Genomic DNA, 57,671 nt, shown 5'->3' with positions numbered 1-57,671 from the left:
CAACGGGGAACCAGCGGCGCTGTCGAAATCGTTCGATCCCCCTTCCCAGCATCCAATTGACGAGCGAACCCAGAATATTGCCGACGCCGGCGGTAACCACCAGCCAGACCGCGGAGTATCTTCCGGTCAGAAGCAGGCCAGCAAGCACCGCCTCCGATTGCATCGGCAGGATCGTTGCGGCACCGAAGGCTGCCATGAACAATCCGAAATAAGCCAATAGGTCGGTCATGCCGCCGGAGGTATTTCGCATCGGTGTTGAGCTCGTCGGTCGGCCACCGATAATTGCCGAGCGATATCAAGAAACGGCTTGCCGCCCCCGATCATGCTGGTGACGCTCTTCACATGGTCTTCAGAGCGCTTGAGCCGCTTGACCGCCTTTGGATGGGTAGCGCGAGTGTGTTCCGTCATGACGCTCTGTATCCCCGCAAGAGAGCATGATTGTCAACGTCGGTCTGGTCGCGTACTTGACTGCGCGCGAAGGGGTTTGAATTGGGGTTTGGTAGGCCGAGAATGGCGGGCCGGCCGTTCAACCACCGCAAGAGCCCAAAGGATTTGGACCGCACCTCGAACGCATGACGGCACAAGAGTTGAGAGGTTTGATCGACCGTTTCTGGGATCCCTGCGGGCCTGCGGATCACTTTGCGAATTCCGCTGCCTAGCTCTCAAGGGTTAGACTGTAGTATCGCCTTCTCAACACCTCGCTTCAGATGAATGAACCTGAGACGGTTGCTCAAACGGTCAGATGCCTGCGGGCGTCGGCTGTATCCAGCGTTTCAGCCAGACCTTCATGCACGATCTCGCCGCGATCCATGATGTAAACGTAGTCGGCAAGCTCCCGGCAGAAATCGAGATATTGCTCGACCAGCAGGATCGCCATGCCGGTGGAATCCCGGAGATAGCGGATCGCCCGGCCGATATCCTTGATGATCGACGGCTGGATGCCCTCGGTCGGCTCGTCCAGGACGAGAATCTTCGGCCGTGTCACCATCGCCCGGCCGATCGCCAGTTGCTGCTGCTGTCCGCCCGAGAGGTCGCCGCCACGGCGCGACAGCATGGATTTAAGCACCGGAAACAGGCTATAAATGTCATCCGGAATATTGCGGTCACGACGGGAAAGCGGCGCATAACCGGTCTCGAGATTTTCCTTCACGGTCAAAAGCGGAAAGATCTCGCGTCCCTGCGGCACATAGCCAATCCCCTGCTTGGCGCGCGCGAACGGCGCCATGCCGTTCAGCGTCACGCCGTTGAAGGCAACGGTGCCGGCCGACAAGGCATGCTGCCCGGTGACGGCGCGCAGGAGCGAACTCTTGCCGACGCCATTGCGCCCAAGCACGCAGGTGATCTTACCCATCTCGGCCTTGATGGAGATGCCACGTAGCGCCTGTGCAGCGCCATAATGCAGATTTGCGTTTTCGACTGTCAGCATCTTACCGCCCCAGATAATTCTCGATCACCTTCGGATCGCTGCTGACGAAATCGATGGAGCCTTCCGCCAGAACCGACCCTTCCGCGAGGCACGTCACCTTGACGCCGAGATCGCGGATGAAGCCCATGTCATGCTCGACCACCACGACCGAACGCGTCTTGGCGATTTCCTTCAAGAGCACGGCGGTTTCCGCCGTCTCGGCATCCGTCATGCCCGCCACCGGCTCATCGACTAAGAGCAGCTTTGGTTCCTGCGCGAGCAGCATGCCGATCTCCAGCCATTGCTTCTGGCCGTGGGAAAGATTGGCCGCCAGTTCGTCGCGCCGATGCGACAACCGCACCGTCTCAAGGATTTCTTCGATACGATCGCGATCGATAGGCGTCAGGCGGTAGAAGAGCGTCGAAAAGACACCGCGATTGCGGTTGAGCGCCAGTTCGAGATTGTCCCAGACGGTATGGCTTTCAAACACGGTCGGCTTCTGAAACTTGCGACCGATGCCGAGCTGGGCGATGTCAGCCTCGTCCTTCTTCGTCAGGTCGATCTGGCCATTGAAGAATACCTCGCCCTCGTCGGGCCGGGTCTTGCCGGTGATGATATCCATCATCGTCGTCTTGCCGGCGCCGTTCGGGCCGATGATTGCGCGAAGCTCGCCCGGCTCGATGACGATCGACAGCGAGTTCAAAGCCTTGAAGCCATCGAAGGAGACGGAGACGTTGTTGAGGTAGAGCATGCTGTTGGGTTTGATATCCGGGATCATGGTCCTACTCCGCAGCCTGCACGGACTTTTGGGCTTCATCCTTCGCGGCCTTCGGCGGCGGGCTTGCCGGCCGGCGTGTCTTGCCGAAATAGTGCGCGATGGTGCCAACGATGCCCCTCGGCAGGAACAACGTCACGGCCACGAACAGGCCGCCAAGCGCAAATAGCCAGAAGTCGGGGAACAGGCCGGTGAAAACAGTCTTGCCGCCATTGACGAGGATGGCGCCGATAATCGGTCCGATCAGGGTCGCTCTGCCGCCGACTGCGGTCCAGATGACCACTTCGATCGAATTGGCAGGCGCAAATTCTCCTGGATTGATGATGCCGATCTGCGGCACGTAGAGCGCGCCGGCAATACCGGCCATCATCGCCGATACGACGAAGACGAAGAGCTTCATATGCTCGACACGATAGCCGAGAAAGCGCGTACGGCTTTCGGCGTCGCGCACGCCCACAAGCACCTTGCCGAACTTCGAGCGCACGATCGCCGAAGACAGCATCAACGCCAGCGCCAGGAACACGGCCGTAATAGCGAACAGCACGGCACGCGTGCCATCGGCCTGGATGTTGAAGCCGAGAATATCCTTGAAGTCGGTCAGGCCGTTATTGCCGCCGAAACCCATGTCGTTGCGGAAGAAGGCAAGCAGCAGCGCATAGGTCATCGCCTGCGTGATGATCGATAGATAGACGCCATTGACGCGGGAGCGGAAGGCAAACCAGCCGAAGACGAAGGCAAGCAGGCCGGGGGCGACGAGGACCATGAGCATGGCGAACCAGAAATGATCGAAGCCGTACCAGAACCAGGGCAGCTCCTTCCAGTTCAGGAAGACCATGAAGTCGGGCAGGATCGGATTGCCGTAGGTGCCGCGCGAACCGATCTGCCGCATCAGATACATGCCCATCGCATAGCCACCGAGCGCAAAGAAGGCGCCGTGGCCGAGCGAGAGAATGCCGCAATAGCCCCAGACGAGATCGAGCGCCAAGGCGAGCAGCGCATAGGTCAGGTACTTGCCGAAGAGCGACATGAGATAGGTCGGCACATGCAACGCACTCGTTTCCGGCAGAGCCAGGTTCGACAGCGGCACGAGCACCGCGACGGCAAGCAGGATCGCGATGGCGATGCTGATCCGGCGGTCGAGCGAGCGAAGGATAAAGGCCGTGATCATGCTTCCACCGCCCTTCCTTTGAGCGCGAAGAGGCCGCGCGGACGTTTCTGGATGAAGAGGATGATGAGGACGAGAACGAGGATTTTGCCGAGCACCGCCCCCGCATAGGGCTCGAGGAACTTGTTGAGAATGCCGAGCGAAAAGGCACCGACGAGCGTTCCCCAGAGATTGCCGACACCGCCGAACACCACGACCATGAAGCTGTCGATAATATAGCCCTGGCCGAGGTTCGGAGAGACGTTGTCGATCTGCGAGAGCGCCACACCCGCCATGCCGGCGATGCCGGACCCCAGCGCAAAGGTGAAGGCATCGACCCATGAGGTGCGTATCCCCATCGAAGACGCCATGCGCCGGTTCTGCGTCACCGCCCGCATCTGCAGCCCGAAGGCCGAACGCTTAAGGAGAAGCAGCAGCGCCACGAAAACGCCGAGTGAAAAGACGATGATCCAGAGCCGGTTCCAGGTGACCGAGAGATAGCCGAGGTCGAACGAACCGGACATCCAGGAGGGGTTGCCGACTTCCTGATTGGTCGGCCCGAAGATCGAGCGCACTGCCTGCTGCAAGATCAGCGAAATGCCCCAGGTAGCGAGCAGCGTTTCGAGCGGCCGGCCATAGAGGAAGCGGATGACGCCGCGCTCGATGACGAGACCGACGGCTCCGGTGACGACGAAGGCGACCGGAAGGGCGATCGCGAGCGACCAATCGAAGAGTTCGGGATAGGAGGTGCGGATGATGCTTTGAACCACGAAGGTCGAATAAGCGCCGAGCATCACCATCTCGCCATGCGCCATGTTGATGATGCCCATGACACCGAAGGTAATCGCAAGGCCGATGGCGGCCAGCAGCAGGACGGAGCCGAGCGACAGGCCGTACCAGACGTTCTGCACAGCGTCCCAGAACTTCAGTTGATCCTGGATGCTGGCAATGGCGGCAGCCACATCGGGCTTCAGGCTATCGTCGACGGAAACCGACGAGAGAATGCCGACGGCATCGCGGCCGCCTTCGTTCTTGATCGTCTCGATCGCCGCCTTTTTGTCTTCGATCGGACGGTCCGAGCCAAGCACGGCAACCGCTTTTGCGCGTTCAAGCACACCACGAATGTCCGCGTCCTTCTCGCTCTGCAGTGCCGTCTCGACGGCGTCAAGCGAATCCGCACTCGGTGCCTTCAGAATGGATTGCGCCGCCTCTAGCCGCGTCGTGCGATCCGGGCTCATCAGCGTCAGACCGCCGAGAGCCGCGCGAACCGCACGGCGCAGATTGTTGTTGATCTTGATCTTGCCGAGATTGTCCTTGGCTTCCTGACCGGCCGCCTGCCCGGTCAAAGGATCCACCAGATCCATCATGTCGCCGGAGGATTTGGCGATAAACACCTGGTTGTCGGATTTTCTTATATAAAGATCACCGTCGGAAAAGGCCTGCAACGCCGGCACCACTTTTGGATCGCCTGACTTCGCAAGGCTTTGGACGATATCGCCGGCCTTCTGGAAATTGGCCTGGCCGAGGGAATTGATGAGGCCGTGGGCGTCTTCCTGGGCGCGCAGGCTTGTCGCCGTCAGCGCCAGCATCAGGCAGAAGCCGGCGATCAGCGCCAGGGCGATACGGTAAACGAATTTGTCGAACATTGCGCTAGTCCCCTCAAGCTGCCGCGGCCAGAAAATCCTGCCCGCGGCGGTCTTGCGTCGGCTGAAATCAGGAGCCCTTGCCGCCGCACTTGCCGGTGGTGACGTTGAAGTTGCCGCAGTTCATCGGCATACGCCAATCCGAGATCAGGTCCTTGCTGTCAGGCAGGTAGTCGGACCATTCCTTGCCGACCACGGCGGGGGTCTGTGAAACGACGTCGAACTGACCGTTTTCCTGCACTTCGCCGATCAGGACCGGCTTGGTGATGTAGTGGTTCGGCATCATGGTGGCGGTACCGCCGGTGAGGTTCGGCACCGAGACGCCGATGAGCGCGTCGATCACCTTGTCCGGATCGGTCGTGCCGGCCTTCTCGACAGCCTTCACCCACATGTTGAAGCCGATATAGGCGGCTTCCATCGGGTCGTTGGTCACACGCTTGTCGTTCTTGGTATAGGCATGCCATTCCTTGATGAAGGCGGCGTTGGCGGGCGTGTCGACGGACTGGAAGTAGTTCCAGGCGGCCAGATGGCCGACAAGCGGCTTAGTGTCGACGCCGGCAAGCTCTTCTTCGCCGACCGAGAAGGCGACGACCGGAATATCTTCAGCCTTGACGCCCTGGTTGCCCAGTTCCTTGTAGAAGGGAACGTTGGCATCGCCGTTGATGGTGGAGACGACGGCGGTCTTCTTGCCGGCCGCGCCGAAAGCCTTGATCTTGGAGACTTCCGTCTGCCAGTCCGAGAAGCCGAACGGCGTGTAGTTGATGATGATGTCTTCGTCCTTGACGCCCTTGGACTTCAGATAGGCTTCGAGGATCTTGTTGGTCGTGCGCGGATAGACATAGTCGGTGCCTTCAAGCACCCAGCGCTGTACGCCTTCGTTCTTCATCAAGTAGTCGACAGCCGGGATCGCCTGCTGGTTGGGAGCGGCGCCGGTGTAGAAGACGTTACGCTCGGACTCCTCACCTTCGAACTGCACCGGATAGAACAGGATCGAATTCAGTTCCTTGAAGACCGGCAGCACCGACTTGCGCGACACGGAGGTCCAGCAGCCGAATACGGCCGAGACCTTGTCCTTCTGGATCAGCTCGCGAGCCTTTTCGGCAAAGAGCGGCCAGTCGGAGGCCGGGTCGACGACGACGGGCTCGAGCTTCTTGCCGAGAACGCCGCCCTTCTTGTTCTGCTCATCGATGAGCATCAGCATGGCATCCTTCAGCGTCGTTTCCGAAATCGCCATGGTGCCGGATAGCGAATGCAGGACGCCGACCTTGATGGTGTCGTCGGCTGCGAAAGCGCCGTGGAATGCTGTGGTGGACATGATGGCGCCGAGCAGCGCGCCGGAGACGAGAGTCTTGAATTTCATCCGTGGTTCCCCTCTTTTTGTCTGCCGCAACGGCCGGTAAACAAGGATTAGCCGCTGCCTTCCGCGACTATCCGGCGCGCCCTCAGGAAACCACATACGTAAAATGACGTAGACGCCGGGGCGAAATGTGCAGCTTTGGGCACTCCGACGCCCTTAAGCACGGCATCGATCCATGTTACGACGTCTTCGGACCGCCGAGGTGACGATGGCGGGACTGCTGAAGGGTAAGCATGGCTGCGCGGCAACGCATCATTCCGGTAAGACGCGAATACAATCGCTGGGTCGCAAACCAGACGCTGGAAGACTACGCCTTGCGTTTCACCGCCAAGAGCGCCCGCCAGTTTTCTTCGCAACGCATCTCGCAAACCGCGATCGGCGCCATTTCCTTCCTGGCGCTGGAGGCGATCGGCGGCACGATCACGCTCTCCTACGGCACCACCAACGCCTTCTATGCCATCATCGTCGCAAGCCTCGCCATGCTCGCAGTCGGCCTGCCGATCAGCCGATATGCGATCCGTCATGGCGTCGATATCGATCTTCTGACGCGCGGCGCGAGCTTCGGCTATATCGGCTCGACCATCACCTCGCTGATCTATGCCAGCTTCACCTTCATGCTGTTTGCGATCGAAGCCTCGATCATGTCCGGCGCGCTGGAGCTGACGCTCGGCATACCCGTTTGGATCGGCTACATCATCAGCGCCGTCATGGTGATCCCGCTCGTCACCCATGGTGTCCGTCTTATCAGCCGGTTTCAGCTGCTGACGCAGCCCTTCTGGATCGTTCTCAACATCCTGCCCTTCGTCTTCATCGCCTTTGCCGACTGGGAAAAATTCGACCTCTGGCGGGCATTTGCCGGCATTCACCACCCCGCAAGCGCGCCGGGCAGCGCCGCTCCTTTCGATCTGGTGGAGTTCGGCGCCGCTTCCGCCGTCATCCTGGCGCTGATGTCGCAGATCGGCGAACAGGCCGACTTCCTGCGCTTCCTGCCGCCGGAAGGTCACCGCAAATGGCGCCATCGCCTGGCCATCTTCCTCGCTGGACCCGGATGGGTCATTATCGGGGCGCCGAAGCTGCTCGCCGGCTCCTTCCTTGTCGTCCTGACGCTGACGTCAGGCGTGCCGGCCGACCGCGCTGCCGATCCGGCACAGATGTATCTGGCCGCCTTCGGCTACATGATCCCGTGGCACAATGCGGCGTTGCTGTTGATGGCCGCCTTCGTGATGATCTCGCAGCTGAAGATCAACGTCATGAACGCCTATGCCGGCTCGCTCGCCTGGTCGAACTTCTTTTCGCGGCTGACGCACAGCCATCCAGGCCGCGTTATCTGGCTGGTCTTCAATGTCGCCATCGCGCTCTTATTGATGGAGCTCGGCATCTACCGGCTGCTGGAGGAGACGCTTGGTATCTTCTCGATCATCGCCATGGCCTGGCTCTGCACCGTCTCCGCCGATCTCTTCATCAACAAGCCGCTCGGGCTTGCACCTCCCGGCATCGAGTTCAAACGCGCGCATCTCTACGACATCAATCCGGTCGGCCTCGGTGCCATGGCGCTTTCGGCAACCATCGCTCTCATCGCGCATTTCGGCGCCTTCGGTTCGATTGCCGTCTCGCTTGCGCCCTATATCACCCTCATCGTCGCGCTTATCGCGTCACCTGCTATCGCCTGGATCACCAAGGGCAAATATTATCTCGCCCGCAAGCCGCGGCAGAGCTGGAAGAACCTGACCACCATCACCTGCTCCGTCTGCGAGCACCCGTTCGAGCCGGAGGACATGGCCTGGTGTCCGGCCTATGCCGCGCCGATCTGCTCGCTCTGCTGTTCGCTCGACAGCCGCTGCCACGACATGTGCAAACCGAAGGCCCGGCTCAATACGCAAGTCGCCACCGTCGCAAAAACCTTGCTGCCGGAAAGCATCGTCGCAAGGCTCGCGACGCGCCTCGGCCGCTATGGAATTGCCGTTGTCTTGGCGCTGACCGCCATGGGCGCTATTCTTGCAATGATCGCGCATCAAGTCGGCGCCGCCTCTCCCGAGACCGCTGCCGTGGTCGACCGCACCATCCTCATCGTCTTCTTCGTCTTTGCCGTCATCGCCGGCGTCGCGTGCTGGTTCTATGTGCTTGCCCATGACAGCCGCGTGGTCGCCGAAGAGGAATCCTCGCGCCAGAACACGCTGCTTTTGAAGGAAATTGCCGCGCACAAGAAAACGGACGCTGCTCTGCAGGGTGCCAAGGAGGCGGCAGAGGCGGCAAACCGCGCCAAGAGCCGCTATGTCGTGGGCCTCAGCCACGAATTGCGCACGCCGCTCAATGCCGTGCTCGGCTACGCGCAAATCCTGGAGCGCGACGAGACCATTCCGGCACCCAGGCAATCCTCGCTGAAGGTCATCCGCCGCAGCGCCGAACATCTTTCCGGCCTGATCGACGGGCTGCTGGACATTTCGAAGATCGAGGCCGGCCGCTTGCAGGTCTATTCCAACGAGATCAATATCCACGATTTCCTCGATCAGATCGTCGACATGTTCCATCCGCAGGCGCAGGCCAAGGGGCTGACTTTCGTCCACGAGCGCGCCGCAGCCCTGCCCGATTATGTCCGCACCGACGAGAAGCGATTGCGCCAGATCCTCGTCAACCTGCTCTCCAACGCCATCAAGTTCACCGATGCCGGAACCGTTCGCTTCGAGGTGGGCTACAGAAACCAGGTCGCAACCTTCACCGTGTCCGACACCGGCCGCGGCATCGCGGCAAAGGACATCGCACGTATCTATGAACCCTTCCAGCGCGGCGAGGCGGACAGCGTACGGCCGATGCCCGGCCTTGGCCTGGGGCTGACGATCACGCAGCTGCTGACGAATACGCTCGGCGGCGAGATTTCCGTCACCAGTGAGAAGGACGTGGGCTCGACCTTCAGGGTACGCCTGATGCTGTCGGCCGTAATCCGTCCGATGAAGCCGCCGCCGCAGGAGCAGCGTATTGTCGGCTACGAAGGTCCACGCCGCACCATTGTCGTCGTCGACGACAATGAGGATCATCGCGAACTGATGCGCGAGATACTGTCGCCACTCGATTTCATCGTGCTCACCGCCGCCGGCGGGCCGGACTGCCTGACGCTGATAGAGGGGATCAAGCCGGATCTGTTCCTGGTCGATATTTCCATGCCCGGCATGAACGGATGGCAGCTCGTCTCACGGCTCAGGGAAAACGGCCAGACGTCACCGATCCTGATGCTGTCGGCCAATATCGGTGACGCTGCTGCGGCGACCGACAGCGACGACAGCCATAACGACGCCATCTCCAAACCGGTCGACATCCGCCAGCTTCGCGACAAGCTCGCGCTGCATCTCGGGCTGAAATGGATCTATGCCGATGCTTCTATCCCGACCGCGCCGAAGCCGCCACCGCCCCTGAAGAGCCCTGGGGTCGAGCATGTCCGCGAATTGCTGCGGCTCGGCGAGATCGGTTATGTCAGGGGAATCGAAGCAAAGCTTGCGGATCTTGCGAAACTTGAAGAAAACAGACCCTTCATCGATGCCTTGCGCGCCCATGTCCAGGCTTTCGATCTCGACGGCTTCCTGAAGGTGCTGCACAGCTTCGACACTGAAAAGGTAGAACAGATTGGCTGAGCCTGCCCTTCCCCGCGATATAGTCCTGCTGGTGGACGATTCACCGGAGGCGCTCGGTTTTCTGACTGACGCGCTCGAGCAATCCGGCTTTTCCGTGCTGATCGCCACCTCGGGACCGGCGGCGCTCAACATCGTCGAGCGCATCACACCCGATCTCATCCTGCTCGATGCCGTCATGCCTGTCATGGATGGTTTCGAAACTTGCCGCCGGCTGAAAGCCAATGCCGGCATCGCCCAGATTCCGGTCGTCTTCATGACCGGGCTCACCGAAACCGAGCATGTGGTGCACGCGCTGGAATCCGGCGGCGTCGATTATCTCACCAAGCCGATCAATATCGACGAACTGCGCGCCCGCATCCGGGTCCATCTGCGCAATGCCCGCTCGGCTCAAAGCGCCAGGGTGGCGCTCGATGCCGCGGGCCGCCATCTCCTGGCGGTCAAGGGCAATGGCGCTATCCATTGGTCGACGCCCCAGGCAACCCGCCTGATCAATGCCGCCACAGGCAGCGACGATGGCCTTGAGCTCGCCTCGAAACATATCGCCGCCTTCATGCTGGAACGCGAGCGGCTCGGTCCTGCTCGCGACAATCTTCTTTCGATGAACAATGGCGGCCAAGCGGCGCTGCAATTCACCTTTCTTGGTGCCATCGGCGCCGACGAATACCTTTTTCGCCTGACGGCCACCAGCCAGCGTGCCGACGACGAAGCCCTGCGCCGGCATTTTGCGCTGACGCAGCGCGAATCCGAAGTATTGCTGTGGCTCGCCAAGGGCAAATCAAACCGCGACATCGGCGAAATCCTCGGCCTTTCAGCCCGCACCGTGAACAAGCATCTTGAGCAGATCTATGTAAAGCTCGGCGTCGAAAACCGGGCATCAGCAGCTGTCAGGGCCGCCCACGTCCTGCATGAAGCTTAAGCCGCGGCCAGTTTTTCATTCCTCGCTCAAAAAACGCTGGAGCGAGTTTGCAAGATCGACCGGATTTTCTTCCGCGACATGGTGACCGCTTTCGATACCGTGGCCGGTGACATTCACCGCCCATAAGCGCCAGATTTCCCTCGGATCGCCGAAGAAGTATTCCAGATCGTCTTTCGTCGACCAAAGGCAAAGCAACGGGCATGCGATCCGTTTACCGGCAAGGCGGTCCTGCAGTTCATCTTCCCGATCAACGGTCAATCCTGCCCGATAATCCTCGATCATCCCATGGACGACCGCGGGATCGTGGATCGCCGTCAGCAGATCGTCATAGGCCTCTTTCCCCATGAAATCAGGATGAATGCGGCTGTACCAAGCCTGAGGGTCGGCATTGATGGCCTGCTCGGGCTTTTCCGGCCGCGCGAAGAAGAACCAATGATACCAGTCACGCGCAAAGCGCCAATCCATCCGTTCGAGATGTTCGATGATCGGAATGCTGTCGATCACGGCGACCTTGGTGACGATCTCGGGATGATCGAGGGCAAGGCGGAACGCCACGTAGCTGCCGCGGTCATGGCCCGCCACGGCAAAAGTCCGATACCCTAGAGCCTGCATCAGCGCTACACAGTCCAGCGCCTTCGCCCGTTTCGAAGAATAACGGCTATCCTCGCTGTCAACGGGCTGGAAAGACTTCCCAAATCCCCTGAGGTCAGGGCAAACAATCGTGAAGCGAGGAGACAAGAGGTCTGCGACATGGCCCCAAGTCATATGCGTTCGCGGATGGCCGTGCAGCAACAGCAATGGCGGCCCGTTGCCGCCGTGGCGAACGCGTAAAAGGCCGGGACCGACGTCGATATAATCCAGTGTCATTCCGCTGAACAAATCCCGCCTCCCTCGAATATTCGCTCCTTGCTCCTTACGTTTGCGGCATCGGATTGTTCCAACTTTACCCGTCACGCCAATTTTCCGCGGAAAACTCCGATTCGGTCGAACAGCGACCTTTCATATCAAGGCGAGGCTCGCACAATTAATTCTACTTTAAATTGCTAATAGAAGTAGACACGTCACGAACTCAGCTTTCTGCTTACCTTTTGAAAATTGGGCGATGGTCGCAGACCGCGTGCATAGACGATAACCATGCACGACGTGAAGCTGCACGCTTCAACAACGCCGGCCAGGCTTCCAGCCACGCTAAAGTTCAGTGCGCACGCGCCACAATTCCGGGAAGAGTTCCACCTCCAGCATCCGCTTCAGATACGAGGTCCCGGCTGTTCCGCCTGTGCCGCGCTTGAAACCGATCACGCGCTCGACCGTGGTAACATGGTTGAAGCGCCAGCGCCGGAAATAGTCTTCGAAGTCGACCAGCTTCTCGCCAACTTCGTAGGCTTCCCAGTATCGCGACGGATCGCGATAGACCGTCACCCAAACGGCCATAACACTCTCGTCGAATTGCCATGCCTGGCGCAAGTCCCGCTTCAGCACCTCCTGCGGCACGGGCAGGCCGGTACGCGCCAGCCGGCGCAACACTTCATCATAGAGCGAGGGACGCGCAAGTTCGGCTTCCAGCATCTCCAGAATATCAGGCCGATGTTCGTGCGGCTTCAGCATTGCGAGATTCCGGTTTCCGGCCGCATATTCGATCAACCGGTATTGCCATGACTGGAAGCCGGACGACTGGCCGAGATCGTCGCGGAAGCGCGTATATTCCGATGGCGTCATGGTCCTCAAGACATCCCATGCGGAATTCAGCTGCTCGAAAATCCGAGCCACACGGGATAGCATTTTCAACGCTTCCTGCGTTTGATCGGCTGCGATCATCGTCCTGGCTGCCTGGATCTCGTATAGCGCAAGTTTCATCCACAATTCGGACGTCTGATGCTGGATGATGAAGAGCATTTCATCATGCGCCGATGAGAGCGGGAGCTGTGCCGTCAGAATCCGATCGATCTGCAAATAGTCGCCGTAGGACATGCGCTGCCGGAAATCCATCTCGGCGCCATCTTTCGAAGGATCATAGGTCATTCTGGCTTTCCTCCTCCCGGACATGAAATTCGGGAGGACCTCCCGATATGAAGCGAAGCGTCGTCGCCGGTGCCATTGTACAATTTTGTTCGTGAATCGGCAGGCGCGACGTTGCTTTTAGCATATGCGCGGCGAACACCGCGCAGCTTTTGCGAGGTGTTTGAGGTTACCCTTGCCCGCAGTCTGAACTCCGGCTTGTACCCGCCCGGCAGCCAACCATCAGACTTTGCAAATCCATACGACAAGGGCGCCTGCTGTCGCAGACGCCGTCATGCCTTCGAACTGCAGTGCCTTTCAGAGCCGGTTCAGGCGATATCGCCGGTGCTCGGCTTTGGGTTGCGCGACGGTTTGGTCATGAGACTACCACTCCCGTCGAGCTGCGATCACCAGCGATAGTAGCGGTGATGGCGATGGTGGTGACGATGCTTGTACCAACCGTAATGATGGCCGCGCCAGTAATGGCTCCGATAGCTGCGGTGCGATTTCCAGTGGTGATGCCGGGGATGTCGCGACCCGTGCCAGTGGCGACGATGATCATAACGGACCGTTTGAACAGATGATTGGACCTCTGGCTTCGTCATGTTCATCATCGGTGCAGCCGACGCAGCACCGGCACCGATCATCAGGCCGACAGCCAGAAATGCAGCAAGCAGATTGTTAAAGATTTTCATAGCGAACCTCCATCAGTGCCATCATCCTGAAGCCAGGCGGCTGAACGGAGCATGAATGCCTGCAGCTCCCGCGTTCATCAGAAGGAACAGGTAACGCGGCTGGATTACGGAGAGAGTTCTTCGAGCGTCCGGCCTTTGGTTTCCACGGCGAATACGGCGGTGACAAGTGCGCCGAGCAGCAAAATTGCAGCGAATACCATGAATACGTACTGGATGCCCATCGACGAGAGCAGGAAACCCGTCACGATCGGGCCTGCCGAGGATCCCAGGCGAAGCCACGCACTTCCGGCACCCGTCCCGATTGCCCGCAGGCGCGTCGGATAGATCTCTGCGGAGTAAAGATACAGTGAGAAGGTAACCGTTTGGACGATGGCATAGGCAAGACCTGCCAGCACCAATACTTGCATGGCGGATGTCGCTCCAAGCCATGCGAGGATGGCAAGCGGGATGGGAGCGATGAGCAATGCTCCCGCATACCAGCGCTTGCGGCCTACCCTATCGATGAGCAGCGCGCAGATAACCGCTGCAACAACGCCACCCACCGATGTCGCGAACCCATAGAATATGCTGGTTTCAAGCGGCAGGTTGAAGGTCTGACGATAAAGGGTGGGCAACCAGGTAATTGTGCCGTTGGCGACCAGATAGGCGCTGAACCACATGGCCCAGATGGATAGCGTGCGCTTGAGATAGATGCCTTGGAAAAGTTCCCGCCAGTCAGATGGCTTGCGCACAGGCACTGCGGCATGTTTCGGCTCTGGAAGCGTCCTGCCCGCGGCTCGGGCGCTATCTTCGAGCTTGGTGACGATGCGATCGGCTTCCTCGTAACGCCCGTTGGCAACGAGCCAGCGGGGTGACTCGGTGAGGAACCAGCGCAGCGGGATCATCAACACAGCCGGGATCAGGCCGACGACGAACATGGCCTTCCAACCATAGAGCGGCACCATGAAATAGCCGATCAGGCCCGCACCGACGAGGCCGAGCAGGAACATCACTTCGTAGAGAAGAAAGAAACGCCCGCGGCCTTTCGAGCCGATCAGCTCATTGATGTAGGCGCTGGCGACCGGAACTTCGCCGCCGGTGCCGACACCCTGAACGAAGCGAAACGCCATCATCGTTGCCGCGCCGGCTGCAAAGAGGCAGGCGATGTCCATGCTGACGAAAAGCAGGATAGTAAAGAGAAGAACCCTCAATCGACCGATCTTTTCGGCTAGCCAGCCAAAAAGGACGGCGCCAATCAGTTGCCCCAGATATCCCATTGACAGGATCATGCCCGTCTGGCCGGGTGTCAGGCCCCATTCGTGCACGAGTACCGGCATGGCGTAGGCAATGGCGATAACGGTGTAACCGTCGAAGAATGTCGCGGCGCCGACGATATTGCGAGCCCAGAACACTTCTCGGGTGACGGGCAACCGCTCCAACCGCGCACTTATGTCGGCTTGCGGATCGATGACATGCGCAACCGGCGCCGTCATTCGCTGTTCGATATTCATTTCATCCTCCCTCTGCCCGGTCTCCCGTTCCCCGACCTGGCATTGACCTACGTATTGAACATCTTGCCTCGGCTGCCGCTCAGCCAGCAGGCGGCGATCCGAAGCTGCGGTCCTTTATGGGCGAAGCAACTTTCCGGCGCATCACAACCGCCGCCTTTAGAGAACGTCGCTCCCCGACGCATCTGCAGTCTCCCCCCTCGAATACGCCTCCGCCGATTGACGGCAGAGGCGTGTTTTTTATTCCGCTGCCAAAAGCTGCCCGACACGGCCGATGCCCGCCGCGTCGAAAGCGGCGAAGATTTCAGCCTCGGCTTTTTCACCGAGGCTCTTCAGCGGCTCGCGGATCGTGGCATGATCGAGCACGCCGCGATGGACGAGGCCAAGCTTGAGGGCGACGGTGCCTTCCATATGCGAACCCCGGTGATAAACGGCGCGGGTAACCGGCAGCAGGCGCTCGAAGATCTTGCGGGCTTCCGGATAATCCTGCGCCTTGCCCGCCCGAATGAGATCTATGAGCAGCTCCGGTGCGATGTTGCCGTAGCCGACGAGCAGGCCGTCGACGTCGAACATGGTCGGCAAGAGCCATTCGTCGTGGCAGCTCAGGATCTGCAAGTTCGGATTGGCCTTCTTCAATTCTGGAATTTCCACATACCAGCGCTTCATGTTGCGAACGCCGTTCTTGGTCGCAACGACCCCCTCCTGGGTCGCAATTGCGAGCTGCGTGTCCAGATCGTAGGAGGCCTTGGTGGCATCCGGATATTGGAACAGGATGCACTGCAGACCGGACTCTTGCCAGATCGCCTTGTAGCGATCCTGCGGCGCGCCCTTCTGGAAGCCAAAACGCAGCCAGCCATGGTTTGGATAGACAAGAGCCCCCGTGGCGCCCGCGGCCTTGCATTTCTTTGCCTCTTCGGCGGCAACCTTGGTGCCCTCGCCCGTAATGCCGGCGATGATCGGAATTTCGCCGTTTACGGCCTCGACATAGGTACGGATCAGCTTGAGGCGTTCCTCTTCGGTCAGGAATGTGCCTTCGCCAGCGTGGCCGAGGATGACGAGGCTCTTTATGCCGTCCATCGATGCAAGCCACTTCGCAATCCGAGCGTTCGCCGCATAGTCGACTTCACCGTCGCGGGTGAATGCGGTCACCGGTGCGGGGCTCAAGCCCCTGAGGTCCATTGGGTGCATGGGTAGTCTCCTCCTTGTCGTCGCTGTCCGGTTCACAATCAGCAACGGGATCGTTAATGGGAACGTTCCCACTATCGTTTCCGATTTCTCTGGAGTCAACAGGATTTTTCAGGCATCATCAGATCCATACGTAGATCACACTCGCCGGCACGGAAATTCCGAATGAATTCAATAGTGGAAGACAACGCTCGCCAGTCGCGCATAACGATTCTCGACGTCGCGGCGGCGGCCGGCGTTTCGAAGTCGACAGTGTCGCGGATTTTGGATGAGCGCCTGCCGCGCTCGGACAGCGAAACAGCCAGGCGCGTCAGAAAGATCGCCGAGGAACTCGGTTACGTCAGAGATGTTTCTGCAGCCAGTCTTCGTCGCGGCAACACCATGACGGTCGGTATTATCGTACCGAGGCTCACGGACACCGTTATGGCGATGCTCTACGAATCCCTTGCAAAAGCCTGCAGCAGGACCGGGCGGTTCGCCATCGTCGCGACTACGGACGACAGAGCGAAAGCAGATCGCCTCGCTGCGGAGTCACTTCTGAAGCGAGGCGTCGATGGGCTCATTTTATCGACGGCGCGCGACGACGATGACTTTCCCGACATATTGGCCGCAAGGGGGGTGCCGACGGTTTTGGCACTTAGAACCGATGGCCATAGTCTTTCGTCGATCGGCGACGACCGGCTTGGGGGATATCTCGCCACGCGGCACTTGCTCGACCTTGGTCATCGGAGGATCGGAGTCATTGCGGGTCCCTCCTATGCCTCCAGCGCGCGGACCCGTGTGGAAGGCTATCGCCAGGCCATGACTGAAATGGGACTGGCGATCGATCCACCCCTGATCGTCCCGTCGACCTTCGGAATTGAATCCGGAGCGGAAGCCGCCGAGAAAATCATGCACCTGGCGCAGGCGCCGACGGCAATATTTGCGGTAAACGACAACACAGCCATCGGTGCATTATCGGGCCTGATGCGTATGGGTCTGTCGGTCCCGGGCGACGTCTCGCTGGTCGGCTACAACGATATTCCGATCGTCAGCCATCTTTCCACACCGCTGACCACCTTGCGGGTGCCCTTCGAGCAGATTGCTGCAAATGCCCTCGATTTGTTGGGAGGCGAGGCTATACCGCCGGATGATCGCATTCGGGTGTCGGCCCCGACACTCATCCCCAGGAAGTCGACGCGATCCATCGTTCTCTAGCAGTTGATAGGGTTAGAACCAACGCCCATGAAGCGGCAAGGATGAACTCGCAATGGCTGTCGGACATACCCCGCCCGCCTCTTCGCAAGAACGCGCATCCGTCCAGCGCGGGCAGCCATCATCAGTCAGGGCGCCTTGCCGCCGCTGACCGAGGTGCTGCATTCGGCGCTTTCCTTGCTGTCGTCGTCACCGCCTGGACCTTCGACGTTAGCTTTCCCATCATCGTCGCCTTCGTGGTCTTGCTATACAGGCTGCAGCCACATGTGCGCGCCTTGCAGCAGGCATGGAGCCGGATGCAAGGCTGGAGCGGGTCGCTCGAGCAAGTCCGCTGGCTGCTTGACGCCTCCGACAAACCGCAGCCACCGGCCGGAGATCTGCCGGCTCCCCGGCTGAACCGGGAGATAAAATTCGATAAGGTGAGCTTTCGATATCCTGGTTCCAACGCGCGGCCTGGGGTGCTGCGATCCGCCAGTTTCGAGATTGGCCATGGCCGCTCCACTGCCCTGATCGGCCGATCGGGAGCGGGAAAGACGACGATCGTGAACCTCCTTTGCCGTTTTGTCGAACCTGACGAAGGCGAGATCCTGATCGATGGATTGCCGCTCAGCCGCATCGATCCCAGCGGCGACCAATTCTGGTCTAGGGAAAATAGCACGTGGCTTGGGTGCGCACCGTCGATTTCCGCATTATCCATTGTAAAATCAAAAATTGAGTATATATATAGGACATCGACCATTGCTTGTGACGTCGTTCAAGAGCCCTGCGCTCCCGTCGGATCTCCTCTCAAATAATCGATCTTAGCCCGCAAGGCATCGCGGGCGCCACAACGATTGCTTTGAAAGGACATCGTTATGAATACTGGTACTGTGAAGTGGTTTAATTCCGTCAAGGGCTTCGGCTTCATTCAGCCTGATAACGGCAGCACGGACGTGTTTGTCCATATCTCTGCTGTCGAGCGTGCGGGAATGCGCTCGCTTTCGGACGGCCAGAAGATCAGCTACGACATCGTGCAGGACCGAAAGTCCGGCAAGAGCTCCGCTGACAACCTTCAGGCGGCATGAATTTGTCATTCGCTCCGCTGACCACGGATGTACTGGCAGCCAAGCTGAATGACTGTGAGAGGTCGGGTCCATGCCCGGCCTTTTGTTTTTCTGGGAATTGAGCTTGGAATGGTATTTGCCATAGCTCCGATGACAGGATCGTTTTCGAGATCTTGTAATGCGATAACGCGATAACATCGAACTGCAAGATACGAGGTTCCGCCTTAGTGCTGGAAGCTCGCGGCACTGCATCCTACAGTTTGCGCTTATACAGTGCGAATTTCTACACGTCAGTGAGGGCAATATCGATGTCACGACTTCGACCGCGCCTAGATCCGGCGCAATGACTATTGCAGCCGGTGCGATCGGTTCGCACCGCGCAGTAGAAGGGCAGCAGCCTGTCCAAACGGCGAGACAGGCGCATCCTAGACGTGAACAGCCGTGTCATAGGAATCGCCGCCCCGGTGGGCGGCCTTGCCCAAACAAAAGGAGGACGCGATGTCTTCCAACGAATATTCCGCATGCGTTTCACGAAACCTGGTTCGAACGAGTGCGTTCGGATATCGTGATCACGCGGATCTTTGCATGCTCCTGGAAACTGCCGTCGGCCGAGGCGCCGAGCGAAAGCTGCCTTTAGCAAGCATGACGGTGTTTCCCAATTTCGGCACCGTTTGGAAAATCTGCACGCCAACGGCCCGGCAGAACGTTATCTCCTCCCGCGTGAGTTAAGCGGTATCAGAAGAAACGCCAATCCAAATTTAAGCAGTTAAGCAGCGCCGATACTTATTCGAGCGCCGAGGAGAAAACGATGGCTAAGGGCCAAATGCGCAGCAACCGCGAGATCCGCAAGCCCAAGAAAGACAAAACACCAGGAGTGGCACCCGCCCCATCTGGCGCACAAGTTAAACTTGCAAGCCGCGCCCCAGCAAATCTGAACAAGAAATAGCACGCTGGCGCGCCATTAAGCGGGCGCGCTGTCGTACACAATATTTGAGGAACCAATGATAAATCATACCCCCAGACAATCTGCGGAAAAGCTTTTTCGCGTGCCCCGCGCCGAAGCAGGATCAAACGCCGAAAAGCTAATGAACCTTCGAGAGAGAATGCAGCGCCGCAGACGCGAGCTCAGAGAGACCGAGCGCGACATCAGAGACGCTGCGCGGGTAGAAGGTCAGCCCCCTTACCGAACCCGGAGGACAACGACGTGATCAGTTTCGATTACACGGACGGAGCGGGGGTTTATGCGGGCAAAGCGACACGCGGACGCAGCGGACTTCGTTACAGACGTTTCGAAACGGCAGCCGAAGCGCTCCGCTTCGCGGTCGAAGACATGCCTGGCGCGCAGCAGCGAGGATCTCTGTTGGAAGTAAATGAGGCGCGTTTCGACCACAATCAAATCCGGGCGCTCTACGACGCGCCAGATTACCCGCTTTCCCGGCGAAGCAAATGAAAAAGGCAGCGTCCTAACTTTTCGGCTGATGAAGTCAGGCCTTCCGAATGGATCTACCGGAGCCTGGAAAGGCCCGGAGCCTACTGATTTTCAATGAGAGACGGGCCCCACCCCCGTCGCGCTTGGCGGCGGCTGAGCGAGCCTGAGCCAGCTCCGTCACGAATACACGCACCAGTTCGGTCTACCATCATACGCTAGAAACCGACTTTGGCGCGCGCTATCGTGCATGCTTCATCACCCGGAACACAAGCTCGACAAACGTCTGGCCGCACCTCGTACACGAGACAGGACGTGTTGATCCCGACCTCACCCGACAGTGCCGAACATCGCGAGCCCTCGCAACGCATGCCGCGCTGATCAGCTTCAACATAGTGAGGGGGTATCAAAGCCAGGTCATCGTCAGCTTCCGTCGTGAACCTTGGCCATTCGGATGAAAAGGAGCAGCATGCTCCGCAGGTTTGGCAATCAATCTCAGCGGTGGATGGTACGCCTGCCGTCAGGTCGCAGGGCGAATTTACCAGGGTCACTTGTGCTTGAGAAGCCAGAGCTTTCCCGCCATGGTGATCGCGCGTGGCGAATGTGCCTCTCCATCCGTTCCGTCGAGATTCCTGAGCAGGTCGAGTTCCGTAAGCCGCTCCACCGTTGTCGTGGTGGCCGACTTCACTTTGATCGGACGCTCTTCAAATCGATCCGACCTTGCGTAGGTGACGACGGCATTAAGATGAGTCCAAGACCTGCCATCCGTAGAATGCAGGTCTCCACTTCTCGCGAGCTTCAGGGCTTGCACCTGAGACGGCGTCAGCGATGCCACAATGGCTCGTGAATTGGCCTCGACTTTATCTTTAGGACTCAGAAGCGATCTCCTTTGGTCGGCCGACATGATTTTCTCCTTCAATATCAAAAAAACGAAGCCCTTTTTCGCCGCCTGATCAAGCCCGGTCGTAGGTGAAGGAGGTCAGAAGGGTCGTGACAAAGTTGCTGGCTCGTTCCTTGACCAGCACTTCCGTCCATTCGTCAGTGCCGCGGAGCCTTAGATCCGTATAGATGCTATCGACGGCCGCTTCTTCGATGCGCTTGATGTGCGTGTTGAACGCTGCTTCACCCTCGGTGCGATACATGTCACGGATGACCATGCGCAGGATTTCCTGGATCGCGATTTGCCAGGCCGTGTTGATCGCCTGCAGCTCTTTTGTATCAGTGGTCACAGTCGCTCCTAAAGCATAAGTGATTTCGACGCGGATGCATCAGTCCTACGTAGGCGATAAAGACCGTTGATCGGACGGAAGGCGCCTGAGGGCCTATGCTTGCCTGGCTTTACGATTGGCATAGCGCCTGTCTCGCTCGGCCTTGCGAGCGGCCTCGGCGACCGCCTGCTCGTTTGCTGCCTCGGCCTCTAGCTGGCTGCGCTCAACAAGCTTTAGACGGTCCCGTTCAATACGGCGGGCTTCCCGAGCTTCTACAATCAAGAGCCGCTCGGCCTGCCTGGCAAGTCGAGTAGGCTCGGCCGCCGTTTTCGCGGCCCGGTAAGCTTGGAGAAGGGATGCTTTGGCGCCGGCGGCAGCTGACCGTCGGTCGGCGAGTTCGTTGTTTCCGTGGTATGTCAAATCCGTATCCTAAGGGTAGCAGGCGGTGATGATCAGCCTGCCTTTGCTCGTTTGGCGACCAGGGTGGATGTTGCCGACGCCTGCTCGGCTTGTTCCTTCGCGAGGCGCGCTTCTCGAAGCCGCAAGGTCTTGGCATTGCGTGCTTGCGCCGCGGACTCGAGCTCCTCCAGCGCGCTATTCTTGGCAAAGAACTCCCCCTGGACATTGCCGAAGGCGATCTCTGCCTGCTGGCGAGATTTACTGTATGTCTCTGTCATTGGGTTCCTCGATGTCGGCAACGGGCCGAAATGAAAAGGCCAGGCGAACTGCCTGGCCTCAGATGATAGCGTGCTTCCGGCAATGCCAGTACATCCGTGGTCAAAGAGAAGCCGATATCACTTAAGCAGCCTGAAGATTGGTGGCCGACATCTTGCCCGACTTCATGTCGCGCTCAAGCTCGAAGCCGATCTTCTGGCCTTCGACGAGTTCGCGCATTCCGGCGCGCTCGACTGCCGAGATGTGAACGAAGGCGTCGGCGCCGCCGTTGTCAGGCTGAATGAAGCCGAAGCCCTTGGTGGAGTTGAACCATTTTACTGTGCCAGTGGTCATGATGAACCCTTTCAAAGCATAGAGTAAGGAACTGCGGAGCGGATGCCACGCAGTCAAAGACCGACTATTTTTGAAAGAAAAGTTCGCTTAGAGCACGGGGGCGATCGTGCGGTAGACAAAGCTCGGCAAGCAAAAGATCGATAATCATTCTATACGGGCTTAGGGGTACGACGTCAACGTTTAGTTTTTTCCGGATGAACATTACCTGCTTTGGTTGTATTGTATCAGGCATAGCCACTCGGCACCAAACGATCGCTCCCTTGTTATAGGCATGCCCTCGCCCTTAGAGCGTCGTGGTGTCCTGGGTGATGTCGACGTGCCGGTTGTAGACGCCGATCGACCAGTCGAGCACGCCCGGCACCTTCCAGCGAGGATAGCCTGAGGCAGGCGATGTTCATGTTGACAACATGGGATCTGGAACGACTGGCCGAGGCAGTCCGACCGGAAGCGGTCGACGCCATGCTCATGACGCATATTCACGCCGAACAGACCGGCCATCAGAGAAATTACCGATCTCGAAAAATGGTCGGAATCTTAGCGTTAAGTCCCAAGCGACAGAATTTGTGTGGCGCGCCGTTTAGTCTGCACTTATGACTGCGATATCGGCCGCTTTTCCGGGCGGCAGCGGATAAAGGCGAGCGGGGCATGCGTACTGCGACGGTCGAAAATCAGGTGCGGCAAATCGTGGCTGATTTCAATGCAGGTCGTTTCAGCCAAGCGAAGTCCTTGTGTGAGACAGGCTTGCAGAAGGATCGGAGCGACCCGACCCTTAACCACCTTTTCGCGGCGATTTTGTTCGCCACCGGCGATGCTGCAAGGGCGAACATCCACGTTGAAATTAGTTTGGCGGGCATGCCTGATAACGCACCCGGCCAACTGCTTGCCGGCCGTATCGCGCGATCGTTGGGAGATTTCAACCGAGCTATATTTCACCTTGGTCGCGCCGCCATATTATCTGCGAATGTCGAAATCCTTCTTGAGCAGGCTCGCACCTTCGATGCCGCAGGAGATCGAAGCCGGGCAGTCGGCGCTTGGAGGGCATTAAATCGTGCCAACCCTGCTTCTCCGGAGGCTGCCGCACGCCTCGGTCGGATACTTTTTGAAGACGGATCGCCCGATGACGCGGCTGCAGTCTTGGAGGGTGTAGCAGCAATCGACAGGTCTCCCTCGATTTGGTTTGACTTGGGCTTGGTGCGGCAAGACTTGCACGAGTTGGCGGGCGCCGCCGAAGCTTATCGCAAAGCGCTGGAACAGCGGCCTGACGACGCCGAGGCAGCCGTCAATCTAGGCATCGTGTTGCAGGACATGGGCGATATGGACGACGCGATCGCGGCTTATCGGACGGCCTACAGCCTAAGGCCCGATACATTGGGCGCAATCGCCATGTCGCTAACTTCGGCACCGCGAGGCCAGCTATGGTTGGATCGACAGGCGTTGCAGCGAACGCTCAAATCTTAGATGCAGCTCACATTCAAGCCGATTCTGGCGCTACGCGCGGGCGCTTTACGCGAAAGCGCTTTCGGTAGACTCCGGGATTGGCGAGAACCTCGGCGACGGTATTCTCGTAGGCAGTCTTATGCGTCCCATCGAAATATTCAAAGATCAGATCGGGAGCTGCGCGCGGGACCGGAAAGCATTGTGCAATCGGGGTGCCCTTTGGCAGGACGCCTGAAAAATGAGGATCGGTCCAGATTGCCGGGAAGTTGATTCCCGCATCATAAAAGCGATCCGAATCCACGACACCCGTCAACAAACGGAAGGGAAGCTCGTTGCGATTGGCCGGGTGCATGGCAAAAAGTGACCAGCCCTCCTCCAGTTCGATCGTCCAAAAGCTGTTGAATTTCACCGCTGCCAACCCGTTGGAAAACGGCGCGCCAGCAAGCTGCTCAGCAACATGAAAGCTGAGTGGTGATCGCGGATGACCTTCCGTCGAGGGTTCTGGGATACCCCAATCCCATGCGAACACACCGCTTCGAACGGTTACGTCGCACGGGAGCAGAATCATAAAACCATGGGACATGGCGTCAACAAACGGAGGGCACTGCTTTACGGTTCGAATTTCCCGGCCATGAATCTCGGAATGCGCCTTCGCGGGCATGGCACGGAGCCAGTCCGGCAGAATGCTGCGAGCTGGAACGGGGCGAGGCAGATGGTCGACAAGCGCAGGATCACAGCGAAACACGACACGCATTGGATTGCCTCGAGACGTTAACGAAGAAGTTCTGCTCAAATGTCGAAAAACTCAACGATAACAGAACCTAGAACTGCCTGTCATGCAAGTGGGTTTGGAAGGAGAACTCGCAGTCCTCGCAACCGATCGAAACGGCATCGTAACGTTAACCTGTCGGCGATTGGCCGGTACGATTTTGCGGCATGCGCCAACGCTCTCGTGATCTCCCTTATCGCCGCCACCGTTTCCCAGCTGAAGTAATTGGCCACGCCGTCAGGCTCTATTTTCGGTTCTCGCTCAGTCCGCACATGGTCGAGGATTTGCTGGCGGCACGTGGGATCATTGTCTCGCATCAGACCGTGCGCCTGTGGACGGAGAAATTCGGTCGGCACCTTGCCGACGAAATCCGCAGGCGATCCGCCAGTCGGCTTGGCGAAAATGATACCTCGATGAAGTTGTGATTGCGATCGGCGGAAAGAAAAGCTGGCGTTGCCGGGCTGTCGATCAGGATGGTTTCGTTCTCGACGTGCTGATGCAGAGCCGCTGCAATACCAAGGCCAACAAGCGGCTGATGCGAAAGCTTCTTAACCATCAATCGGGTACGTGAGGATCGTGTTTGGGTTCGAGGATATATGATACGCGGAACGATAGGCTTGTATCGGGTGCCCCCTCGGCGGGGGACATACAAATTACCCAAAGTCAAAGCCATTCGCTTGCGCAAGGCGTACCTTGCTCAATCGGCATGTCGGTCAAAATTCAGGAAGATTCACCACAGGGTGGCGTAGCCGATCATGGGCCTGATCCGCTCAATAGCAGATTTCTAAAAAAGTACAGCAAAAAGTAGCAAGAATATGGGCGACCCACACGCTCGTTTTCAGATATGCGTGTAAAATCTGCAACACCAACGTTAAGCAATTGAATAAAATTGTTTCGCCTTGAAGGGATTCGAACCCGTGGCCTGCTGACGTAGCTGCCTAATTATGGAATGAGGATGAGTGTGAGGAAGCGATTTTCGCGCACAGCCGCATTTTGACGATCAGTTGCCAAAGGAGGTAGTCCTCCACCTGGTATTCAGGTTCAGAAACCGATTGGCGATATAGGCTATCTGCCTAATGCTCAAGTTCGTTAGCGATGTCGACGCAGAAATCGACAAATGCGCGCACCTTTGCTGGTGGATGCTTGCGCGCTGGATGGAAAGCGAAAAGCGGGAAGCGCTCACCATGCCAGTCAGGAAAGAGATCAATCAGCGATCCTCTCGCCAATGCCTGCCTAATGCCCCAGCCGATCACCTGAGCAATACCGGTTCCCGCGAGGCATTCATCGAGCATCGTCTTCGGGTCGGTGAACGTCAGCGGTCCTGTCGTCGAAACATCGATGGTCTCGCTTCTCCGGATGAATTCCCATTCGAACGGCTTCCTGGTATAGGGGTCAAGAAACTGCAGGCATCGATGAGTGATAAGGTCCCGGGGATGCTCTGGATGGCCGTAGCGCTCCAGGTAGCCAGGCGAGGCCACAGTCAGGATCGGCGCTTCTATCAGTTTGCGCGCAATCAGAGTGGCAAAACGCGGCTGCCCGAACCGGATTGCAAGGTCGATCCCCTCGGCAACAAGATCGCCGACATGCTCTCTGGTTACGAACTCGATCGAAAGGTCCGGGTGACGTTCGCAAAAGGTACCAAGGCGGCCTGCAAGAACGAGTGGCAGAAAGAAGGGATCGATGTCCACTTTAAGCCGACCGCGTACCGCTGATGCCGAGCCGGAGGCGATCAGTGCGGCATCTTCAATCGCATTGAGGTGCGGCTTGACCTCTTCGTAAAACCGCCGGCCCTCGTCGGTTAACGTCACCGAGCGCGTCGTTCGATCGAGCAGCCTTACCCCAAGGCGCCCTTCCAGGCGACTGATTGCCCGACTGACGCCGGAATCGGTGATGCCGATCAGTTCGGCAGCTCTCACGAAGCTGCCGCCCTCGACGACGGCGGCCAGTACGCTAACCCCCGACAGGATGCGCGTATCGAACGGCATATCATCACTCCTGATTATTTGTCAGGAAGTATCTGACATAAGCGCACTTCATTCAAGGATGCCTCGGGGCGATAACGGTCCTGCCAGATTAGAATCTTGAAAGGACCAAATCATGCGTAACCCTAAACACCGCACCCTCTTCAAAGGGGGCACCATCCTGACGATGGACAAGAAGGCTCCCCATTTTGGAATCGGCGATTTGCTTGTCGACGGCGACAGAATAGCAGCCATCGGAGCGAACATCGCCGTGGATGATGCGGCTGTCATAGACGCTTCGAACAGTATCGTCATGCCCGGTTTGGTCGACGCCCATCACCACATGTGGCTCGGCGTCATGCGCCGCATGATGCCCAATGTGGACGACCTGTTTGCCTATATTGATTTCGTCGCGGAAGGGCTGGGCGCCCATCATCGTCCGCTCGATATGTATCTCAGCACCAGGCTCACGGCGCTTGCCTGCCTCGACGCTGGCATCACGACCGTCATCGACGCGTGCCATTCCTCGCGTAGCCCGGAGCACACCGACGCAGCCCTCGATGCCCTCAGGGACAGCGGCATCCGCGCCTTGCACATGGTGGGTGCTGCTATGGACAAGAAGGCCTCGTCTGCGCACTTGCCGGAGGATCTGAAACGGCTGGCAGGCAAGTGGAACCAAGGCGGCAGCCTTGTGCATGTCGGGCTATTCGGCCAACTCAATCTCGACTGGTGGAAAGTGGCCCATAGCCTCGACATGCGCATCCTGACCGAGTTCATCGGCGATTTGGCCAAGCTCGGACCGGAATTCGCGGAGAAGGGCGTGCTTGGTCCACACAACATCTTCAATCATTGCACACGAATCCCGCAAGAAACGTGGCGTCTGTTTGCTGACGCGGGCGTCAACGTCACCATCAATCCGCGCTCGGATGCGCTGTTCGGCTTCGATGACGATAGTTTTGCCTATCAACAAGCCATCGATCATGGACTAACCCCGGCCATCGGTATCGACCTCGACACTGCATTCGGCAGCGACATGTTCGGTGAGATGCACGCCCTCTTCACGCAGCAGCGATCGGCCATGCGCTATCGCAAGTTCCGCGGTGAAGACAATGTGCCGTCGCCGATCACTGTCGAACGCGTCCTTGAGGCGGCAACCGTCAACGGCGCCGGCGCCGCCGGGCTCGACGGTGTGGTCGGTTCACTGGCACCCGGAAAGCAAGCCGACATCATCATGGTGCGCGCCGACAGTGTCGCCGTCCTACCGGTCAACAATGTCGTCGGTACGGTGGTCCAGGCGGTGGAGCGGTCGGATATCGACACGGTCATGGTCGCAGGTGAGATCCGCAAACGAAGCGGAAAGCTTATCGGCACCGATCTCATCAAATTGACGGCGGACGTCACTGCCTCACGCGACTACCTGCTGGAAAAGAGCGGCCATCGCCTGGACCAGATCGGCGCATCAATCCCGACCAAAGTGGCTTGAGCCGGAGCCGCCGCTTCAGGGCCGCGGCCTTCACCCACACATTATCCAGAATGGAGGCTGTCATGCCAGCATCTCTCTTCAACGGTGCGGCCGAACCCAAGGCTGACACCACATACCTTTCCCGCCCCGCCCCCGGCATTATCGGTGCGCTCTTCTGTGGCTATCTCGCAGTTGGGCTACCGCTTCCGGTTATCCCCCTCTTTATCCACGACAAGATCGACTTCAACAGTCTCGTCGTTGGCGTGGTCATCGGCATTCAATTCCTGGCGACTGTACTTAGCCGCGGCTACGCGGGACACCTGACCGACCTCCACGGCGGCAAGCATTCGGCATTGCGGGGTGCTGCGATCAGCGCAACCGCGGGCGCGCTCTATCTGGCAGCCGCTATGCCTGTGCTTTCGCCTAATATCAGCCTTGCACTTATCTTTGTCGGCCGGCTGATCGCAGGTCTGGGGGAGAGCCTCTTTGTCACCGGCTGTGTCTCATGGTCAATTGCTTCAGTAGGGCCGCAGCGTGCAGGCATGTCGATGTCCTGGACCGGCATCGCAATGTTTGCGGCTCTGGCTATCGGCGCGCCGATCGGTATGGGGCTTTATCGGGCCTGGGGTCTGGAGACCGCGATGATGGCGTGCGTTCTGGCGCCAGCGGTCGCCGGTGTCATCGCCCTCCGCGAGCATCCTTATGCTACCCCTCCCGGCCCTCGCCTGCCCTTCCACAAGGTGATCAGTCAAATCTGGCGCGAAGGAGCCGGGCTGATGCTGCAGGGTGTGGGTCTCTCCGGGCTGACCGCTTTCGCATCACTCTATTTCGCTGCCCGCCACTGGGACAATGCGGGATTCGTGATGACTGCATTCGGTGTCGGCTTCATCTTCGTACGGGTTGTCTTCGGCTCACTGCCCGACAAGGTGAGTGGGTATCGCGTCGCACTCTGGTCTTTGGTGATCGAGGCAACCGGCCAATTGATCATATGGACAGCGTCAAGTGAGACAGCGGCGCTTGCCGGCGCGCTGATTACGGGTCTCGGTTGCGCCCTGATCTTTCCGGCTCTTGGTGTGGAAGCCTTGAAGCGGGTGCCTCCTGCTAACAGAGGCAGTGCCATGGGCGCTTTCGTGGCTTTTCTCGACATCGCCTATGGCGTCTCAGGCCCTGTCAGCGGTGCCATTGCAGCAGAATTTGGTTATGCATCTGTCTACTTGTTCGGCGCAACCTGCGCTGTCATTGGCGCTGTGCTCGTTCGCACCGCCCGCTTTTCGAAAGCCTAACCATCGTTCAATATTTCCGGCGAGAGAAATTCGCCGTTCACATAAAGGAGGCTGGTCATGTCCCGCATCTTTGTTACCGGTTCGTCCACCGGCCTTGGCCTCATGGCGGCTGGGCTTTTAGCCGAGCAAGGTCATCAAGTTGTGCTGCATGCCCGAAACACCGCACGTGCCGAAGATGCCCGCCGCGCCCTGCCCCAGGCTGAAACTGTCGTCATCGGCGATCTCGAGACTGTCGCGGGCGCAAAGGAAGTCGCGGCGAGCGTCAACGCGCTTGGCCGGTTCGACGCGGTCATCCACAACGCCGCTGTCGGATACCGGGAGGCCCACCATCTCACCACCGAGGGCCTGCCGCATGTCTTCGCCATCAATACGCTGTCAGCCTATATTTTTACTGCACTGATCGACCGCCCCAAGCGGCTCGTCTACCTGTCTTCCGGCATGCACCATCATGCAGACGCCAACCTCAACGACATTCTCTGGAAAAAGCGTCGGTGGAATGGATCTGAGGCCTACGCGGAAAGCAAGCTGCATGACGCGATGCTTGCCTTTGCTGTCGCGCGCCGCTGGAAGGACGTGTTCTCGAATGCGCTAGAGCCGGGGTGGGTGCCAACCAAGATGGGAGGCGCTGGCGCGCCCGACGACATGGCGCAGGCGCATCTGACCCAGGCTTGGTTGGCAGCCGGTGAGGACCCAAGAGCGGATGTCACGGGAGAATACTTCTATCATCTGAAGCGTCGAACCGCGAACCCGCAGGCTCATGATCCAGCGCTTCAAGACCGCCTCATCGCAATCTGCGAGGAGATCTCAGGCGTGACTCTGCCGAAATAATTCATCGTTGGTCTTTTAGATCTTCTAAAATCTATCGGAACTCGCATGCCGCGCCTCACTGCGGGAGGGACCACCGCATCTTCCTCGCTCCCAACTGCGCCGCCGAGATGAGCCGCATAATCGATATTCATGCCACCGGCGGTCTGGCCGGCGCGGCAGGATGGAAGTACGAGATCCGTATCGCGCCTATCCGCAAGGCCTCAGGCAGCGGCCCCGACGGAAAATGAAAGTTTGCCACGATGACGGCCGCAAACAGGCCGATAATCCCGCCCGATGCCCCGACGCCGAGCATGTTGTCTGGGTTGATCAGAAGCGATGCCGCCGAGCCGCCAATCGCGCTCACGCAAAATAGAACGGCAAACCGGCGCCAGCCGATCAGGCGCTCAAGCAGAATCCCGGCCCGCCATAAGGCGAGCATTTGATGCCCTGTTTCAGGGATGGCTGGATGGTGCCAGAGCTTACGGACCAGGCCCCAAAAAGGCAAGTCGGGTGAGGACCGTGTAGTGCGATTCCGACACCATCAAAGCAGTGAAGACAAGCACGAAGACCGGGGGAAGCAAGATGGCGTAGATCAATGCCAGCCGCTCCCAAGCCATATGCATGAAAATGGCAACGATCAAACCCGCTTTCAGGATCATGAACAAAAGGATCAGGAACCATCTGAGATAGCTCTGAATGCCGAGATAATCGACGAGATAGGAGAAGGTACTGAGGACGAAAAGCAGTCCCCAGACGACCATGTAAAGCTTTATTGGATGCTGCTGTCCGGAATGTGCTTGTCCCTGCGCCATGATGCCATCCTCACCACAGATAGAAGAATGCAAAGATGAATACCCAGACCAGATCGACGAAGTGCCAGTATAGTCCCATGATCTCGACGATCTCGTAATTGCCTTTGCGGCTGGTGAAGAACCCACGCCTTTCTTGGTCGAAGTCTCCTCGCCACACCTTGCGTGCGATGATCAGAAGGAAAAGCACCCCGATCGAGACGTGGGTGCCGTGAAAGCCCGTGATCATGAAAAAGGATGAGCCGAACTGCGCCGCACCCCACGGGTTTCCCCAGGGCCGCACCCCTTCCGTGATCAGTTTGGTCCATTCGAATGCCTGCATTCCGACGAATGTCGTTCCGAAGGCCGCCGTCGCCAACATCAGCGCGGCGGTTTTGCGACGATCGTGGCGGTAACCGAAGTTGACGGCCATGGCCATCGTGCCGCTGCTGCTGATGAGGACGAACGTCATGATGGCGATCAGGATCAGTGGAATTTGCGTGCCTCCGATCGTCAGGGCGAAAACCTCGCTGGGATTAGGCCAGGGGACGATGGTCGACATGCGCGCCGTCATATAGGCCAGCAGAAAGCAGCCAAAGATGAAGGTGTCGCTCAGGAGGAAGATCCACATCATCGCCTTGCCCCAGGAGACGTTTTTGAACGCCCGCTGGTCCGACGACAGATCAGCCGCCACGCCGCGCAGTCCCATGGGCTGCAGAAGTGGATCGTTTGCCGGTCGTTCTATGGATTCGGTCATCATCGAAGCTCCTCAAGTGACCAATTGACGGCAGAGATCGACAAAACTATTTGCCCAGCCCGCGAAGAGCGCAAAAAGGATCAGCCAGACAACGAGCATGAAATGCCAATAGATGGCGCAGAGATCCACGCTCAGGCTGACTTTTGCCCGCACACGGCTGGTCCGGGCGCGGATTGTCGTCCGTCCGAGCACGAAAAGTCCGCCCAGAATGTGGAGGCCATGCAATCCTGTAATCATATAGAAGAAGCTGTTTGATGGGTTGTCCGCGAGCACATAGCCTGCCGACACCAGTTGCCGCCACGCCAGAACCTGTCCGCCGAGAAAGAGGACAGCCAACACGAACGCCACGGCAAGCGCCGTGTTCAGCACGTCGCCGCGGTCAAGACGGGCTTCGGTTTTTGCGCATTGCAGCGCGACGCTACTGGCGGCAAGGGTGGCGGTATTGACCCAAAGCACGCGCGGGATTGGAATACTCCACCAGTCGGAGCCGCTGAGACGGATAAGATAGGCGCTGACAAGGAGCGTGAACAAGGCGCCGACGACAGCAAGAAAGATGCCGAGACCGACTTTCGCCGCAGTCGCCGGTGATCCGCGCATCTCCGGCGCATCGCCCGCCGGCCCTGCTTCCAGCCAGGGTTTCGAGGTCAACCGCTGCCCTGCCATCCACCAGATGATGATGCCGGCGATGCCGGCCATGAAGATGAGAATGGCGCTCATGACGATGCCCCTTCGGACAATCCGCCCGAAGCCGGCTGGTTCTGCGGCAGGAAGTCCTGACTTGCTCCGGGGACACTGTAATCATAAGGCCAGCGGTAGACGATCGGCAACTCCTTACCCCAATTGCCATGAACGGGCGGCGTTTGCGGTGTCTGCCATTCCAACGTCGTCGCGCGCCATGGATTGCCGCCCGCTTGCCTGCCCCAGCGAAGGCTCCAGGCGAGATTAAACAGGAACACAAGCTGCGCAGCCCCCACGATCAACGCAGCAACGGTGATGAACATGTTCAGCGTGTGCGCCGACGGCGGAATGAAAGCCGTTTCGCCAAGCTCGTAATAGCGGCGCGGAACGCCCATCAGGCCGAGATAGTGCATCGGGAAGAAGATTGCATAGGCGCCGAGAAAGGTTATCCAGAAGTGGATATGCCCCATCGTCACGTTAAGCATGCGCCCCGTGATTTTCGGATACCAATGGTGGATTGCACCGAAGATCACCAGGATCGGCGCTACCCCCATCACCATGTGGAAATGGGCAACGACGAACATGGTATCGGACAGCGGTACGTCGACGACGACATTGCCAAGAAAGAGACCTGTCAGCCCACCATTGATGAATGTGACGATGAAGGCGAGGGCAAACAGCATCGGCAATGTCAGATGGATATTGCCGCGCCAAAGCGTCAATACCCAGTTATAGACCTTGATGGCGGTCGGGATGGCGATAATCAACGTCGTGGTCGCGAAAAAGAACCCGAAGTTCGGGTTCATGCCGCTGACATACATATGATGTGCCCATACGACAAAGCTTAGCGCTGCGATGATGACGATCGCCCAGACCATCATCCGGTAGCCGAAAATGTTCTTGCGCGCATGCGTGCTGATCAGGTCCGAGACGATACCGAAGGCCGGAAGCGCGACGATATAGACTTCGGGGTGACCGAAGAACCAGAATAGATGCTGGAAAAGGATAGGGCTGCCACCCCCTTGCTTCAACTGTTCGCCCATCTCGACGATAGCGGGCATGAAGAAACTCGTGCCGAGCAAGCGGTCAAACAGCATCATGACGGCGGCGACGAAGAGCGCAGGGAAGGCGAGCAGCGCCATGACGGTGGCGGTGAATATACCCCATACCGTCAAGGGCATTCGCATCAGCGTCATGCCACGGGCGCGACCCTGCAGCACCGTGACGACATAGTTGAGCCCACCCATCGTAAAGCCGATGATGAACAGGATCAACGATGACAACATCAAGATGATGCCCCAATCGCGCCCTCCTGGCGTCCCAGATAGAAGTGCCTGCGGCGGATATAGCGTCCAGCCGGCACCCGTTGGTCCGCCGGGCGCGAAAAAGCCGATGACCAGCACGATGACCGCGAGCAGATAAAGCCAGTAGCTCAGCATGTTCGCATAGGGGAATACCATATCACGCGCACCGAGCATCAAGGGGATCAGATAGTTTCCGAAGCCGCCGAGGAACAGAGCCGTCAGCAGATAGATCACCATGATCATGCCGTGCATGGTGATGAACTGATAATAATGCTCTGAGTCGATGAAAGAAAAATAGCCAGGGAACCCGAGCTGCAGCCGCATCAACCAGGACAGCACCAGCGCCACCATGCCGATCGAGATGGCGGTTAGCCCGTACTGAATGGCGATGATCTTGGCATCCTGACTGAAGACGTATCTCGTCCACCAGCTTTTCGGGTGATAAAGCTCCACATCCTCGACTTCAGCGGGCCGGATGACCTGCTCGGTGCCGGATCCAATATCGACCATATCACATCCTCCCTATTCCCTCCGAAACAGCTTTTCCCTTCAAGCATGCGCGGCATTACTTGACCGCCGGCTTTTCCATCGACGCCAGCGATTGCGAGAAAGTCTGCTGTTGCTGCAGCCAGGCTTGATAGGCGACCTCGGTTTCGACGACGACCGTGCCGCGCATCTGCGGATGGCCGACGCCGCAAAGTTCCGAGCAGAGAACTTCAAATGTTCCAGTCCGTGTGGGCGTGAACCAGTAGTAGGTGACCGTGCCCGGGATCATGTCCATCTTGCCTCGGAACTGCGGCACGTAGAAATCGTGAATGACGTCGATCGAGCGCAGGAGCAATTTGACCGGCTTTCCGACGGGCAGGTGCAACTCGCCACCCTGGATGATGACATCGTCCATTCCCGCGGGATCGTTCTTGTCCAAACCGAGCGGGTTGTCCGCAGTAACGTTGCGCGTATCAGCTCGCCCGAGGTGGCCGTTCGCGCCCGGCAGCCGGAAACTCCATTGCCATTGCTGCCCGACGACTTCGACTGCGCTGGCATCGGCTGGGACCGTCACGAACTGTTTCCAAACGATCAGGCCCGGCGCGAGCATCGCAGCCACGCCAATTGCGGTTCCCCCGGCAAGCCACCATTCCAACCGCTTGTTTTCCGGTTGATATGCCGCTTGGTTTCCGGGGCGATGTCTGAAACGGAGGATGCAATAAGCAATAAACAACACCACCGCCGCGAAAACGAAGCCGGTGATCCAGAAGGTGATGACCATCGTATTGTCGATGTAGCTCCAGTTCGACGCTATCGGCGTCCACCACCAAGGGCTCAGCAGATGGAACGTGATCGATCCCACCACCAGCAGAACGAGAACCACGACGACAGCCATTGTCGCCTCCCTGACCCGGCCGCGAATATTTCAATAATCCCATCGCGAGACGTTTTAGTATTATCTCATGAAGAGGTCAGGCGGGCAATTGTGGCGACGACAGCGGTTAATCTTGGCAAACCATGTCGGGCCCAAAGACGCCGCGCGAACAGATCGGCTGTGTCAAATCGCGGAACCGAATTTCGCCGATCCAACCCGGCGACGCAGAAGACAACTCGTCCACACTTGGCATCTGGCTATTTGGAATATTGCTTCAGATAGGCGATCAGATTAGTAATCTCGGTATCGTCCTTAAGCCCGATGAAGGTCATTTTCGTGCCTTTGACCTTCACTTTGGGATCGTGCAAATAGTCGCGGAGCGACGTCTCGCTCCAAACGAGGCCGTCTTTACCTGCCTGCTGCATTGCCGGCGAATACGCGAAATTCGGATGTGTTCCGGCCGTTCTGCCGAACAGGCCATTCAGCGAAGGTCCGATCTTGTTCTGGTCCGTTTCAACTATATGGCAAATGGCGCATTTCTTGAAAACAATAGCTCCTGCCGTCGCATCGCCCTCCTGCGCGAGAGCGCCAAGCGGGGCGGCAATGGCAAGAAGCAGACAGATCGGAAGAAAACGCCAAGACATGGTAGTCCTCACTCTCTTCATCGCTATTCCAAACGACGCGACTCCCATCGGATAGGTCGTAATGGCTTGGAAGATGATCCGGGGGAAGTTTCCTTTGTGAATTCAAGACATGCGGTTCGGATAGGCGGTAATCAATTTCCGATACAGGTGCCAAGTTGAATGCCCGAGGATGGGCATGACGACCGCAAGGCCGACAAAAATCGGGATCGTGCCGACGACGAGCAGCGCCGCGACGATCAATCCCCAAAGCGCAACAGGTCCTGGATTGGCAAGCGTGGCGCGTATGCTCGCATTTATGGCTGCGGTTGCGCCGACATCCCGGTCGAGCAGCAGCGGAAAGGTCACCACAGTCGTCGCTAACGCAATTATTGCGAAAACGAAACCGGCCAAGTTTCCCCAAAATATAAGGGAGAGACCTCGAGACGTGGTCAACACATCTAGCAGGAAGCCGGAGACCGAGGTCAGACCGGCGTTGCCGAAGGTCAGGGTGTAGATGTGCTGCGCGACAAATAACCAAGCGATGAAAAGCGCGAACAGCATAAAGCCCACGGCAATGATCGATGGCAGTGCCGGAGAGCGGCCGACCTCCAGCGCGTGATACCATGAGCTATCCAGTCCCTGTTCACGGCGTCGACTGATTTCATAAAGGCCAAGGGCCGCAATCGGGCCAACCAGCGCAAAGCCGGACATCAAGGGATAAAGCAACGGCATCAGGTTAGCGCCGGAGCTCCACATGATCAGGAAAACGCCTGTGATCGGATATATAAGACAGAGAAAAACGTAATGTGAGGGCTTTTCTCTGAAATCATTAAACCCCAATCTCAGCGCATCGATAAGATCCCCGATCCTTATCTTCCGCACTTCCGGACGCGCAAATTCGCCGCTCGCACCGGCCATGACGTGAAATGCCACCATAACATCTCTCCTCCTGCACCACATACCGGCTGGCGCTGCAAAGACGTCCGGCGAATTTTATCTACAATCAAACCGCAACCGGCTAACGTAAGTTTATCAAATCTTATCGCTTTTGTCGCCTATTCTTTAAATTATGAAATTAGATACTATTCATTCATGATGCCAAATGATCGACGATTTTGAACTTCAGTACACGGAAGACAATATTCGCCTGCGGCTGTCAGATATCGCCCTTTGTCCGTCCGGTAATCGGCTCCTCCTATTCACCGACGTAACCGGGTAAGCAACCTGTTGAGCAAAGCAGGCGTCTCACCGCACGCCTTGGCCAACGCGCGGTGAGCCAGGTTAAATCCGCGAGATAGTCCCTTTGCGAAATACCTGGATCAGGCTGCAGCGCCGGTAACGGCCTTCCAATGTGCAATAGCCCTGAGGCGATGCAGATGGCTGGCGAGGGCTGAGTGTTTCGAGTGAGGCGGAACGAAGAGATTTCCGACCGCCGAGAAGACGGACACGAAGCGCTGCAATCCGCCTGGCGATCGAAATCCTTGCATGACCCGCTCTCGTTTTCGCAATGGCAGATGCGAGTTCTCCGCGCGATTGTTCAGGCCCTTATGCGATCGGGGCTCGACCGCCGGCATGAGCTGGCGTCGCGCCGCTCCATAGGAGCGAAGCTTATCCGCAACGATGCCCTTCGGCAGGCATCCCTGCTTCTTCATCAACCGGATCAGGAGACGCTTGGTCGCCTTGGTATTGCTCCGGCTCCGGACGAGCTCGTCGAGATCGTAGCCATCCTGATCGACGGCGCGCCAGAGCCAGTACTTCCTCCCGCCAATCGTCACGACCACTTCGTCGAGATACCACACATCGCTGGCGCTCGGCGATTTCCGCCGGAAACGGCCGGCATAGTCCGGGCCGAACTTTCTCGCCCAGCATCAAACCGCGTCATAAGAAACGACGATGCCGCGCTCCAGCAGCATCTCTTCCACCAGCCGCAGGCTCAGCGGAAATCGCGCGTATAGCCAGACTGCATGGCCAATCACAGCGGGCGGAAAACGATGACGCTTATAACTGACACTGGCTTGGATCATGGCTGCCGATTATCAGCCAAGGGCTTCAGCTACCTTTAACCTCGCATCACCGATGAATATCTTGACGCCGGTGGGAACGATGCGAAGACCGAAGCCGGAAAGCTCGCTATCCCAAACGTGGTAGCGTTCATGATCGGGTCGAGCCGCGTCAACGATGCGCTTGGTGAAAAGCACGACGCTGCGCCTGCCCATTTAGCGCCCTCCAAGACTTTGAACAGGATACCACCGCGGCCGAAAACCGCAGGATATTGGTAGCGCCCAATCGGCGAACGTGTCAAGCTAACCAATTGATATAGTAGCGCTATTTAGTGGAATTTGATATAGTGGAGTTACCCGTCTTTATCCTCCGAGCGGATATAAACCTGCAGCGTATAGCCGATATGCTCGGTCATCAGAGCGCGTGCACGCTCGATATCGCGGTCGAGGGCGGCGTCCATCAGGGCCGTATGATGCTCGATCGCCATGGCGTCCTGCAGGGCGGCGGCAGCTTGTTCGTAGCCGATGGAGAGGCCGGCGGCCGCGCGCTGCGTCGGTGCCAGACCGAGAAAACGATGGTGGCGGCGAAGCTGATCCGCGATGGTGGACCGGAAGCGCTGAAGCCAGTTCGATGTCGCAGCACTGACAAGTGCTGCATGAAAGGCATTGTGCTTCTCGTCCCATTCGTCCGCCATTTCGTCGGAGGAGGCCCCGAGCACGATCTTGCAGCGTGACAGACGGTAATGCGCCGTCACAACAGCCGATTCCCAATCCGGCCCGCCCTTCTCGATCGATTCCATGAAAAGCGGCAGCTCCACGATCATACGTGCCCGCGTCAGATCCTCCAGTTCGGCGCGCGATACGGGGGCGACCGCAAAGCCGCGATTGCTGACGGCGGTAACCAGCTTTTCAGCTTCCAGCCGCGACAGCGCCTCGCGCAGCGGCGTCCAGCCGACGCCGTAGGTGTCCCGAAGCATGCTCAACCTTAGCGAGGCACCCGGCCTTAACCTAGTATTGAGGATGTCGCGCCGCAACAGCCAGTAAGCCGCCTCCGTCTTGCTTAGGGCATCCGTGTCTTGCATGATCCTCGTCCCAGTCCCCTCAGGCTCGGATTATATATAAAATCATCTGCTGCCAAAATTATATATAAAACCTCTCTATCGTGAATATCATATATCGTAAATTGACAGTCTTGCGGCAGTCGCTATGATCCCTCGTCAAGAGAGCCGATGGAACACGGCTCCTTGTCTATCCGGGAGGAAAATATGCTGAGATCTACATCTAAATGGCTCTCCGGCCTCGTCGTTGCCGGCGCGTTCGTTGCCAGTGTTGCGACGGCATCGGCCGAACCGATCAAGATCGCAATCGCCAATTTCGGCGAACATCCGCAGCTCAATGCTTCGATCGCCGGCTTCAAGAAGGCACTCGCCGACAACGGCTTCGTCGAAGGCAAGGATGTCGTCTACTCCGAGAGCAATACGAGCTTCGACGCCTCGCTCGTTCCGCAAATGATCGCCAAGCTGCAGTCCGAACATCCGAAGCTGATATACACGGTCACGACGCCGGTGTCGCAGATCGCCAAGAAGGCGCTCGCCGGCTCCGGCATTCCGATCGTCTTTACTGCGGTCACCGATCCCGTCGCCGCCAAGCTCGTGCCGTCCTGGGACGCAGGCGACGTCGGCATCACCGGCTCAAGCGATCTGCAGGACATCTCCGCGATCCTGACCTTTACCAAGAAGCTGCTTCCGAATGCCAAGCGTATCGGCATTCCCTACAATCCAGGCGAAGCCAACGACGTGGCGCTGCTCGACAAGGTCAAGGCGGCCGCTCCGGCAGCCGGCTTCGAAGTGGTTCCCGTCGGCGTCGACAATGTCAATGACATCCAGCAGCGCATCGCATCGCTCGCCGGCAAGGCGGATGTCATCTACACGCCCGCTTCCAATCTGTTGCAGCCGGCAATCCCCGCCGTTGCCGCCGCCGCCCGCCAGGCACAGATCCCGATCGTCAACTCCGACGACGCGGCTGTTCGCAACGGCGTCGTTCCGGCAAGCTTTGCCGTCAACTACGAGCAGGTTGGCGAAAACGCCGGCAAGATCGCCGCGCAAATCTTGAAGGGTGCCGATCCGAAGACGATCAAGCCCTCCGTCCCAGCTTATAAGGACCACGCGCCGCTGATAAACAAGACCGTGTTGAAAGCCTTCGGTGCCGAGGTTCCGGCTTCGCTTGCCGATTGCAATTGCTTCACGAAGTAATAGGCGGCATCCTCTACTGCATAATTCCTTTCCATGGCGGCGTCAGGGATGCCGCCATTTCATAACCCTATACCGCAGGGGAGGCACGGATGCTGGATATCAAATCCGCGCGCAAGGTTTTCTATAAAGGCCAGCCCGACGAGAAGGTCGCGCTCAATGGCCTGACGCTCTCCCTCAAGACAGGCGAATTCGGCGTCGTGATCGGCTCGAACGGCGCCGGCAAGAGCAGCATGCTGAATGCGATTTCGGGCGCTCTCAGCCTCGATTCCGGTCAGATCCTCATCAACGGCAACGACGTCACCGGCATGCCGGTCCACAAGCGCGCCGCGCGGCTTGCCCGCGTGTTCCAGGACCCGATGAAGGGCACCGCTGCCAGCATGACGGTCGGCGAGAACATGCTTCTCGCGGAACTGCGCGGCAAGAGCAGAGGATTTCGTCCCGGCCTGAATGCGGCCCGCCTCGCCGCCTACAAGGAGCGCCTGGCCGTGCTTGGTCTCGGCCTCGAAAACCGGCTGGATACCAAGGTCGAGCTGCTTTCGGGCGGCCAGCGCCAATCGCTATCCCTCATCATGGCAGTCGGCGGTTCGCCCGACGTGCTTTTGCTGGATGAACATACGGCAGCACTCGATCCGCGCACCGCCGATATCGTCATGCAGGCAACGGTGCGCACGGTCGAGGCGCTCAAGCTGACGACATTGATGGTGACGCACAACATGCAGCACGCCGTCGATTTCGGCGACAGCATCATCATGCTCGATGCCGGCCGCGTCCATCTCGAAATTACCGGGGATGGCAAGCGACGCATCACGGTACCCGAGCTGATCGGCCACTTTGCCGTCAAGACCGACCGCATGCTGCTGGTGAGCTGAGATCATGATGGACTTCATTCAGACAACCGTTTCGAGCTTCGTCTCGCTCATCCCGGTCACGCTGGCCCAGAGCTTCATCCTGAGCTTCGTCGTCCTCGGCATCATGATCCCGTTCCGGATGCTGAGCTTTCCGGATCTGACCAGTGAAGGCGCGTTTCCGCTCGGCGGCTGCGTCTGCGGCATTCTGCTTGCCGCCGGCGTCGCACCGCCCCTTGCTATTGCCGTCGCCTTCGTCGTCGGCCTTGCCGCCGGCTGCTGCACGGCCTTCATTCACCTGCGCTTCCGCATTCATACGCTGCTCGCCGGCATCCTGATGTCGACGATGCTTTATAGCGTCAATCTCGGCATCATGGGCAAATCGAACCTCTCCGTCTTCGGCTCGCCGACTGTGTTCGACTGGGTACCCTTCACGACGCCGGGCTTTCCCGCGAGCAAGATCGTCATCGCCGGCCTGCTGGCCATTATCGTGTTGATCGCCCTCAATCTCTATTTCAAGACGGAAAAGGGCACAGCCATGCGTGCCGTTGGCTCCAATCCCGACATGGCCGAGGCGCAGGGCATCAATGTCTGGGCGGCCACCATCGGCGGCGTCGGCATCGCCAGCGCCTTTTCAGCCGCAAGCGGTGCGTTGATGGTCCAGTCGCAGGGCTTTGCCGACGTCAACATGGGTATCGGCATCCTGATCAACGGTCTTGCCGCGCTCATGATCGGCGAAGCCTTTACCGGCAAGCAGACCGTGTTGCGTCAGCTACTGGCGCCCTTCGTCGGCTCCATCATCTATTATCAGCTGGTGTCGCTGTGCCTTGCCGCCGGCATGCCGCCGCCGAACCTGAAGCTCGCAACCGGCCTGTTCGTGCTGATCATGCTGGCGCTGCCGAGCATCCGCCGCAGCCGCGGCGGAGCTGCCGCCCGAGAAACCATTCGCGAATAGATTACGAGGCAACGACATCATGGATAGCCTTCCCGATCTCGCCGCCGTCGAGGCCATGGACGAGGCCGACCCGCTGCGCGTATTCCGCAGCCGCTTCGCCCTGCCCGCCGGCGTCATCTATCTCGACGGCAATTCGCTCGGTGCAGCCTCGCACGAGGTCTTTGCCGAAGTGCGTCAGGCCGCCATGGAGGAATGGGGCAACGGCCTGATCCGCAGCTGGAACAGCGCCGGGTGGTTTCATCTGCCGCTGGAGCTCGGCGACCGCGTCGGCCGGCTGATCGGCGCCGCCGAAGGCCAGACCGTGGTCACCGACTCCACCTCGATCAATATCTACAAAACGCTTCATGCGGCGCTCGCAATGCGACCAGGCCGCAACGTGATCGTGGCAGAGGGCGACAGTTTCCCGACCGATATCTACATGGCCGAAGGCGTCCTTTCGACGCGCCCCGGCATCACGCTCCGCCTTGAGGGCCGTGATGCCAGCACCATCGAGGAGCTGATCGACGACAGCGTCGCCGTCGTGCTCGTCAATCACGTCAACTACAAGAGCGGCGAGCTGCGCGACATGGTGGCGCTGACGAAGCGCATCCAGGCGGCGGGTGCGCTCGTCATCTGGGATCTGTGCCACAGCGCCGGCGCTCTGCCGGTCGATCTCGACGGTGCGAATGCCGATTTTGCCGTCGGCTGCACTTACAAATATCTGAATGGCGGCCCGGGGGCGCCGGCCTTCATCTATGCGGCGAAGCGTCATCACGCATCGATCGTTCAGCCGCTCAGCGGCTGGTGGAGCCACGCTCGCCCCTTTGCCTTCGAACAGAGCTTCGACGGCGATGCCGGCATCAAGCGTTTCCTCTGCGGCACCCAGCCAATCCTGTCGCTTCGGGCTCTGAAAGGGGCGCTCTCCATCTGGGACGAGGTGGACATGGAAGCCTTGCGCCGGAAGAGCATAGCGCTGACCGATCTCTTCATCCGCTTGGTCGAAACCAAATGCGGCCAATATGGTGTCGAGCTCGAGACGACGCGCGACAGCGAGAAGCGCGGCAGTCAGGTGTCCTTCATCCATAGCAACGCCTATGAAGTCATGCAGGCGCTGATCGAGCGCGGCGTCGTCGGCGACTTCCGCGCCCCGTCGACATTGCGCTTCGGCTTCACGCCGCTCTACGTCTCATATCGCGACGTATGGCGTGCTGTGACGGTGCTCGAGGAAATCCTGAGCAGCGGATCATGGAAGGACGCGCGTTTTGCGGTGCGCGCGGCCGTGACCTGATCTACAGGCGCCGTTAGCTGGAGAGAGGAAGCTGAACATGAGCTATTTCCGGGTCACCGATTGGGACGCCGCCTATACCAACGGCGCTTATATCGTCGACGGCGATCAATGGCCGGCCGCCTGGGTCGAGCCGGCTAAGTCTTTCCGCGACAGGCTAACAACCGCGGGACGCGCAAAACTCGATCTGGCCTATGGTCCTGCGGAGCGCAATCGCTTCGATCTCTTTCTGCCCGAAGGCCGACCGCAGGGATTGGTGGTCTTTGTCCATGGCGGTTACTGGCTGCAACTGGACAAAAGCTACTGGTCGCACCTGGCGGCCGGCTCGATTGCCAGAGGATACGCGGTCGCGATCCCGTCCTACACGCTTTGCCCGGAAAATCGCATCGCCGGGATCGGCAAGGAGATTTCAGCCGCGATCACGGCAGCGGCCGAACTCGTCAGCGGCCCCATCATCCTGACGGGCCACTCGGCCGGCGGTCAGCTCGTTGCGCGCATGATGACGACGACATCGCCACTCAACGAGGCTATCCGGGAGCGCATTCGGCATGTGCTTGCCATTTCCGGCCTTCACGACCTGCGGCCGATCATGAGGCGCAGCATGAACGAGCAGCTTCGCATCGATGATGCCGAGACAAAGGCCGAAAGCCCGGCGCTTCTGGAGCCGGTCGAAACCGTCCGCCTCACCTGCTGGGTTGGAGGTGCCGAACGCGCCGAATTCGTCCGCCAGAATGCGCTGCTTGCCAATATCTGGACAGGACTTGGCGCTGCCACTGAGGTGGTGGTGGAGCCCGACAAGCATCACTATTCAATTCTGGATGGCCTGATGGAGGCCGAACATCCGCTGACGCAGGCATTGCTAGCCGAATAACGTCTTCGCAGCCGGACAAAAGAGGTGCCCTCGGCGCTATCCGCACCGAGGGCATTCCGTTAGCCGCGATTGAGATAGTGTCAGTTATTGACAGGCGCATTCATTGCCCAGGCGACGCCGAACGGGTCGCGGAGCTGGCCCCAACGATCGCCCCAGAACATCACCTGCGGCTCGACGACCACTTCGGCGCCGGCATCGACGGCACGCTGCCACCAGAAATCGAGGTCATCGACGACGAGCTGCATCGTGAAGGACTGCGGCTTTTCCAGCGCATGGCCATATTCCGGAAAAGCGTCGCCGAGCATGACCGAACTGCCGTTGATATAGAGATGGATGTGCATGGTCCGGCCCTTTTCATCGACCGGATACATGAAGGCCTGTTCGGCACCGAAAGCGCGCTTGTAGAATTCGGCGGCCTTCACAGCGCCGTCGACGGTCAGATAGGCTACGACGCCGCCGCGAACCGGCACGCGTGGCTGCTGGGACTGCGTCTGATCTGCTGCATCGGTCATGTTCGTCTCCTTGGGAACGGTTCTAGGTGTCGTGCCCTTTCAATGGGCTGTTCCAAGGACGTTGGCCGATCATCCTTCCCGACAACCGGCGCCGAATTTTTTCGATTATTCTCGCGCGCCCGTTCCAGACCTCGGCGGTCATCCATGCGCTGGCATTCAGGCGCGCATAAGCCGGGCGGGGCGGGCTTCGCTTAGAATTCGCGCCAGGGCATCCTCGCGTGACATTGGTCGCCCGAGCAGGAAACCCTGCACTTCGTGATAGCCTTCGGCCCGCAATTTCGCCAATTGCGCCTCCGTCTCGATGCCTTCGGCCAAGGTCACCGCATTGAAGCCGGAGGCAATACCGACAACGGCCCGCACGATGGCAAGATTGCCGGGATCGGCATCCATGCCAGCGACGAAACTGCGGTCGAGCTTGATCTTGTCGAAAGAGAAGGAACGCAGGTAGCTGAGCGAGGAATAGCCCGTGCCGAAATCGTCGATCGCGATGCGAATGCCAAGCTCTTTGAGGGCACGCAGCAGCGACAGGCTTTGCTCGACCTCGGAAAGCAGGATGGATTCCGTGACCTCGATCTCCAGGCGTCCGGGGCAGAGACCTGTTTCGCTCAACGCCGAGACGACCGTGGCCAGCAGGCTCGCATGCCGGAACTGATAGACGGACAGGTTGATGGCCACTTTCAGATGTTCCGGCCACGCCATGGCGGTCCGGCAAGCTTCCCGCAGCACCCAGTCTCCGATCGGAACGATCATCCCCGTTTCCTCGGCGACGGGGATGAATTCCGCCGGCGCGATGAGCCCCCGCTTGGGATGGCGCCAGCGGATCAGAGCTTCGAAGCCGGAAAGAGCGTCTCCGTCCAGCCGGATGATCGGCTGGTAATGGAGCTCGAATTCGTCGTTCTGCAACGCCTCACGAAGCTCCAGCGTGAGCTGATGGCGCCGTTCAGCTTCAAGCCGCATCTCCGTCTGGTAGAAGCGATAGGTTGAGCGGCCACTTGCCTTGGCGGCATAGAGCGCCAGATCTGCGTCCCGCATCAGCACATCAGCATCGTTGCCGTGCTCCGGCGCCATGGCAATACCGATGCTGCAGGTCACGTGTTCCCGGACGCCATCGAGATCGAAGGGTGCCGAGAGCGATTGCAACAGCAGATCGGCGAAGCGCCGGGCTCGCCCAGCATCCGTCATCCGCAAAACCAGCGCGAACTCGTCGCCGCCCAGGCGCGCGACCAGATCGCTCCTCTCGGCAAGCTGCTGGAGGCGTTCGGCAACCTGGCGCAGGAGCATGTCACCGGCGGCATGGCCCTTGCTGTCGTTGATATGCTTGAAATGATCGACATCGATGTAGAGCAGCGCGATTGGCTTTTCCAGCCTCGCAGCCGCCACCTGCCGTACGATGCTCTCGGAAAAGAACGCTCTGTTCGGAAGGCCGGTCAGGGAATCATGCATGGCAAGATGCGCAAGCCGCGCCTCGACGCTGCGCTCCTCGGTCACATCCTGGGAAATGCCGAGAACATAGCGCGGCGCTTGCCCTGACGGGGCGGGAAGCGCCCGCTTCGCTGTCTTCAGAATACGCAACATGCCATCCACAGTGTGAATGGTTTCCTCGAAGTAGACGGTTTCGGCGGTTTCGAAGGCAAGCTTGTCCTGCTCCCGGAAAAGCGCCGTCTGTTCATCGGAGAATATCGCCCGATCCGACTTGCCGATCACATCTTGTGCTGCGTGCCCAGCGATAGCGCCGCATGCCTCATTGAAGAGAATATAACGGCCGTCCCGCTCCATATCCTTGACGAAGACGCCGACGGGGAGATTGTCGACGATGCTGTCGAGCAGCGACTGGGTGGCATCGACCTGCCGCCGTGCCGCATTAACCTCGGTACGGTCCTGCACGATCGCCAGGATTGCTATCTTGCCGTCGAAGCGGATCTCCCGCCCATAGGTCAGAACCTCGAATGTATCGCCATCCGCCTTCAGATGCGTCCAGCGCTGCGCCGTCTCGATGTCGGTGCGGTGGTGCACGGCATCCAGCATCCGCTCGCGCTCCATAGATGGCCTGATATCGAGCACGGTCATGACCGCGAAATCCGCGTCGCCATAGCCATAGAGGTCGCGGGCCGCATCGTTGACGATCAGAAACTTCAACGTCTGCGGATCATAGACCCACATCGGCGACGGATGTGTCTTGAAAAGCGACCGAAAATCGTCGTTCGGGGCGTCGGGCCAAACGGAATTCATAGGAAGGTCGACCTTGCCAATTCGAGTTTGAAGATTAGCGAATTGGATATTGATAGACGAAAAAACTAAATAAAATCAAAATAGTAACGAGATTAAACTTTAGGCAAAAGCCTATCGAATATGCAACGACAGGCTTTATTCCCTTCGTCCCGTTTCATCGATATGGGACCGCAAATGCCGTGAGGTTCAAAGCCCCGCCTTGTCGATCGCATGGATGACGCCGTGCAGCTCGCCAAGACCTTTCAGGCGGCCGATGAGGGAATAGCCGGGATTGGTCGGCTTATCGATATCATCGCCGATCAGATGTCCGTGGTCCGGCCGCATCGGGATCACATGATCCTCCCGGCCTTCTTTGCGGCGCCGCGCCTCCTCCGTGAGCAATGTGCGCAGAATGGCATACATATCGCTGCGCCCCTCCAGATGCGAAGCCTCCACGAAGGAGCCATCCTCTTCGATCGCAACGTCGCGCAGATGCGCGAAATTGATGCGGGAGGCAAATTCGCGGGCGATCGCCAGCACATCATTGTCGGCACGAGAGCCGAGAGAACCGACGCAGAGCGTCAAACCATTGGCGGCATGATCGACATTGCCGAGGATGCGGCGCAGATCCGCTGCCGTTGAGACGACGCGCGGCAGGCCGAAGAGCGAAATCGGCGGATCGTCGGGATGAATGGCGAGACGGGCGCCGAGTTCCGCGGCCACCGGCACGACTTCCTGTAAGAAGGCTTCTAGATTGGCCTGGAGATCCTCGGCCGTCATGCCGTCGAAGAGGGCGATGGCCGAGCGGATGGCGTCACGGCCATAGCTGTCCTCGCCGCCGGGAAGGCCCGCGATGATGTTATTCTCCAGCCGTTGCACGGCCTCCGGCGAGAGCCCCTTCAGCCGCTCCTCGGCGCGCCGCAGCAGGTCCGGGGCATAGGTTCGTTCCGCATCCTTCCTGCGCAGGACGAAGACGTCATAGGCAACGAACTCCACCATGTCGAAACGCAATGCGAGCGCGGTGGTCGGCATCTCGAAGCGCAGATCCGTGCGCGTCCAGTCAACGACAGGCATGAAATTGTAGCAGATGGTTTTGATGCCGGAGCGGGCGAGATTAACGAGGCTGTCCTTCCAGACACCGATCGCAGTTTTCGCCCCTGCCCCGCCGAGCTTGATCGCGCTCGGAACGGGGATCGATTCACACACGCTCCAGCGCAGCCCCGCCGCCTCGACCAGCGCCTTTCGCGCTTCGATTTCGGTCGGCATCCAGACGCGCGAATGCGAGACTTCATGCAGCGCCGTGACGATGCCCGTCGCGCCTGCCTGGCGCGCATGCAAGAGCGGAACGAGATCCTTCGGGCCGAACCAACGCCAGCAGCTTTCCATATGAAGTCTCCTCCATTTGTCGGTCAAAATATCCTTGAAAAGCAAAATGTCTACTGTCGTACGACGGTTGACACCTCTTATTGACCAACAATATGGTCCGATAGCGGAGGAGAGATGGTGGCAGATATCGCTGATATCGAGGATAGGGGTTCGGCGGTCGATCAGGTGGTCGACGCGCTGCGACGGCTGATGCGCGAGCGCAATCTCGGTCTCGGAGACGCTCTGCCCTCAGAAGCCGAGCTCGCTTCCATGTTCAATGCCAGCCGCAATACGGTGCGCGAAGCGATCCGCATCCTGAAGGCCTATGGCATTGTCGAAAGCCGCCAGAAGGTCGGCGCGGTGATTACGGATCGCCGCCAGCAGGCGCTGATGGAGCTTTTCTCTTTCGCCATCGACATCTCGGCAGAAAGCTTTCTCGATATCCAGGGATTTCGTCGCCTTATCGAGGTCAATCTCAGCGATCTCCTATTCGACGCGCTCGATGAAACCGCAATCAAAAGGCTGCGCTCCATCAACGACGCGATGAAGGCTGCATCGACATTGGCCGAGGGTGCGGAACTTGACTATAAGTTTCATGCCGCCCTTGTCGGCTTCGCCGGCAATCAGACCTTGTCACAAGTCTATGGCATTCTACAGCCATTGTTGCAGCGGCTCATGGAAGCGGGCAAACGCTCACGCGAGGCTGTCGACAGCGCCTATCACGAGCATCGCGCCATCATCGAAGCGTTGGAACAACGGGATCGAATCGCCTACGCCTATCACATGAACCGCCACCTGCAGGCGGGCCTGCAATTCATCGCGCCAAAGGCTGTTTGAGGCATCCCTTGCATCACGGACATATGACATGAAAAGACAGACGCTCGACACCGGCTGGACCATCTCGCGCCTTCGCGCGCCATCAAGTGCACCGGCCCTGCCCAATTCGATCCCCGCGACGGTGCCGGGCAACGTGCATCTCGACTTGATGGCAGCGCAGCTGATCACCGATCCCTATCTCGACGTCAACGAGATCTCGCAGGACTGGATCGGTCGCGCCGCCTGGCGTTACCGCCTGGCTTTCGATTGGGATGGCGAGGATGCCGAGCGCATCGATCTCTCATGCCTCGGCCTCGACACGGCGGCGCGCGTGGAGCTGAACGGCAGCTTGCTCGGCGAAACCCGCAACATGCATCGCAGCTACCGCTTCGACATCGGCGATCACCTGAAAAGCGGCCGTAACGAGCTGATCGTCGACTTCCAATCCGCCTATGAACATGGCGAGGAGGTCCGCAAGCAGCTCGGCAGCGCCGCCGATATTCCCCAGAATTATCCCGGTCCGAGCAATCTCATCCGCAAGATGGCCTGCAATTTCGGCTGGGACTGGGGTCCGACCGTTGTCACCTCGGGCATCTGGAAACCGATCGTTATCGAGAGCTGGTCCAAGGCTCGTCTCGGCAGCATTCGCCCGGAAATCACCCTGCAAGGCAACCAGGGCGTCGCGCGCCTGCATGTCGAGGTCGAATGGGCCGACAAGGGCACGGACAGCGTGGCGCTCGTGCTCTCCATCGGCGGCAAGCGCGCGGAAGTGCGCGTCGCGCAGGGCGAGACCCACGCGCTCATCGAATGCCGCATCGACAATCCGCAGGTCTGGTGGCCGCATGGCATGGGCGGCCAGCCGCTTTACGATCTTGATCTGCGGCTGCTCGGCTCGGACGGTGCGGCCCTCGACGGCTGGAAGCGGCGCGTCGGCTTCCGCTCCGTGCGGCTGGATACGACACCGGACGAGATCGGCTCTGCCTTCACGCTCGTCGTCAACGACGTGCCGGTCTTTGCGCGCGGCGCCAACTGGATCCCCGATGATTGCTTCCTGCCGCGCGTGACGCGCGAGCGCTATCGCGAGCGGATCGCCCAGGCCCGCGATGCCAATATGAACATGTTGCGCGTCTGGGGCGGCGGCATCTATGAGACCGATACGTTCTACGAGGAATGCGATGCCGCCGGCATCATGGTCTGGCAGGATTTCCTCTTTGCCTGCGCCACCTATCCCGAAGAGGAGCCCGTCTACAGCGAGATCGAGGCGGAAGCGCGCGAGGCGATCGCAAGGCTCATGCCCTACGCCTCTCTGGTGATCTGGAACGGCAATAATGAGAATATCTGGGGCTATTTCGACTGGGGCTGGCAGGATGTGCTCGGCAACCGTCCCTGGGGCGCCGGCTACTATCTCGACCTCCTGCCGAAGCTGGTGGCCGAGATCGATCCCACCCGGCCCTACTGGCCGGGCAGCCCCTATTCCGGCTCCATGGAGATCGCGCCGAATGCCGATGAGCACGGCTGCAGGCACATCTGGGATGTCTGGAACGAGGTGGGTTATGAGACCTACCGCAGCTATATCCCCCGCTTCTGCTCCGAATTCGGCTGGCAGGCACCGCCGACCTTCGCAACGCTTGCCCAGTCCGTGCGCGAGAAGGATCGCGCACCGGCTTCTCCTGCCGTCCTGCATCACCAGAAGGCAACCGGCGGCAACGACAAGCTTCTGCAGGGGTTGGAAGGCTGGTTTCCCCACCCGCAAAATTTCGACGATTGGCTCTTCGTCACGCAGCTGAACCAGGCGCGCGCGATCAGCTTCGGCATCGACCATATGCGCTCGCATCGGCCAACCTGTATGGGCACCATCGTCTGGCAGCTTAACGATTGCTGGCCGGTCACCTCCTGGGCGGCAATCGATGGCGCTGGCCGGAAGAAACCGCTCTGGTATGCCTTGAAGCATAGCTATGCGCCGCATCTGCTCACCATCCAGCCGCGCGGTGATGGCTTGGCTGCGGTCGCCGTCAACGACGCAACGCTGTTCTGGCGCGTGCCCTTCACGGTCGAGCGTTTCGATTTCACCGGCAAGCTGCTCGCCCGTCATCACGTCTGGCGCATCCTGTGCGATCGTTTCGAAAATACGGATATCGAGATCCCGGCCGAGGTCGCGACCCCAAACGATCCGCGCCGCGAATATCTGCGCGCCCGCCTCGGCGACGCGGAAGCGTGGTGGTTCTTCGAGAAGGATATGAAGCTGCAATATCCGCAGCCGCGCTTTGACGTCGAGAGCGTCCAGACGGTGGACGGTGTTGCAGTCACCATCACGGCGCAGTCGTTCCTGCGGGATGTCTGCCTGTTCGTCGATCGCATCAATCCGAATGCCGAGGTCGACGACATGCTCGTCAATCTCGCGCCCGGGGAAAGCAGGACGTTCCAGACCAAAGGCATTTCCAAGGAGGCCTTCGACGATGTCGATCTTTCGGCAATCCTTCGCACGGCCAACCAGGTTGCGGAGCTTCCAAATCACTGAAACCGCGCCTCCGTACGCGAAAAGATCCGGCGCGTTGCGCCGGATCTAGGCCTATATTTTCCGTATGCCGTCACAAAAGATTGCGCTGGTGAATGGCGAATTGCCTCCTATGATCGGACGGCGCCTTGTGATCTAGTGCCCCTCATCCGATCCATGAATCAGCGAGATCACGCTTATGTCCTCGGACACCAATCGCAGCTTTCAGACGCCCCGCCGCGAAGAACTTGGCCTCATCACCCTCAGCAATACCGCCGGCCTTTCGGCTTCGGCCCTGCCGAACGGCACGCTGTTTTCGATCGACTTTGCCGACCAGCAGGGCGGCGTCATGATCAATCAGGTCCTCGGTTCGCCCGTCTATGGCGGTATCGGCCGGCTCTATCTGCGCATCGGCGGTGCGAAGCCGGCGACTGCGGAAATCGTCGGGCCAAAGGCTGCCGTGCAGTTCGGCCATGGCAGAAACGGCTTTTCGTGGAGCGGCGAGACGGCCGGTGTGAAGCATACGGTCAGCCTGCGGCTGCACCCGAACAAGACCGCATGGTTCTGGCAGGTTTCGTTGGAAAACAGCACCAATGCGACGCTTTTGGCCGACCTCGTTCTCGTTCAGGATGTCGGCCTCGGCGATCGCGGCTTCCTGATGAACAGCGAAGCCTATGCCTCGCAATATATCGATCACCACATTGCCGATCATAGCGCCTTCGGCCCTGTCATCATGGTCAGGCAGAACCTCAAGCAGGGTGGCGGGCGAAATCCGTGGCTGGCGCAGGGCTGCCTCGAAGGTGCGGCGGCCTACGCGACCGATGCAATCCAGCTCCTCGTGCCGTCCAAGGGCAATGATGGCGTCATGGTGCCGGACTTTGGCACCAGCCTGCCCAGCGCGCGCCGCCAGCACGAGGTCGCCTGCCCGACAATACAGTCGAAGCCGCTTGCGCTCGCCGCCGGTGCTAAGGCGACCACGACCTTCTTCGGCCTCTTCGTTGCCGATCATCCGGCCGCTTCCAGCGACGCCGATCTTGCCAATCTCGATAGCCTGCCGGCGCTTCAAAGTGAGCTGGCAGCGGAGACGATATCCGTTGGACAACCGGTGCGCAGCCTCGTGCAGGACGCGCCGCTTGCCGAAAGCGACGATCTGGATCAAGCCGCGATCAATACGCTCTACCCCCAGCGTATGCTGGAAGAACACGCCGACGGGAAGCTGCTTTCCTTCTTCGTGCCCGACGGGCCGCATAACAGGCACATCGTGCTGCGCGAAAAGGAGCGGCAGGTAGCGCGCCGCCATGGCGCCATCGTCCGCAGCGGCCAGAACATGCTGCTCGATGACCAGACACTGGCCGCCACCTGCTGGATGCAGGGCATCTTCGCGGCGCAGCTGACCATCGGCAACACGTCTTTCCACAAGCTGTTTTCGGTCTCGCGCGATCCCTACAATCTGACCCGGTCGAGCGGCCTGCGCATCCTCGTTGATCTCGGCGATGGCTGGTGCCTGCTTGGCGTGCCTGCCGCCTTCGAGATGGGTCTCAGCGATACGCGTTGGATCTACCGCCTTCCCGGTCGAACCATCACTGTATCGGCAATCGCCTCCGGCGACGACCCGGCGATGCAATGGAGCGTTTCCGTAGAGGGCGCCGCCTGCCGCTTCCTCGTATTTGGCCATATCGTGCTTGGCGAACGTGATTACGAAGCCGTGGCGAACATCGCAGTCGATGCGGCCGCCAAGCGCATCTCTTTCCGGCCGCAGCCGTCCTGGCTGTGGGACCGGTATCCGAAGGCTGGATACCATCTCGTCACCTCGACCCCGGATGCGTTCGAAGCCGTTGGTGGCGATGAACTGCTCTATAACGACGGCAACGCCCGCAATGGCCCATTCATCGCTCTGAAATCGCATCCGACGAAGGAATTGCGCTTTGCCGTCACGGGCTCGATGACCGATCCGGACGCGGCGGAAGCCCTTGCCGCGCGCTACAGCGCCGGTGTCGAAAGCGAAGAGATGCTGGCGCCGGCGCGCCGCTTCTGGAGCCATGTGACGCGGGGCGCGCGCATCGAGGGTGATGGCCGAGATGTCGCGGCGCAGGCCGTGATGCTGCCCTGGATCGCGCATGACGCCATTATCCATCTGAGCGTACCGCATGGGCTCGAGCAATATACGGGGGCTGCCTGGGGCACGCGCGACGTCTGCCAGGGGCCAATCGAATTTCTGCTTGCCTACGAGCATGACGAAGAAGTCCGGAAGATCCTTACCACACTCTTTTCCGAGCAATACCGCGATCGCGGCGACTGGCCGCAATGGTTCATGCTGGAGCCCTACGCCAATATCCGCGCCGGCGAGGCGCATGGCGATATCGTCGTCTGGCCGCTGAAGGCGCTCTGCGATTACATCGAGGCGACCGGCGACTTCGCCTTCCTTGCCAAAATGGTGCCGTGGCGTGCCGATGACACGATGCAGCTGACATCGGAGCACGCGACGATCTCCGATCACATCGAAAAGCTGCTGGACACCGTGCGCAGCCGCTTCGTGCCGGGCACGAGCCTGATCCGCTACGGCGAGGGCGACTGGAACGACAGTTTGCAGCCGGCCGATCCGCACCTGCGCGACTGGATGGTCAGCAGCTGGACCGTATCACTCCTGTACGAACAGCTGGTGCGCTACGCCAACATCCTGACGCTCGCCAGCCGCAATGAGGAAGCGCAGTCGCTACAGGCGACCGCCGCCGCCATGCGCGCCGATTTCAACCGTCTCCTGATGCGTGACGGCATCGTTGCAGGCTACGGCGTCTTCGATCCGAGCCATGACGGCGTCGAGTTGCTGCTGCATCCGGAGGACACGCGAACTGGCCTGCATTATTCGCTGATCGCGATGACGCAGCCGATGATCGGCGGCCTGTTCACGCCCGATCAGCGCCATGCCCACATGAAGCTCATCCGCGAGAACCTGCTGTTCCCGGATGGCGTGCGGCTGATGGAAAAGCCGGCAACATACTCCGGCGGTCCGGAGAAGCTGTTCCGGCGGGCCGAATCCTCCTCCTTCTTCGGCCGCGAGATCGGGCTCATGTATGTGCATGCGCATCTGCGCTACTGCGAGGCCTTGGCGCTCGAAGAGGATCCGGAGGCCGTATGGGCGGCACTCGCGCTCGCCAATCCGATTGCCGTCAGCGGCAGGGTGGAACATGCGTCTCTGCGCCAGCGCAACACCTATTTCAGCAGCAGCGATGCGGCCTTCGACGACCGCTATCAAGCATCTGCGGAATGGGCGCGCGTCAAGGCGGGCGATATCGCCGTCGATGGCGGCTGGCGCATCTATTCGAGCGGCCCCGGCCTTTACACTAAGAGCCTGATCGGCAACGTCTTCGGCTTCAAGCGGCAATTCGGCGAGCGTATCCACAAGCCGTTGTTGCCGGCCTCCATCGGCGCCTGCGAGGTAAAGCTGGATTTCACGGCCTAAGCCAATCGTGAACAGAAAGGGGTCGCGTCGCCGGCCCCTTTTCAACCGGCGAACAGTTGGCTTCGCCGCAGGAGCTGCCCTCGCACCTCTATCGACCGTCTGGTTAACCGAATCGGCTAATCTCGTGCGGATGTGCAAAGCCCGGAGGCGGATTTGGAAACGGCGCTCTATCTCCCGATCAAGTCATTTCTCGAAGCGGCCGGCTATGCGGTAAAAGGCGAGATCGGCGGCTGCGACCTTGTCGGCCTGACTGATGGCGAGCCGCCCGTCGTCGTCATCTGCGAACTGAAGATGACCTTCAACCTCGAACTCGTCCTGCAGGCGGTGGATCGCGCTGCTGCCAGCGACGAGGTCTGGATCGCCGCCCGCGTCTCGGCAAAGGGCAAGGGCCGGGAAGGCGATCGTCGGTTCCGCGACCTTTGCCGAAGGCTGGGCTTCGGCATGCTGACCGTCTCGGACAGCGATGTCGTCGACATCGTCGTCAGCCCCGTCGCGCCGATGCCGCGCAAGAATGCGCGGCGCAGGTCACGCCTTGTGGAAGAGCATCGCCGGCGCAAGGGGGATCCGGCCCTAGGCGGCAGCACGCGCAAGCCGATCATGACCGCCTATCGCCAACAGGCCCTTGCCTGCGCCGCTGCCATCGAAAACGGAGCGCAACGCCCGAAAGACATGCGCGAAGCAGCACCGAGGGCCCCGCAAATTCTAAGAGATAATGTCTACGGCTGGTTCGAACGCATCGACCGCGGCATCTACGCTTTGACAGAGCTTGGAATAGAGGCCCTCAAGCGTTGGCCGGCAGCGCAGCTTTAAATATGGAGAATTTCCGGTCGCTCAACATTAAATTCATGTAATATCTTAACATTCCGCAATACAAACATGATCAATATTTAATTTGTAAAACACAATTGGCGGATCATATTAACACCAAGCGCCAATTCAAATCTATACTTTGCTTCCCGTAGTAAAAACGGGAAACAAAGTCGCTCGCAAAATTGACGCGGACCAATCGAAGCCCGTCCCCGGTATGGACGAGCCGCCAAACCGCCAACGATCTCGCAAGGGACTTTCGCCATGCCTTCTCTTCTCCGCAAACATCGCACAGCCGCCATCGTCGGTGCCGCTATCATCGTCGGCGCCGGCGCATTGCCTTTTGCCTTCAGCACATCCGCAACCGTCGCCTCGGCCGCCGAACCGGCCGGCATCATCGCACCCGGCGGCTCCTTCGCGCCGATCGTCGATGCCGACAAGCCGGCCGTCGTCACCGTCACCACCACCATGAAGGCGACCGATACCAGCGCCGACGGCAGCAATTCGCCGATGGACGAGCAGTTCCGGCAATTCTTCGAAAACCAGGGTATCCCCTTCCCGAAGCAGATGCCGCGTCAGCAGCAGAGCCAGCGCGCCATGGCGCTCGGTTCCGGCTTCATCATCAGCCCGGATGGAGTCATTGTCACCAACAACCACGTCATTCAAAACGCCGTCGACATCAAGGTGACGCTTGATGATGGCACGGAGCTGCCGGCCAAATTGCTGGGCGCAGATGCCAAATCCGACCTTGCCGTTCTGAAGATCAACGCGCCGAAGCCGCTGGCGACCATCGCCTGGGGTGACTCCGACAAGCTGAAGCTTGGTGACCAGATTCTCGCCATAGGCAATCCCTTCGGCATCGGCACGACCGTCACAGCTGGCATCGTCTCGGCGCGCGGCCGCGACCTGCACAGCGGCCCCTATGACGACTTCATCCAGATCGATGCCCCCATCAACCACGGCAATTCCGGCGGGCCGCTGGTCGACCGCGAAGGCAATGTCGTCGGCATCAACACCGCCATCTACTCGCCGAACGGCGGCAGCGTCGGTGTGGGCTTTGCCATTCCCTCTGCCGAGGCCAAGGCGATCGTCGCGAAGCTCGAGAAGAACGGCTCGATCGATCACGGCTATCTCGGTGTCGCCATCCAACCGGTGACCTCGGATATCGCCAATGCCATGGGCCTCTCGCAGACCCAGGGTGCGCTCGTTGCCAGCGTCAATGACGATACGCCAGCCGCACGCGCCGGCATCAAGAGCGGCGACATCGTCACCGCCGTCGGCAACGAGAGCGTGAAGACGCCGAAGGATCTGTCGCGGCTGGTCGCCGATCTCTCTCCCGGCGACAAGCGTTCCATCACTCTGTGGCGCGACGGCAAGAGCATGGACGTCAATGTCACCATCGGCGGCAATGACGGCAATAAGCAGGCTGCCAACGACGCTGGCGACGGCAAGGTCCAGCCCTCCAACCAACCGAGCATTGGCGTCGGCCTTGCCAACCTCACACCGGATGTGCGTGAGCAGTTGAACCTGCCGCATGGCGTCGAGGGCGCCGTCGTTGCCAGCGTCAATCCCGAGAAGCCCGCCGCCGCGGCCGGCATCCAAACCGGCGACATTATCGTCTCGGTCAACGATCAGCCGGTCCACAACGCCCATGAGGTGCAGACGGCCGTTGCCAAAGCCGGCAAGGATGGCCGCAAGTCCGTCCTGCTCCTGATCGAGCGCGACGGTAACAAGACCTTCGTCGCCGTGCCGTTCTCGGCCGCTTAAAAAATCCGGAGCATTGAATGATCGGCCCGCCTCCAGCAACGGAGCGGGCCGAATTTGTCTTGTTTCGCCGTCTCCACGTGGCCTATGTCCTGAACGCCGCCTTTCCACAACGGAAACCTTTCCGTTTTTGACACCTGACTCTTTTTGTCCAAACTCTGCCTTTGTGATGGTACAAATAGCGCCGGAGCTGATTGAAACGATCGGGCGGGAAGTTTAAACCGCTCCGGCGATATCAGCGGCTAGGCCTAAAACAGGAATAAGTGGCGGCAGGAGTTGGAGTGACTGATCCCTACGATATTCTCGGCGTTACGCGCGATGCGGGCGAAGAGCAGATCAAGGCAGCTTACCGCAAGCGCGCGAAGGCAGCCCATCCGGATTCCGGCGGCGATACCGAGGCTTTCGCGCGGTTGCAAAAGGCCTACGAGCTTCTTCTCGACCCCGTACGGCGCAAGGTGTTCGACGATACCGGCTATGATGTCGAGCTGACCGATGCCGTCGACCTGCAGGCACTGGTCGCGATCGAAAAGCTGATTACCGAGGTCGTGCTTGACGAACGGGAACCTGGTACCTTCGATCCGGTCGCCAAGATGCGCGCGAGCCTTCTGGAAGAAATTCGCAAGGCGAATTTCAGCAAGAGCGAGCTCGAGCGACACTCCAATCGCATCGGCCTTCATTTAGAGCGGCTGGGCAAGCGTCCGGGCAAAGACGTAGTCGGCCACATG

52 protein-coding genes and 5 pseudogenes (2 of these 57 cut by a window edge) are annotated in these 57,671 nt (G+C 59.3%); 23 read left to right on the top strand and 34 right to left on the bottom strand.

The window, feature by feature from the left end:
* The 7 genes and pseudogenes from FHX05_RS20480 to urtA form a co-directional block, all read right to left on the bottom strand.
* Positions 1-229 carry the 5' portion of a YqaA family protein gene (locus FHX05_RS20480; RefSeq protein WP_183874472.1) on the bottom strand. It extends 209 nt beyond the left edge of the window, so 229 of the gene's 438 nt are visible here — the first part of the coding sequence; the start codon lies at positions 227-229; its stop codon lies beyond the left edge, outside the window.
* A gap of 50 nt (positions 230-279) precedes the next feature.
* Positions 280-408: pseudogene (locus FHX05_RS30465) on the bottom strand (metal resistance protein); the annotation flags it as partial.
* Positions 409-730: 322 nt separating this feature from the next.
* Complete coding sequence (gene urtE / locus FHX05_RS20475; RefSeq protein WP_112412496.1) at positions 731-1,426, bottom strand: urea ABC transporter ATP-binding subunit UrtE; 696 nt, start codon at positions 1,424-1,426, stop codon at positions 731-733.
* Position 1,427: 1 nt separating this feature from the next.
* Positions 1,428-2,183: an urea ABC transporter ATP-binding protein UrtD gene (gene urtD / locus FHX05_RS20470; protein ID WP_112337768.1), complete on the bottom strand. Its 756-nt coding sequence runs from the start codon at positions 2,181-2,183 to the stop codon at positions 1,428-1,430.
* A 97-nt stretch (positions 2,184-2,280) separates the two neighbouring features.
* A pseudogene (gene urtC, locus FHX05_RS20465) lies at positions 2,281-3,348 on the bottom strand (urea ABC transporter permease subunit UrtC); the annotation flags it as partial.
* Complete coding sequence (gene urtB, locus FHX05_RS20460; RefSeq protein WP_183874115.1) at positions 3,345-4,970, bottom strand: urea ABC transporter permease subunit UrtB; 1,626 nt, start codon at positions 4,968-4,970, stop codon at positions 3,345-3,347. The pseudogene urtC and the gene urtB, both read right to left, overlap by 4 nt.
* A 67-nt stretch (positions 4,971-5,037) precedes the next feature.
* Positions 5,038-6,327: an urea ABC transporter substrate-binding protein gene (gene urtA / locus FHX05_RS20455; protein WP_183874113.1), complete on the bottom strand. Its 1,290-nt coding sequence runs from the start codon at positions 6,325-6,327 to the stop codon at positions 5,038-5,040.
* Between the two features lie 230 nt (positions 6,328-6,557).
* Between urtA and FHX05_RS20450 the strand changes: the two genes are divergently transcribed.
* Entirely contained in the window at positions 6,558-9,947 is a 3,390-nt protein-coding gene (locus FHX05_RS20450) for an ATP-binding protein (RefSeq protein WP_183874111.1), read from the top strand.
* Complete coding sequence (locus FHX05_RS20445) at positions 9,940-10,863, top strand: response regulator transcription factor (protein WP_015343271.1); 924 nt, start codon at positions 9,940-9,942, stop codon at positions 10,861-10,863. The genes FHX05_RS20450 and FHX05_RS20445 overlap by 8 nt, the downstream gene beginning before the upstream one ends.
* A 15-nt stretch (positions 10,864-10,878) precedes the next feature.
* On the opposite strand, the gene FHX05_RS20440 is transcribed toward FHX05_RS20445, so the two are convergent.
* The 5 genes from FHX05_RS20440 to FHX05_RS20420 all read right to left on the bottom strand — a co-directional run bounded on the left by FHX05_RS20440 (position 10,879) and on the right by FHX05_RS20420 (position 16,228).
* Positions 10,879-11,730 (bottom strand): alpha/beta hydrolase, encoded by an 852-nt coding sequence (locus tag FHX05_RS20440; protein WP_246699015.1) that lies wholly within the window; start codon positions 11,728-11,730, stop codon positions 10,879-10,881.
* A 321-nt stretch (positions 11,731-12,051) separates the two neighbouring features.
* Positions 12,052-12,882 carry a tryptophan 2,3-dioxygenase gene (gene kynA / locus FHX05_RS20435; RefSeq protein WP_183874106.1) on the bottom strand — a complete coding sequence of 277 codons (831 nt, stop codon included), beginning with the start codon at positions 12,880-12,882 and terminating at the stop codon, positions 12,052-12,054.
* A gap of 383 nt (positions 12,883-13,265) precedes the next feature.
* The gene (locus tag FHX05_RS20430) at positions 13,266-13,553 is read right to left on the bottom strand and encodes a hypothetical protein (protein ID WP_183874104.1); all 288 of its coding nucleotides are present in this window, start codon (positions 13,551-13,553) and stop codon (positions 13,266-13,268) included.
* Between the two features lie 104 nt (positions 13,554-13,657).
* Positions 13,658-15,043 (bottom strand): MFS transporter, encoded by a 1,386-nt coding sequence (locus FHX05_RS20425; protein ID WP_183874102.1) that lies wholly within the window; start codon positions 15,041-15,043, stop codon positions 13,658-13,660.
* 237 nt (positions 15,044-15,280) lie between these two features.
* Entirely contained in the window at positions 15,281-16,228 is a 948-nt protein-coding gene (locus tag FHX05_RS20420) for a dihydrodipicolinate synthase family protein (RefSeq protein ID WP_162708059.1), read from the bottom strand.
* Between the two features lie 162 nt (positions 16,229-16,390).
* Between FHX05_RS20420 and FHX05_RS20415 the strand changes: the two genes are divergently transcribed.
* From FHX05_RS20415 to FHX05_RS20395, 5 genes and pseudogenes are all read left to right on the top strand, one after another.
* Positions 16,391-17,422, top strand: coding sequence for a LacI family DNA-binding transcriptional regulator (locus tag FHX05_RS20415; protein WP_183874100.1), 1,032 nt, complete (start codon positions 16,391-16,393; stop codon positions 17,420-17,422).
* Positions 17,423-17,548: 126 nt separating this feature from the next.
* Positions 17,549-18,042 (top strand): annotated as a pseudogene (locus FHX05_RS20410) (ABC transporter ATP-binding protein); the annotation flags it as partial.
* 231 nt (positions 18,043-18,273) lie between these two features.
* On the top strand, positions 18,274-18,483 hold the full coding sequence (locus FHX05_RS20405) for a cold-shock protein (protein ID WP_112338766.1): 210 nt from the start codon (positions 18,274-18,276) through the stop codon (positions 18,481-18,483).
* Between the two features lie 787 nt (positions 18,484-19,270).
* A complete protein-coding gene (locus tag FHX05_RS20400) occupies positions 19,271-19,408 on the top strand; it encodes a hypothetical protein (protein ID WP_183874098.1) in 138 nt (45 codons plus the stop codon).
* Positions 19,409-19,666: 258 nt separating this feature from the next.
* Positions 19,667-19,912 carry a hypothetical protein gene (locus tag FHX05_RS20395; RefSeq protein WP_112337785.1) on the top strand — a complete coding sequence of 82 codons (246 nt, stop codon included), beginning with the start codon at positions 19,667-19,669 and terminating at the stop codon, positions 19,910-19,912.
* Positions 19,913-20,106: 194 nt separating this feature from the next.
* On the opposite strand, the gene FHX05_RS20390 is transcribed toward FHX05_RS20395, so the two are convergent.
* From FHX05_RS20390 to FHX05_RS20370, 6 genes are all read right to left on the bottom strand, one after another.
* Positions 20,107-20,412: a YkgJ family cysteine cluster protein gene (locus FHX05_RS20390; protein WP_112609153.1), complete on the bottom strand. Its 306-nt coding sequence runs from the start codon at positions 20,410-20,412 to the stop codon at positions 20,107-20,109.
* Between the two features lie 23 nt (positions 20,413-20,435).
* Entirely contained in the window at positions 20,436-20,723 is a 288-nt protein-coding gene (locus tag FHX05_RS20385) for a hypothetical protein (RefSeq protein WP_181476323.1), read from the bottom strand.
* A 118-nt stretch (positions 20,724-20,841) separates the two neighbouring features.
* Complete coding sequence (locus FHX05_RS20380; RefSeq protein WP_112337786.1) at positions 20,842-21,117, bottom strand: hypothetical protein; 276 nt, start codon at positions 21,115-21,117, stop codon at positions 20,842-20,844.
* A gap of 93 nt (positions 21,118-21,210) precedes the next feature.
* Complete coding sequence (locus tag FHX05_RS30460) at positions 21,211-21,516, bottom strand: DUF6481 family protein (protein WP_246699013.1); 306 nt, start codon at positions 21,514-21,516, stop codon at positions 21,211-21,213.
* Between the two features lie 32 nt (positions 21,517-21,548).
* Positions 21,549-21,773: a hypothetical protein gene (locus FHX05_RS20375; protein ID WP_112608930.1), complete on the bottom strand. Its 225-nt coding sequence runs from the start codon at positions 21,771-21,773 to the stop codon at positions 21,549-21,551.
* A gap of 121 nt (positions 21,774-21,894) precedes the next feature.
* A complete protein-coding gene (locus tag FHX05_RS20370) occupies positions 21,895-22,104 on the bottom strand; it encodes a cold-shock protein (RefSeq protein WP_025662430.1) in 210 nt (69 codons plus the stop codon).
* Between the two features lie 645 nt (positions 22,105-22,749).
* Here FHX05_RS20370 and FHX05_RS20365 point away from each other — a divergent pair.
* Positions 22,750-23,562: a tetratricopeptide repeat protein gene (locus tag FHX05_RS20365; RefSeq protein ID WP_183874096.1), complete on the top strand. Its 813-nt coding sequence runs from the start codon at positions 22,750-22,752 to the stop codon at positions 23,560-23,562.
* A 13-nt stretch (positions 23,563-23,575) separates the two neighbouring features.
* Here FHX05_RS20365 and FHX05_RS20360 read toward each other — a convergent pair whose 3' ends face one another.
* Positions 23,576-24,295, bottom strand: a complete 720-nt coding sequence (locus FHX05_RS20360) for a hypothetical protein (protein ID WP_183874094.1) — start codon at positions 24,293-24,295, stop codon at positions 23,576-23,578.
* A 182-nt stretch (positions 24,296-24,477) separates the two neighbouring features.
* On the opposite strand from FHX05_RS20360, the pseudogene FHX05_RS20355 reads away from it, so the two are divergent.
* Positions 24,478-24,860: pseudogene (locus FHX05_RS20355) on the top strand (DDE-type integrase/transposase/recombinase); the annotation flags it as partial.
* 523 nt (positions 24,861-25,383) lie between these two features.
* Here FHX05_RS20355 and FHX05_RS20350 read toward each other — a convergent pair.
* Positions 25,384-26,295 (bottom strand): LysR family transcriptional regulator, encoded by a 912-nt coding sequence (locus FHX05_RS20350; protein ID WP_183874092.1) that lies wholly within the window; start codon positions 26,293-26,295, stop codon positions 25,384-25,386.
* A gap of 112 nt (positions 26,296-26,407) precedes the next feature.
* Between FHX05_RS20350 and FHX05_RS20345 the strand changes: the two genes are divergently transcribed.
* The 3 genes from FHX05_RS20345 to FHX05_RS20335 all read left to right on the top strand — a co-directional run bounded on the left by FHX05_RS20345 (position 26,408) and on the right by FHX05_RS20335 (position 29,844).
* Complete coding sequence (locus FHX05_RS20345) at positions 26,408-27,754, top strand: amidohydrolase family protein (RefSeq protein WP_183874090.1); 1,347 nt, start codon at positions 26,408-26,410, stop codon at positions 27,752-27,754.
* 62 nt (positions 27,755-27,816) lie between these two features.
* On the top strand, positions 27,817-29,016 hold the full coding sequence (locus FHX05_RS20340) for an MFS transporter (protein WP_183874088.1): 1,200 nt from the start codon (positions 27,817-27,819) through the stop codon (positions 29,014-29,016).
* Positions 29,017-29,073: 57 nt separating this feature from the next.
* Positions 29,074-29,844 (top strand): SDR family NAD(P)-dependent oxidoreductase, encoded by a 771-nt coding sequence (locus FHX05_RS20335; protein WP_112608918.1) that lies wholly within the window; start codon positions 29,074-29,076, stop codon positions 29,842-29,844.
* A gap of 127 nt (positions 29,845-29,971) precedes the next feature.
* Here the strand turns inward: FHX05_RS20335 and FHX05_RS30455 are convergent, their stop codons facing one another.
* The 11 genes and pseudogenes from FHX05_RS30455 to FHX05_RS20280 form a co-directional block, all read right to left on the bottom strand.
* Entirely contained in the window at positions 29,972-30,262 is a 291-nt protein-coding gene (locus tag FHX05_RS30455) for a rhomboid family intramembrane serine protease (protein WP_246699012.1), read from the bottom strand.
* Between the two features lie 40 nt (positions 30,263-30,302).
* Positions 30,303-30,635 (bottom strand): cytochrome C oxidase subunit IV family protein, encoded by a 333-nt coding sequence (locus FHX05_RS20325; protein ID WP_112339706.1) that lies wholly within the window; start codon positions 30,633-30,635, stop codon positions 30,303-30,305.
* Positions 30,636-30,645: 10 nt separating this feature from the next.
* Positions 30,646-31,368 carry a heme-copper oxidase subunit III family protein gene (locus tag FHX05_RS20320; RefSeq protein WP_112339712.1) on the bottom strand — a complete coding sequence of 241 codons (723 nt, stop codon included), beginning with the start codon at positions 31,366-31,368 and terminating at the stop codon, positions 30,646-30,648.
* A 12-nt stretch (positions 31,369-31,380) separates the two neighbouring features.
* Positions 31,381-32,085 carry a cytochrome c oxidase subunit 3 gene (locus tag FHX05_RS20315; protein WP_112608916.1) on the bottom strand — a complete coding sequence of 235 codons (705 nt, stop codon included), beginning with the start codon at positions 32,083-32,085 and terminating at the stop codon, positions 31,381-31,383.
* On the bottom strand, positions 32,082-33,860 hold the full coding sequence (locus tag FHX05_RS20310; RefSeq protein ID WP_112413021.1) for a cytochrome c oxidase subunit I: 1,779 nt from the start codon (positions 33,858-33,860) through the stop codon (positions 32,082-32,084). The genes FHX05_RS20315 and FHX05_RS20310 overlap by 4 nt, the downstream gene beginning before the upstream one ends.
* A gap of 55 nt (positions 33,861-33,915) precedes the next feature.
* Positions 33,916-34,731, bottom strand: a complete 816-nt coding sequence (locus tag FHX05_RS20305; RefSeq protein ID WP_112608912.1) for a cytochrome c oxidase subunit II — start codon at positions 34,729-34,731, stop codon at positions 33,916-33,918.
* A gap of 236 nt (positions 34,732-34,967) precedes the next feature.
* Positions 34,968-35,354, bottom strand: coding sequence for a cytochrome c family protein (locus FHX05_RS20300; protein WP_112608910.1), 387 nt, complete (start codon positions 35,352-35,354; stop codon positions 34,968-34,970).
* Positions 35,355-35,456: 102 nt separating this feature from the next.
* The gene (locus tag FHX05_RS20295) at positions 35,457-36,269 is read right to left on the bottom strand and encodes a DUF2189 domain-containing protein (protein ID WP_112608908.1); all 813 of its coding nucleotides are present in this window, start codon (positions 36,267-36,269) and stop codon (positions 35,457-35,459) included.
* A 383-nt stretch (positions 36,270-36,652) separates the two neighbouring features.
* A pseudogene (locus FHX05_RS20290) lies at positions 36,653-37,357 on the bottom strand (IS6 family transposase).
* Positions 37,358-37,369: 12 nt separating this feature from the next.
* Positions 37,370-37,549 carry a DUF4102 domain-containing protein gene (locus tag FHX05_RS20285; RefSeq protein ID WP_183874086.1) on the bottom strand — a complete coding sequence of 60 codons (180 nt, stop codon included), beginning with the start codon at positions 37,547-37,549 and terminating at the stop codon, positions 37,370-37,372.
* A gap of 137 nt (positions 37,550-37,686) precedes the next feature.
* Entirely contained in the window at positions 37,687-38,415 is a 729-nt protein-coding gene (locus tag FHX05_RS20280) for a GntR family transcriptional regulator (protein WP_183711656.1), read from the bottom strand.
* A 183-nt stretch (positions 38,416-38,598) separates the two neighbouring features.
* Between FHX05_RS20280 and FHX05_RS20275 the strand changes: the two genes are divergently transcribed.
* From FHX05_RS20275 to FHX05_RS20255, 5 genes are all read left to right on the top strand, one after another.
* Entirely contained in the window at positions 38,599-39,585 is a 987-nt protein-coding gene (locus FHX05_RS20275) for an ABC transporter substrate-binding protein (RefSeq protein ID WP_112335734.1), read from the top strand.
* Positions 39,586-39,674: 89 nt separating this feature from the next.
* Entirely contained in the window at positions 39,675-40,454 is a 780-nt protein-coding gene (locus tag FHX05_RS20270) for an ABC transporter ATP-binding protein (protein WP_112608902.1), read from the top strand.
* 7 nt (positions 40,455-40,461) lie between these two features.
* A complete protein-coding gene (locus FHX05_RS20265) occupies positions 40,462-41,385 on the top strand; it encodes an ABC transporter permease (RefSeq protein WP_183874470.1) in 924 nt (307 codons plus the stop codon).
* A 19-nt stretch (positions 41,386-41,404) separates the two neighbouring features.
* Positions 41,405-42,652 carry a kynureninase gene (kynU, locus tag FHX05_RS20260; protein WP_183874084.1) on the top strand — a complete coding sequence of 416 codons (1,248 nt, stop codon included), beginning with the start codon at positions 41,405-41,407 and terminating at the stop codon, positions 42,650-42,652.
* A 37-nt stretch (positions 42,653-42,689) separates the two neighbouring features.
* The gene (locus FHX05_RS20255; RefSeq protein WP_183874083.1) at positions 42,690-43,520 is read left to right on the top strand and encodes an alpha/beta hydrolase; all 831 of its coding nucleotides are present in this window, start codon (positions 42,690-42,692) and stop codon (positions 43,518-43,520) included.
* A gap of 80 nt (positions 43,521-43,600) precedes the next feature.
* On the opposite strand, the gene FHX05_RS20250 is transcribed toward FHX05_RS20255, so the two are convergent.
* From FHX05_RS20250 to uxuA, 3 genes are all read right to left on the bottom strand, one after another.
* Positions 43,601-44,032 (bottom strand): glyoxalase/bleomycin resistance/extradiol dioxygenase family protein, encoded by a 432-nt coding sequence (locus tag FHX05_RS20250; protein WP_112335739.1) that lies wholly within the window; start codon positions 44,030-44,032, stop codon positions 43,601-43,603.
* A gap of 156 nt (positions 44,033-44,188) precedes the next feature.
* Positions 44,189-46,261 (bottom strand): bifunctional diguanylate cyclase/phosphodiesterase, encoded by a 2,073-nt coding sequence (locus FHX05_RS20245; protein ID WP_183874081.1) that lies wholly within the window; start codon positions 46,259-46,261, stop codon positions 44,189-44,191.
* A 186-nt stretch (positions 46,262-46,447) separates the two neighbouring features.
* Positions 46,448-47,626, bottom strand: coding sequence for a mannonate dehydratase (uxuA, locus tag FHX05_RS20240; protein WP_183874079.1), 1,179 nt, complete (start codon positions 47,624-47,626; stop codon positions 46,448-46,450).
* A 114-nt stretch (positions 47,627-47,740) separates the two neighbouring features.
* Here uxuA and FHX05_RS20235 point away from each other — a divergent pair, with 114 nt between their 5' ends.
* From FHX05_RS20235 to FHX05_RS20210, 6 genes are all read left to right on the top strand, one after another.
* Positions 47,741-48,442, top strand: coding sequence for an FCD domain-containing protein (locus tag FHX05_RS20235; RefSeq protein WP_112608888.1), 702 nt, complete (start codon positions 47,741-47,743; stop codon positions 48,440-48,442).
* 28 nt (positions 48,443-48,470) lie between these two features.
* Positions 48,471-50,939, top strand: coding sequence for a glycoside hydrolase family 2 protein (locus tag FHX05_RS20230; RefSeq protein ID WP_183874077.1), 2,469 nt, complete (start codon positions 48,471-48,473; stop codon positions 50,937-50,939).
* A 175-nt stretch (positions 50,940-51,114) separates the two neighbouring features.
* The gene (locus FHX05_RS20225; protein WP_183874075.1) at positions 51,115-54,375 is read left to right on the top strand and encodes a cellobiose phosphorylase; all 3,261 of its coding nucleotides are present in this window, start codon (positions 51,115-51,117) and stop codon (positions 54,373-54,375) included.
* 153 nt (positions 54,376-54,528) lie between these two features.
* Positions 54,529-55,185, top strand: a complete 657-nt coding sequence (locus FHX05_RS20220) for a DUF2161 family putative PD-(D/E)XK-type phosphodiesterase (protein ID WP_183874073.1) — start codon at positions 54,529-54,531, stop codon at positions 55,183-55,185.
* A gap of 261 nt (positions 55,186-55,446) precedes the next feature.
* Complete coding sequence (locus FHX05_RS20215) at positions 55,447-56,949, top strand: DegQ family serine endoprotease (protein ID WP_183711644.1); 1,503 nt, start codon at positions 55,447-55,449, stop codon at positions 56,947-56,949.
* A gap of 278 nt (positions 56,950-57,227) precedes the next feature.
* On the top strand, positions 57,228-57,671 hold the 5' portion of the coding sequence (locus tag FHX05_RS20210; RefSeq protein WP_183711642.1) for a DnaJ domain-containing protein. The gene runs 186 nt beyond the window's last position; the window shows 444 of its 630 coding nt (coding positions 1-444); the start codon lies at positions 57,228-57,230; its stop codon lies off the right edge, out of view.

It is taken from the genome of Rhizobium sp. BK491, from assembly GCF_014194925.1.
Classification (GTDB): domain Bacteria; phylum Pseudomonadota; class Alphaproteobacteria; order Rhizobiales; family Rhizobiaceae; genus Rhizobium.
Note: the sequence above shows the minus strand (reverse complement) of the source record. Positions and strands in the feature narration are given on the sequence as shown.

Bases quoted from the DNA above. Each gene is read 5' to 3' on its own strand.
- urtE (WP_112412496.1), bottom strand. From the start codon at position 1,426: ATGCTGACAGTCGAAAACGCAAATCTGCATTATGGCGCTGCACAGGCG.
- urtD (WP_112337768.1), bottom strand. From the start codon at position 2,183: ATGATCCCGGATATCAAACCCAACAGCATGCTCTACCTCAACAACGTC.
- urtB (WP_183874115.1), bottom strand. From the start codon at position 4,970: ATGTTCGACAAATTCGTTTACCGTATCGCCCTGGCGCTGATCGCCGGC.
- urtA (WP_183874113.1), bottom strand. From the start codon at position 6,327: ATGAAATTCAAGACTCTCGTCTCCGGCGCGCTGCTCGGCGCCATCATG.
- FHX05_RS20450 (WP_183874111.1), top strand. From the start codon at position 6,558: ATGGCTGCGCGGCAACGCATCATTCCGGTAAGACGCGAATACAATCGC.
- FHX05_RS20440 (WP_246699015.1), bottom strand. From the start codon at position 11,730: ATGACACTGGATTATATCGACGTCGGTCCCGGCCTTTTACGCGTTCGC.
- kynA (WP_183874106.1), bottom strand. From the start codon at position 12,882: ATGACCTATGATCCTTCGAAAGATGGCGCCGAGATGGATTTCCGGCAG.
- FHX05_RS20430 (WP_183874104.1), bottom strand. From the start codon at position 13,553: ATGAAAATCTTTAACAATCTGCTTGCTGCATTTCTGGCTGTCGGCCTG.
- FHX05_RS20425 (WP_183874102.1), bottom strand. From the start codon at position 15,043: ATGAATATCGAACAGCGAATGACGGCGCCGGTTGCGCATGTCATCGAT.
- FHX05_RS20420 (WP_162708059.1), bottom strand. From the start codon at position 16,228: ATGCACCCAATGGACCTCAGGGGCTTGAGCCCCGCACCGGTGACCGCA.
- FHX05_RS20415 (WP_183874100.1), top strand. From the start codon at position 16,391: ATGAATTCAATAGTGGAAGACAACGCTCGCCAGTCGCGCATAACGATT.
- FHX05_RS20405 (WP_112338766.1), top strand. From the start codon at position 18,274: ATGAATACTGGTACTGTGAAGTGGTTTAATTCCGTCAAGGGCTTCGGC.
- FHX05_RS20400 (WP_183874098.1), top strand. From the start codon at position 19,271: ATGGCTAAGGGCCAAATGCGCAGCAACCGCGAGATCCGCAAGCCCAAG.
- FHX05_RS20375 (WP_112608930.1), bottom strand. From the start codon at position 21,773: ATGACAGAGACATACAGTAAATCTCGCCAGCAGGCAGAGATCGCCTTC.
- FHX05_RS20370 (WP_025662430.1), bottom strand. From the start codon at position 22,104: ATGACCACTGGCACAGTAAAATGGTTCAACTCCACCAAGGGCTTCGGC.
- FHX05_RS20365 (WP_183874096.1), top strand. From the start codon at position 22,750: ATGCGTACTGCGACGGTCGAAAATCAGGTGCGGCAAATCGTGGCTGAT.
- FHX05_RS20360 (WP_183874094.1), bottom strand. From the start codon at position 24,295: ATGCGTGTCGTGTTTCGCTGTGATCCTGCGCTTGTCGACCATCTGCCT.
- FHX05_RS20350 (WP_183874092.1), bottom strand. From the start codon at position 26,295: ATGCCGTTCGATACGCGCATCCTGTCGGGGGTTAGCGTACTGGCCGCC.
- FHX05_RS20345 (WP_183874090.1), top strand. From the start codon at position 26,408: ATGCGTAACCCTAAACACCGCACCCTCTTCAAAGGGGGCACCATCCTG.
- FHX05_RS20340 (WP_183874088.1), top strand. From the start codon at position 27,817: ATGCCAGCATCTCTCTTCAACGGTGCGGCCGAACCCAAGGCTGACACC.
- FHX05_RS20335 (WP_112608918.1), top strand. From the start codon at position 29,074: ATGTCCCGCATCTTTGTTACCGGTTCGTCCACCGGCCTTGGCCTCATG.
- FHX05_RS30455 (WP_246699012.1), bottom strand. From the start codon at position 30,262: ATGCTCGCCTTATGGCGGGCCGGGATTCTGCTTGAGCGCCTGATCGGC.
- FHX05_RS20325 (WP_112339706.1), bottom strand. From the start codon at position 30,635: ATGGCGCAGGGACAAGCACATTCCGGACAGCAGCATCCAATAAAGCTT.
- FHX05_RS20320 (WP_112339712.1), bottom strand. From the start codon at position 31,368: ATGACCGAATCCATAGAACGACCGGCAAACGATCCACTTCTGCAGCCC.
- FHX05_RS20315 (WP_112608916.1), bottom strand. From the start codon at position 32,085: ATGAGCGCCATTCTCATCTTCATGGCCGGCATCGCCGGCATCATCATC.
- FHX05_RS20310 (WP_112413021.1), bottom strand. From the start codon at position 33,860: ATGGTCGATATTGGATCCGGCACCGAGCAGGTCATCCGGCCCGCTGAA.
- FHX05_RS20305 (WP_112608912.1), bottom strand. From the start codon at position 34,731: ATGGCTGTCGTCGTGGTTCTCGTTCTGCTGGTGGTGGGATCGATCACG.
- FHX05_RS20300 (WP_112608910.1), bottom strand. From the start codon at position 35,354: ATGTCTTGGCGTTTTCTTCCGATCTGTCTGCTTCTTGCCATTGCCGCC.
- FHX05_RS20295 (WP_112608908.1), bottom strand. From the start codon at position 36,269: ATGGTGGCATTTCACGTCATGGCCGGTGCGAGCGGCGAATTTGCGCGT.
- FHX05_RS20285 (WP_183874086.1), bottom strand. From the start codon at position 37,549: ATGGGCAGGCGCAGCGTCGTGCTTTTCACCAAGCGCATCGTTGACGCG.
- FHX05_RS20280 (WP_183711656.1), bottom strand. From the start codon at position 38,415: ATGCAAGACACGGATGCCCTAAGCAAGACGGAGGCGGCTTACTGGCTG.
- FHX05_RS20275 (WP_112335734.1), top strand. From the start codon at position 38,599: ATGCTGAGATCTACATCTAAATGGCTCTCCGGCCTCGTCGTTGCCGGC.
- FHX05_RS20270 (WP_112608902.1), top strand. From the start codon at position 39,675: ATGCTGGATATCAAATCCGCGCGCAAGGTTTTCTATAAAGGCCAGCCC.
- FHX05_RS20265 (WP_183874470.1), top strand. From the start codon at position 40,462: ATGGACTTCATTCAGACAACCGTTTCGAGCTTCGTCTCGCTCATCCCG.
- kynU (WP_183874084.1), top strand. From the start codon at position 41,405: ATGGATAGCCTTCCCGATCTCGCCGCCGTCGAGGCCATGGACGAGGCC.
- FHX05_RS20255 (WP_183874083.1), top strand. From the start codon at position 42,690: ATGAGCTATTTCCGGGTCACCGATTGGGACGCCGCCTATACCAACGGC.
- FHX05_RS20250 (WP_112335739.1), bottom strand. From the start codon at position 44,032: ATGACCGATGCAGCAGATCAGACGCAGTCCCAGCAGCCACGCGTGCCG.
- FHX05_RS20245 (WP_183874081.1), bottom strand. From the start codon at position 46,261: ATGAATTCCGTTTGGCCCGACGCCCCGAACGACGATTTTCGGTCGCTT.
- uxuA (WP_183874079.1), bottom strand. From the start codon at position 47,626: ATGGAAAGCTGCTGGCGTTGGTTCGGCCCGAAGGATCTCGTTCCGCTC.
- FHX05_RS20235 (WP_112608888.1), top strand. From the start codon at position 47,741: ATGGTGGCAGATATCGCTGATATCGAGGATAGGGGTTCGGCGGTCGAT.
- FHX05_RS20230 (WP_183874077.1), top strand. From the start codon at position 48,471: ATGAAAAGACAGACGCTCGACACCGGCTGGACCATCTCGCGCCTTCGC.
- FHX05_RS20225 (WP_183874075.1), top strand. From the start codon at position 51,115: ATGTCCTCGGACACCAATCGCAGCTTTCAGACGCCCCGCCGCGAAGAA.
- FHX05_RS20215 (WP_183711644.1), top strand. From the start codon at position 55,447: ATGCCTTCTCTTCTCCGCAAACATCGCACAGCCGCCATCGTCGGTGCC.